The sequence below is a fragment of the Pantoea sp. F_5 genome (assembly GCF_008631595.1).
GTDB classification, from domain to species: domain Bacteria; phylum Pseudomonadota; class Gammaproteobacteria; order Enterobacterales; family Enterobacteriaceae; genus Pantoea; species Pantoea gossypiicola.
Map to the genome: position 1 here is coordinate 1 of NZ_VWUO01000023.1, position 57,671 is coordinate 57,671.

The 57,671-nt window shown below is 57.5% G+C and carries 47 protein-coding genes; 24 read left to right on the forward strand and 23 right to left on the reverse strand.

The features are described 5' to 3' along the window. Window positions 1-177 precede the first annotated feature (177 nt). Window positions 178-924, reverse strand: a complete 747-nt coding sequence (locus F3I44_RS21170) for an SDR family NAD(P)-dependent oxidoreductase (RefSeq protein WP_150015631.1) — start codon at window positions 922-924, stop codon at window positions 178-180. A 174-nt stretch (window positions 925-1,098) separates the two neighbouring features. Here F3I44_RS21170 and F3I44_RS21175 point away from each other — a divergent pair, with 174 nt between their 5' ends. Further along, on the forward strand, window positions 1,099-2,019 hold the full coding sequence (locus F3I44_RS21175) for an AraC family transcriptional regulator (protein WP_150015632.1): 921 nt from the start codon (window positions 1,099-1,101) through the stop codon (window positions 2,017-2,019). On the opposite strand, the gene F3I44_RS21180 is transcribed toward F3I44_RS21175, so the two are convergent. The 3 genes from F3I44_RS21180 to F3I44_RS21190 form a co-directional block, all read right to left on the reverse strand. Further along, window positions 2,020-3,030 carry a luciferase-like monooxygenase gene (locus F3I44_RS21180; protein WP_150015633.1) on the reverse strand — a complete coding sequence of 337 codons (1,011 nt, stop codon included), beginning with the start codon at window positions 3,028-3,030 and terminating at the stop codon, window positions 2,020-2,022. It lies immediately after the preceding gene. A gap of 115 nt (window positions 3,031-3,145) precedes the next feature. Then, window positions 3,146-4,024: a U32 family peptidase gene (locus F3I44_RS21185; protein WP_150015657.1), complete on the reverse strand. Its 879-nt coding sequence runs from the start codon at window positions 4,022-4,024 to the stop codon at window positions 3,146-3,148. Window positions 4,025-4,033: 9 nt separating this feature from the next. After that, entirely contained in the window at window positions 4,034-5,029 is a 996-nt protein-coding gene (locus tag F3I44_RS21190) for a peptidase U32 family protein (protein ID WP_150015634.1), read from the reverse strand. A gap of 202 nt (window positions 5,030-5,231) precedes the next feature. Between F3I44_RS21190 and F3I44_RS21195 the strand changes: the two genes are divergently transcribed. Next, on the forward strand, window positions 5,232-5,756 hold the full coding sequence (locus tag F3I44_RS21195) for an SCP2 domain-containing protein (protein WP_150015635.1): 525 nt from the start codon (window positions 5,232-5,234) through the stop codon (window positions 5,754-5,756). Next, window positions 5,750-6,256 (forward strand): GNAT family N-acetyltransferase, encoded by a 507-nt coding sequence (locus F3I44_RS21200; RefSeq protein ID WP_150015636.1) that lies wholly within the window; start codon window positions 5,750-5,752, stop codon window positions 6,254-6,256. The genes F3I44_RS21195 and F3I44_RS21200 overlap by 7 nt, the downstream gene beginning before the upstream one ends. On the opposite strand, the gene F3I44_RS21205 is transcribed toward F3I44_RS21200, so the two are convergent. Then, a complete protein-coding gene (locus F3I44_RS21205; protein WP_190285988.1) occupies window positions 6,240-6,533 on the reverse strand; it encodes a GIY-YIG nuclease family protein in 294 nt (97 codons plus the stop codon). The two genes, F3I44_RS21200 and F3I44_RS21205, sit on opposite strands and share 17 nt — an antisense overlap. Window positions 6,534-6,608: 75 nt before the next feature. On the opposite strand from F3I44_RS21205, the gene F3I44_RS21210 reads away from it, so the two are divergent. Then, window positions 6,609-7,037, forward strand: coding sequence for a YhbP family protein (locus tag F3I44_RS21210; RefSeq protein WP_150015638.1), 429 nt, complete (start codon window positions 6,609-6,611; stop codon window positions 7,035-7,037). Between the two features lie 34 nt (window positions 7,038-7,071). Here F3I44_RS21210 and F3I44_RS21215 read toward each other — a convergent pair whose 3' ends face one another. Then, window positions 7,072-7,593, reverse strand: a complete 522-nt coding sequence (locus tag F3I44_RS21215) for a type 1 glutamine amidotransferase domain-containing protein (RefSeq protein WP_033731332.1) — start codon at window positions 7,591-7,593, stop codon at window positions 7,072-7,074. A gap of 146 nt (window positions 7,594-7,739) precedes the next feature. Between F3I44_RS21215 and F3I44_RS21220 the strand changes: the two genes are divergently transcribed. Then, complete coding sequence (locus F3I44_RS21220) at window positions 7,740-8,375, forward strand: NAD-dependent epimerase/dehydratase family protein (RefSeq protein WP_150015639.1); 636 nt, start codon at window positions 7,740-7,742, stop codon at window positions 8,373-8,375. Here F3I44_RS21220 and nrdG read toward each other — a convergent pair. From nrdG to galR, 3 genes are all read right to left on the reverse strand, one after another. After that, window positions 8,367-8,834 carry an anaerobic ribonucleoside-triphosphate reductase-activating protein gene (gene nrdG, locus F3I44_RS21225; RefSeq protein WP_150015640.1) on the reverse strand — a complete coding sequence of 156 codons (468 nt, stop codon included), beginning with the start codon at window positions 8,832-8,834 and terminating at the stop codon, window positions 8,367-8,369. The two genes, F3I44_RS21220 and nrdG, sit on opposite strands and share 9 nt — an antisense overlap. Continuing rightward, the gene (gene nrdD / locus F3I44_RS21230) at window positions 8,831-10,969 is read right to left on the reverse strand and encodes an anaerobic ribonucleoside-triphosphate reductase (RefSeq protein ID WP_150015641.1); all 2,139 of its coding nucleotides are present in this window, start codon (window positions 10,967-10,969) and stop codon (window positions 8,831-8,833) included. The genes nrdG and nrdD overlap by 4 nt, the downstream gene beginning before the upstream one ends. A gap of 211 nt (window positions 10,970-11,180) precedes the next feature. Continuing rightward, window positions 11,181-12,182, reverse strand: a complete 1,002-nt coding sequence (galR, locus tag F3I44_RS21235) for an HTH-type transcriptional regulator GalR (protein ID WP_150015642.1) — start codon at window positions 12,180-12,182, stop codon at window positions 11,181-11,183. A gap of 191 nt (window positions 12,183-12,373) precedes the next feature. Here galR and F3I44_RS21240 point away from each other — a divergent pair, with 191 nt between their 5' ends. The 8 genes from F3I44_RS21240 (at window position 12,374) to lplT (ending at window position 29,423) form a co-directional block, all read left to right on the forward strand. Then, window positions 12,374-14,647, forward strand: a complete 2,274-nt coding sequence (locus F3I44_RS21240) for a molybdopterin-dependent oxidoreductase (protein ID WP_150015643.1) — start codon at window positions 12,374-12,376, stop codon at window positions 14,645-14,647. A 278-nt stretch (window positions 14,648-14,925) separates the two neighbouring features. Next, window positions 14,926-16,665 carry a penicillin-binding transpeptidase domain-containing protein gene (locus F3I44_RS21245; RefSeq protein WP_150015644.1) on the forward strand — a complete coding sequence of 580 codons (1,740 nt, stop codon included), beginning with the start codon at window positions 14,926-14,928 and terminating at the stop codon, window positions 16,663-16,665. Between the two features lie 426 nt (window positions 16,666-17,091). Beyond that, complete coding sequence (locus tag F3I44_RS21250) at window positions 17,092-18,300, forward strand: efflux RND transporter periplasmic adaptor subunit (protein WP_150015645.1); 1,209 nt, start codon at window positions 17,092-17,094, stop codon at window positions 18,298-18,300. After that, window positions 18,297-21,509, forward strand: a complete 3,213-nt coding sequence (locus F3I44_RS21255; RefSeq protein WP_150015646.1) for an efflux RND transporter permease subunit — start codon at window positions 18,297-18,299, stop codon at window positions 21,507-21,509. The genes F3I44_RS21250 and F3I44_RS21255 overlap by 4 nt, the downstream gene beginning before the upstream one ends. Beyond that, the gene (locus tag F3I44_RS21260) at window positions 21,506-24,607 is read left to right on the forward strand and encodes an efflux RND transporter permease subunit (RefSeq protein ID WP_150015647.1); all 3,102 of its coding nucleotides are present in this window, start codon (window positions 21,506-21,508) and stop codon (window positions 24,605-24,607) included. The genes F3I44_RS21255 and F3I44_RS21260 overlap by 4 nt, the downstream gene beginning before the upstream one ends. A gap of 3 nt (window positions 24,608-24,610) precedes the next feature. Continuing rightward, complete coding sequence (locus F3I44_RS21265; protein ID WP_150015648.1) at window positions 24,611-25,996, forward strand: efflux transporter outer membrane subunit; 1,386 nt, start codon at window positions 24,611-24,613, stop codon at window positions 25,994-25,996. A gap of 89 nt (window positions 25,997-26,085) precedes the next feature. Continuing rightward, the gene (gene aas, locus F3I44_RS21270; RefSeq protein ID WP_150015649.1) at window positions 26,086-28,236 is read left to right on the forward strand and encodes a bifunctional acyl-ACP--phospholipid O-acyltransferase/long-chain-fatty-acid--ACP ligase; all 2,151 of its coding nucleotides are present in this window, start codon (window positions 26,086-26,088) and stop codon (window positions 28,234-28,236) included. Then, window positions 28,233-29,423 carry a lysophospholipid transporter LplT gene (gene lplT, locus F3I44_RS21275; protein ID WP_150015650.1) on the forward strand — a complete coding sequence of 397 codons (1,191 nt, stop codon included), beginning with the start codon at window positions 28,233-28,235 and terminating at the stop codon, window positions 29,421-29,423. The genes aas and lplT overlap by 4 nt, the downstream gene beginning before the upstream one ends. 48 nt (window positions 29,424-29,471) lie before the next feature. Here lplT and ridA read toward each other — a convergent pair whose 3' ends face one another. The 4 genes from ridA to argF form a co-directional block, all read right to left on the reverse strand. After that, the gene (gene ridA / locus F3I44_RS21280) at window positions 29,472-29,858 is read right to left on the reverse strand and encodes a 2-iminobutanoate/2-iminopropanoate deaminase (RefSeq protein WP_033731344.1); all 387 of its coding nucleotides are present in this window, start codon (window positions 29,856-29,858) and stop codon (window positions 29,472-29,474) included. Between the two features lie 72 nt (window positions 29,859-29,930). Beyond that, a complete protein-coding gene (gene pyrI / locus F3I44_RS21285; protein WP_150015651.1) occupies window positions 29,931-30,395 on the reverse strand; it encodes an aspartate carbamoyltransferase regulatory subunit in 465 nt (154 codons plus the stop codon). A 12-nt stretch (window positions 30,396-30,407) separates the two neighbouring features. After that, complete coding sequence (gene pyrB / locus F3I44_RS21290; RefSeq protein WP_150015652.1) at window positions 30,408-31,343, reverse strand: aspartate carbamoyltransferase; 936 nt, start codon at window positions 31,341-31,343, stop codon at window positions 30,408-30,410. A 284-nt stretch (window positions 31,344-31,627) separates the two neighbouring features. After that, window positions 31,628-32,635, reverse strand: a complete 1,008-nt coding sequence (argF, locus tag F3I44_RS21295; RefSeq protein ID WP_150015653.1) for an ornithine carbamoyltransferase — start codon at window positions 32,633-32,635, stop codon at window positions 31,628-31,630. A 160-nt stretch (window positions 32,636-32,795) separates the two neighbouring features. Between argF and rraB the strand changes: the two genes are divergently transcribed. Then, the gene (rraB, locus tag F3I44_RS21300) at window positions 32,796-33,218 is read left to right on the forward strand and encodes a ribonuclease E inhibitor RraB (protein WP_013359940.1); all 423 of its coding nucleotides are present in this window, start codon (window positions 32,796-32,798) and stop codon (window positions 33,216-33,218) included. Window positions 33,219-33,274: 56 nt separating this feature from the next. After that, window positions 33,275-34,036, forward strand: a complete 762-nt coding sequence (locus tag F3I44_RS21305) for a tRNA-(ms[2]io[6]A)-hydroxylase (protein WP_150015654.1) — start codon at window positions 33,275-33,277, stop codon at window positions 34,034-34,036. A gap of 35 nt (window positions 34,037-34,071) precedes the next feature. Here the strand turns inward: F3I44_RS21305 and F3I44_RS21310 are convergent, their stop codons facing one another. Beyond that, window positions 34,072-34,572, reverse strand: a complete 501-nt coding sequence (locus F3I44_RS21310) for a GNAT family N-acetyltransferase (RefSeq protein WP_150015655.1) — start codon at window positions 34,570-34,572, stop codon at window positions 34,072-34,074. 98 nt (window positions 34,573-34,670) lie between these two features. Here F3I44_RS21310 and F3I44_RS21315 point away from each other — a divergent pair, with 98 nt between their 5' ends. Continuing rightward, window positions 34,671-35,867: a hypothetical protein gene (locus tag F3I44_RS21315; protein WP_150015656.1), complete on the forward strand. Its 1,197-nt coding sequence runs from the start codon at window positions 34,671-34,673 to the stop codon at window positions 35,865-35,867. 77 nt (window positions 35,868-35,944) lie between these two features. Here F3I44_RS21315 and F3I44_RS21320 read toward each other — a convergent pair whose 3' ends face one another. From F3I44_RS21320 to pepA, 3 genes are all read right to left on the reverse strand, one after another. Next, window positions 35,945-38,800, reverse strand: coding sequence for a valine--tRNA ligase (locus F3I44_RS21320; RefSeq protein WP_150015883.1), 2,856 nt, complete (start codon window positions 38,798-38,800; stop codon window positions 35,945-35,947). A gap of 5 nt (window positions 38,801-38,805) precedes the next feature. Then, window positions 38,806-39,264 (reverse strand): DNA polymerase III subunit chi, encoded by a 459-nt coding sequence (locus tag F3I44_RS21325; protein ID WP_090963995.1) that lies wholly within the window; start codon window positions 39,262-39,264, stop codon window positions 38,806-38,808. 65 nt (window positions 39,265-39,329) lie between these two features. Beyond that, window positions 39,330-40,841 (reverse strand): leucyl aminopeptidase, encoded by a 1,512-nt coding sequence (gene pepA / locus F3I44_RS21330; protein WP_009092357.1) that lies wholly within the window; start codon window positions 40,839-40,841, stop codon window positions 39,330-39,332. A gap of 268 nt (window positions 40,842-41,109) precedes the next feature. Here pepA and lptF point away from each other — a divergent pair, with 268 nt between their 5' ends. Continuing rightward, window positions 41,110-42,210, forward strand: coding sequence for an LPS export ABC transporter permease LptF (gene lptF, locus F3I44_RS21335; RefSeq protein WP_150015882.1), 1,101 nt, complete (start codon window positions 41,110-41,112; stop codon window positions 42,208-42,210). Further along, window positions 42,210-43,286: an LPS export ABC transporter permease LptG gene (lptG, locus tag F3I44_RS21340; RefSeq protein WP_033731354.1), complete on the forward strand. Its 1,077-nt coding sequence runs from the start codon at window positions 42,210-42,212 to the stop codon at window positions 43,284-43,286. Before lptF ends, lptG begins: the two co-directional genes overlap by 1 nt. Before the next feature lie 185 nt (window positions 43,287-43,471). Here the strand turns inward: lptG and F3I44_RS21345 are convergent, their stop codons facing one another. The 3 genes from F3I44_RS21345 to F3I44_RS21355 form a co-directional block, all read right to left on the reverse strand. Next, complete coding sequence (locus F3I44_RS21345; protein WP_150015881.1) at window positions 43,472-44,770, reverse strand: DUF445 domain-containing protein; 1,299 nt, start codon at window positions 44,768-44,770, stop codon at window positions 43,472-43,474. Window positions 44,771-44,796: 26 nt separating this feature from the next. Beyond that, the gene (locus F3I44_RS21350; RefSeq protein WP_150015880.1) at window positions 44,797-46,299 is read right to left on the reverse strand and encodes a helicase HerA-like C-terminal domain-containing protein; all 1,503 of its coding nucleotides are present in this window, start codon (window positions 46,297-46,299) and stop codon (window positions 44,797-44,799) included. Between the two features lie 121 nt (window positions 46,300-46,420). After that, window positions 46,421-47,998, reverse strand: a complete 1,578-nt coding sequence (locus tag F3I44_RS21355; protein WP_150015879.1) for an ABC transporter substrate-binding protein — start codon at window positions 47,996-47,998, stop codon at window positions 46,421-46,423. 688 nt (window positions 47,999-48,686) lie between these two features. Here F3I44_RS21355 and F3I44_RS21360 point away from each other — a divergent pair. From F3I44_RS21360 to F3I44_RS21370, 3 genes are read left to right on the forward strand one after another with little or no spacing between them, the layout of a single operon-like run. Continuing rightward, the gene (locus F3I44_RS21360; RefSeq protein ID WP_150015878.1) at window positions 48,687-49,415 is read left to right on the forward strand and encodes a gluconate 2-dehydrogenase subunit 3 family protein; all 729 of its coding nucleotides are present in this window, start codon (window positions 48,687-48,689) and stop codon (window positions 49,413-49,415) included. Window positions 49,416-49,445: 30 nt separating this feature from the next. Then, window positions 49,446-51,215: a GMC family oxidoreductase gene (locus F3I44_RS21365; RefSeq protein WP_150015877.1), complete on the forward strand. Its 1,770-nt coding sequence runs from the start codon at window positions 49,446-49,448 to the stop codon at window positions 51,213-51,215. A gap of 4 nt (window positions 51,216-51,219) precedes the next feature. Next, window positions 51,220-52,482 (forward strand): cytochrome c, encoded by a 1,263-nt coding sequence (locus F3I44_RS21370; protein ID WP_150015876.1) that lies wholly within the window; start codon window positions 51,220-51,222, stop codon window positions 52,480-52,482. Window positions 52,483-52,525: 43 nt separating this feature from the next. Here the strand turns inward: F3I44_RS21370 and F3I44_RS21375 are convergent, their stop codons facing one another. The 3 genes from F3I44_RS21375 to F3I44_RS21385 form a co-directional block, all read right to left on the reverse strand. Beyond that, complete coding sequence (locus F3I44_RS21375; protein WP_150015875.1) at window positions 52,526-53,194, reverse strand: MarC family NAAT transporter; 669 nt, start codon at window positions 53,192-53,194, stop codon at window positions 52,526-52,528. A 15-nt stretch (window positions 53,195-53,209) separates the two neighbouring features. After that, window positions 53,210-53,845, reverse strand: a complete 636-nt coding sequence (locus tag F3I44_RS21380; RefSeq protein WP_150015874.1) for a hypothetical protein — start codon at window positions 53,843-53,845, stop codon at window positions 53,210-53,212. A gap of 130 nt (window positions 53,846-53,975) precedes the next feature. Next, window positions 53,976-54,485 (reverse strand): DUF2501 domain-containing protein, encoded by a 510-nt coding sequence (locus F3I44_RS21385; RefSeq protein ID WP_150015873.1) that lies wholly within the window; start codon window positions 54,483-54,485, stop codon window positions 53,976-53,978. Between the two features lie 532 nt (window positions 54,486-55,017). On the opposite strand from F3I44_RS21385, the gene F3I44_RS21390 reads away from it, so the two are divergent. The 3 genes from F3I44_RS21390 to F3I44_RS21400 all read left to right on the forward strand — a co-directional run bounded on the left by F3I44_RS21390 (window position 55,018) and on the right by F3I44_RS21400 (window position 57,668). Beyond that, on the forward strand, window positions 55,018-55,419 hold the full coding sequence (locus F3I44_RS21390; protein WP_033731998.1) for a DUF2382 domain-containing protein: 402 nt from the start codon (window positions 55,018-55,020) through the stop codon (window positions 55,417-55,419). A 16-nt stretch (window positions 55,420-55,435) separates the two neighbouring features. Beyond that, window positions 55,436-56,419, forward strand: a complete 984-nt coding sequence (locus F3I44_RS21395; RefSeq protein WP_150015872.1) for a YsnF/AvaK domain-containing protein — start codon at window positions 55,436-55,438, stop codon at window positions 56,417-56,419. Between the two features lie 217 nt (window positions 56,420-56,636). Continuing rightward, window positions 56,637-57,668, forward strand: coding sequence for a DUF1176 domain-containing protein (locus tag F3I44_RS21400; RefSeq protein ID WP_150015884.1), 1,032 nt, complete (start codon window positions 56,637-56,639; stop codon window positions 57,666-57,668). Window positions 57,669-57,671 lie beyond the last annotated feature (3 nt).

Consider the following 57,671-nt stretch of genomic DNA (forward strand, 5'->3'; position numbering starts at 1 on the left):
CAACCTGCTCAACGACAGCCAGTTTAAAAGACAGAGAGTAATCGCGTTGTGTACGTTTAACATACTGTTTCATCACATTCTCCTGAAAACACCGGGTAAATGTGTCAACGCTATTCAGGACGGGTCAGTCAGTCGTAACAAAAAGGGAAGCCACTGGCTTCCCTTTTTTTATGCCTGTCAGGCACCGCCGCTGATTATGACGCGCTCGCCGCTGACCCAGGCGGACTCTTCAGATGCCAGAAACAGTGCAACCTGCGCCACATCCTCCGGCAGACCAAAACGCCCCAGCGGGGTAGCAGCCAGCAGTTGTGCCTTGAGCTGCGGACTCATTCTCTTCGCAGCCAGTAATCCTTCGGTCAGAATCATTCCGGGTGCCAGCGCATTAACCCGGATATTTTTTGCGCCCAGCTCGCGCGCCAGCCCCTGAGTCAGCGTATCCACCGCACCTTTGGTGGCCGCCCAGAGTACGGAACCCGGCGTGCTGTTTTTACTGTTCAGGGCACTGAGATTAATAATGCTGCCGCCATGGGCAGGAAAGTGACGAATCGCCTGCTGACAGACCATCAGCGTGCCGAGCAGGTTAACGTTAATCTGCTGCTGCATCTCCTCCTGCGTCAGCGCCGCAAACTCGCCGTGATGAAAGCTGCCCGCATTATTCACCACAATGTCCGGTGCGCCGAAACAGGCGACGGTGGTTGCAAACAGCCGTTCAACGTCCCGCAGATGAGAGATATCTGCCTGTACCGCCACGGCCTCACTCCCCAGCGTGACGATATCGCTGACCACGTCTGCCGCTCCCGCTTCATCCTGACGATAGTTGACCACGACCCGAGCGCCCGCTGTGGCAAACGCGATGGCAATCGCTGCACCAATGCCTTTTGAGGCTCCTGTCACCAGTGCGATTTTATTCTGCAGTGCTTTCATTATGTCATTCTCCGCCGTAATGATTGCGTCGAAAGACTATGCGCGCGGGTAACGAAAAGCGGGTAGCGCAATCCTGCAAGCTTCTTGCACGATCCTGCAAAAGTGCGGCAGCAGGACAGGCATTTCGCCAGACGTCAGGTAATATCGGCACAGAGAGCGGAAGGGGAGAACGCAGTGACAGAGAGTGACAAGTGGCAGGCGCTGGCACAGTTAATTGCGCGTCATGCGCCGGAGGATGGCCGGCATTCCAGCGCCATCGATTGCCTGTTTTTTGGCCGTGTTTCAGCTCCCACTGAGCCGATGCATTTTGCTCAATGGGCCAGTTTTGCGCTGGTGGCGCAGGGTAGCAAAGCGCTGCATATGGGGGAGGAGGTGCTGCACTATGGACCGGGGGATCTGCTGCTGGTGACGCTGGATATGCCGGTACGTGCCTGCGTGACCGTTGCTACGCCAGAAAAGCCGAATCTCGGGATAGGTATCGCCATCAATGAATCCCGGCTGATGCGCTACCTTGAACAGTTTCCGCCAACGCTACCGCTGGCGACAGCAGACAATGAACGTGGTGTTACCGTGCATAAGGTTTCACCCTTGCTGGTGGATGCGGTCATCCGGCTGGTGCGTCTGCTTGACCATCCGGAAGATATTGAGGCGCTGGCTCCGCTGATTGAGCAGGAGATCTTCTACCGGCTGCTGACCGGGCCGGAGGGCTCGCGCATCCTGAATATGGCGCTGGCTGAGCGGCCGGGTAACCGGGTGGCGCAGGCTGCCCGCTGGCTGCGGGAGAATTTTCATCAGCCGCTCAAGATCGATCAGCTCGCCAGCAGTGTCGGCATGAGTATCTCTTCGCTGCATCATCACTTCAAAGCCGTAACGGCCATGACGCCGATGCAATACCAGAAACAACTGCGGCTCAATGAGGCGCGGCGTCTGATGATGGTGGAAAAGCTGGATGCCGGTACGGCAGGCTATCGGGTGGGCTATCAGAGCGCATCACAGTTCAGCCGGGAGTATCGCCGCCTGTATGGGCAATCTCCTGCCAGGGATAGTCGTCAGCTGGCGGTGAGCCCGGATAGCCTGCGCCCACCGCAAAACTGATTACAGACTGTTTGCCGCTTCCATCGCAATCGCAAAGGAGCGCAGACGTGCCTCGCAGTCAAAAATCTGGCCATTAACCATAATTTCATCCGCCTGCGTTTCACGCATCAGCGAGGCCAGGCCATGACGCACCTTGTCGGTATCGCCCACCAGCGACATGCTGAGTGCCTGCTGAACGCCATACTGCTCTGACGGCGACCAGAGGTTATCCATGTTCTCAACCGGGGCTGGTAACGGGCCGGGTTTGCCGCGGCGCAGGTTAATAAACTGCTGCTGCTGAGAGGTAAACAGGAAGCGCGCATCACGCTCATTATCAGCGGCCACCACGTTAATGCAGACGGTGGCATACGGCTTGTCGAGACGCGCCGAGGGCTGGAAGTTCTCACGATACACGTGCAGCGCCTGGAACAGCTGGTCAGGTGCGAAATGGGAGGCAAAGGCAAACGGCAGGCCCATTTTCGCGGACAGCTGCGCGCTGTAGAGGCTTGAGCCGAGCAGCCAGACCGGGATCTTCAGGCCCAGACCTGGCACTGGCTGAACCGGCAATTGCGCATCCGGGTCAGTATCAAACCAGTTAATCAGCTCAGCCACATCTTCGGGGAAAGTGTCCGCGTGCATGCTGGCCTGATGACGGCGCAGGGCCATCATGGTGCGCTGGTCAGAACCAGGCGCGCGACCTAAACCGAGATCGATACGGCCAGGATAGAGAGAGGCCAGGGTGCCAAACTGCTCGGCGATGACCAGCGGCGCATGGTTAGGCAACATAATGCCACCGGAACCCAGCTTTAATTTCTCGGTGTTTGCCGCCAGATAGCCGATCAGCACCGACGTCGCAGCGCTGGCAATTCCTGTCATGTTGTGATGTTCAGCCAGCCAGTAGCGTTCGAAGCCCAGTTTTTCAGCCTGACGCGCCAGCGCCAGGGAATTATGGAACGCATCCCGTGCGGTTGCACCCTGTGGAATCGGCGCAAGATCCAGCACGGACAGGCGAAGAGGTTTTTTATCAGACATGACTACTCCCGTTGTATGGCGCAGGCGTAAAAACCTGCACCATTTAGTATTACGCATCATTCCTTATATTAAAACTGCTAACCTCAGCAGGAATATAGCCGGTATGTGCTTTTACTCAGGAAGCCAGCGTCATACCCGCCAGTTTGCGCCAGTAACCGTTACAATCGCAGCCTTTCGCGACCATAAGCGGAGCCTGACCATTTTCATTGGCGCGGAAACGGTCGATCTCCGCCAGCGTCGACGTATCCTGCGGCGAGAGTCTCACGCAATCGACCTTGCCACGCATCCCCACCAGATCGTTACCCAGGTTATAACAGTAGCCGCTCATGGTCTGGATGCCATTGAGGACGAATACCTGTTGTCCCTCCTGAGAGTTGACGCGGCGACCTGTCGGATAGTTGATGCAGCAGGTTTCGCAGTCATCTTTCGCGCGGTTTTCCGAGCGGGCAGTGAAACAGCGCGCCGAGAGCGCCAGTGGCAGATGACCGTAGCCCATCACCTCCACCTCAAACTGGTTCCGGATACCCCGCGTCTCGCACTGCGCCAGCAGCTGTAGCAGCCAGTCACGCGACATCTCGACCGGCATACACCAGCGCGTCATGCCCTCTTTGACCAGCAGCTGCAGCGTGTCGGCATTGTAGACATTCAGCGTGGGACCGGCGACAAAGGGCAAATGGCGCTCAGCGGCCATATTGACCGTGCCGATATCATTCGCTTCAATCAGGAACTCGCCGTTTTCTACGTAGCGCTGCAGCTCTTTCAGCTCAGAGGGTGATTGCAGCAGCGCCAGCGTGCTGAGTACAACCTGTTTGCCGCTGGACGCCACGTCACGCGCCAGCGCCATCCAGCGGGCATAGGGCGTGGCGCGGCGTTTACTGCACACCGCTTCGCCGAGATAAATAATATCCGCACTGCTGCGGACAGCCTGCTGGTAGAAATCTTCCAGCGTATCGGTCGGCCAGTACCAGAGCACCGGCCCCAGGGCATATTGCATCATGACTCCTTATTGCCATTCACGGTGATAAGCACCCAGCGTGGTTTGTGTGCCTTCGGAGAGATCGCCCAGCGTCTGCATCCACTGTGGCGCGACGTCAAACTGTTCCGGCTGCGCCTTGCAGCGATCGATCGCCTGACGCCAGACGCGCGCCACATCAGCGACGTAGGCGGGACTTCGCTGCCGGCCTTCGATTTTCACCGAGGCGATGCCTGCCCGCAGCAGCACCGGCAGCAGCTCCAGTGTGTTGAGGCTGGTGGGCTCCTCCAGCACGTGATAACGCTGATTGTTAACCTCATAGCGTCCTTTGCAGAGCGTCGGGTAACCGGCGCTCTCATCGGGCGCGTAGCGATCGATTAACACCTCATTCAGGCGTGACTCCATGCCCTGCGGCGTCTGCTGCCAGCGGACAAACTTCGCCGGGGAGCAGGCACCTGCGCTGTTAGGTGATTCGCCGGTCATCCAGGAGGAGAGGTAGCAGCGGCCTTCCGCCATAATGCACAGACTGCCAAAGGCGAACACCTCCAGCGGCACCGGCGTGCTGCGTGCCAGTTGTTTAACCTGATGAATCGACAAGACGCGCGGGAGTACCACCCGCTGCAGATTGAAGTGGCGATGATAAAAGCGAATCGCCTCAAGATTGGTTGCCGAAGCCTGCACAGAGAGATGACGTTCAACCTGTGGGTAGTGCTTCGCGGCGTACTCCAGCGTAGCGATATCAGCCAGAATCAGGGCATCTGCCCCGTTTTGCGCCGCCACATCAATCGCCCGCTGCCAGCGCCCCATGCCATCGGGATGGGCAAAAGTATTGATTGCCACATGCAGTTTGCGCTGATGCTGATGGAGATAGCGCGCCGCTTCAGCAAGCTTTTTATCGGTGAAGTTCAGACCCGCAAAGTGACGGGCATTGGTGTCATCTTTCAGTCCCACATAGACCGCATCCGCGCCATTTTCTACGGCGGTGCGCACTGCGGGTAAGTTTCCTGCCGGGCAGAGCAGTTCCATAGGTGTTCCTCTCAACATGCGATGGGCGTCGAGTCTAGGCATCTGGTCTGGTCTGCGTGTTGATTTGGGGCAGTGAAATTTCAGTTCATCTTTCCCGGCAGCGTTTTTTCCCGCTATAGCCGCGTTTTTTATTGATCCCGGATGAGGCGCGCAGAAAAGGATATGGCAATATACGTAAAATTTTCTGAAGGGAGTGACGAAAGTGTTAGAGCGGATACATGCCCATTGTGTGAAGAACGGTCCAAAAATCTTAGGGTTACCTGTAGCGCTCACCCCATTCCCGGTCAAAAAGTTGCTGCTGCAACAACTCTTAAACTGGCAATTTCGCCATGCTTTGGCTGAAGGTGAGTTAGACTTTCTGAACGGTCGCCTGCTGGGTATCGGGATTGCCGATCTCAATCTGCAATGGATAACCACGCTGCAGGATGGCCGACTGGCGGTATTGCAACAGTCCGAAGCGGATGTCTGGTTTCGGAGCAATGCCAATGATCTGTTGCTGGTGGCAGCACGTAAAGCAGATCCCGACATGCTGTTCTTTCAACGCCGTCTGGTGATTGAAGGTGACACAGAACTGGGACTTGAGGTGAAGAACGTAATGGATGCTATTGAACCCGAGGCTATGCCCACCGCGTTACGCACGGCTATTGAGCAGATGGCGGCATTTGTCGACGCCGGTATGAAACAGGACGCGAAGGCCACACAGGCACGCGCGGGTGCCGCATGTTGATCCGTAGCGAAATTGGTGTTGATGCCGCAGGCATCGACGTACTGCTCAGACGCTGCTTCAGTACCTCCGCTGAGGCGGAACTGACTCAGGCGCTGCGTGAAGATGGCCTGCTGACCTTAGGCGTGGTCGCCACGGATGACGAGGGACAGGTGCTGGGCTATGCCGCATTCAGTCCGGTCAGCGTTCAGGGCGACGATCGCGGCTGGGTGGCGCTGGCACCGCTGGCCGTTGATGAGACGCTGCGCGGTCAGGGCATTGCCAGCAAGCTGATTTATGAGGGGCTGGATACGCTTAATGAATTTGGCTACAGCGCGGTTGTCGTGCTGGGCGATCCGGCGCTGTTCAGCCGATTTGGTTTTGAACCCGCTGCACGCCATGGCCTGCGCAGTCGCTGGCCGGGAACAGAGACAACGTTCCAGGTCTACCGTCTGGCGGACAATGCCTTTGACGGCGCGGAAGGGCAGATCGACTACGCCGAGCCCTTTAATCGCCAGCCGTAATACTTAGCCAGCTCTCCAGGCTGATCGGCTGACCCGCCACCAGCAGTAACTTCTGCTGACGGGTCAGTTGCTTAACCTGATACTCCAGTCTGGAGGCGCTGGCGCGATCGCCCGCCTCACAGTGAAACACCAGGTCCAGCGGACCTTTGCCGCGCAGCGCGCGGGCACCGCGTCCGCTCTGGTGCTGAGCAACCCGGCGCACCACATCCGTGGTGATGCCGGTGTACAGGCTCCCTTTCGCCGTCCGGACGATGTAGAGTTGCCACTGCTGACTCATCGCAATCATTTCCCAAAAAAAGGTGCCGGGCAGTGTAGCGCGCTTCACGCTCTGGTGCACCGCCAGGAGTTTATCTTGTCCGATCACGCCCATCTGGTTCGTTACCTCAGAAAGCAGCATGTGCTTTCACTCTGCTGTGCCGCCGACGATCAACTCTGGTGCGCTAACTGCTACTACGTCTTTGATGAGACACGCATGGCCTTCTGGATTATGACTGAACCCGATACCCGCCACGGTGAATTAATGGTGAAGAATCAGCAGGTTGCAGGTACCGTCAATGGCCAGCCCAGAACCGTGCTGCTGATTAAAGGGGTGCAGTATCGTGGCCGGGTCAGACGGCTGGAGGAAGCAACAGAGCAGATCGCGAGAGCGGCTTATCAGAAACGTTTTCCGGTCTCACGCAAAGTGTCGGCCCCGCTGTGGGAGATTGAGCTGGATGAGGTGAAGATGACGGATAATGCGCTGGGATTTGGCAAGAAAATTGCCTGGCAGCGGGAAAAATAGAACGCCCCTTTCCGCTGAAAAGGGCGCAGCGGATTTACAGCGCTTCGAGAATCCGCAGAGATTCACGGTTAAAGGCCGGTAAATCGTCCGGCGTACGGCTGGTGACGAGCTTATCGCCGTCCACAACCACTTCCTTGTCATGGAAGTCAGCACCGGCATTGATCAGGTCAATGGCAACGGCTTTAACGGTGGTCATCTTGCGACCGCGCACGCCGTTCGCGCTAATCAGCAGCTGTGGACCGTGGCAGATGGCAAAGATCGGTTTGCCGCTGGCGACAAACTCTTTGGTAAAGGCAACAAAACGATCGTCACCGCGCAGAGCGTCAGGCGAGTGACCGCCTGGCAGCAGCAGGGCATCAAATTCCGCCGGGCTGACATCATCAATGCTGCGATCGATGGTTACTTCCGCTTCGCCTTTTTTGCCTTTAACGACATTACCGGCCTGCTTCTCAATGGTCACCACCTCAAAACCCGCGCCTTTGTAAGCTTCCGCAGGTGAGGTAAATTCTGAGTCTTCAAATTCGTCGGTAATCAAAACCGCAACTTTCTTGCTCATCTTTTTTCCTCCTTAACGTTGTGGAGCGCGAGGGGCGCTTTTCGGATAACGCTGTAAGCCTGGTCGCTGAGCGTGAGAACGCAAGCCAGCCCGTTAAGATCAGCTATCTTTTAAGCTGTCAGCAGTGAAATAAGGACGAATCTGAGATGAATCGCGTATTACTGACCGGTGCTACCGGCTTAGTCGGGTCGCATCTGCTGCGTTTACTGATTGAGGATCCCCGCATTGACGAAATCATTGCGCCAACCCGCCGGCCACTGCCCGCGATGCACAAAGTGGTGAATCCGGTAGAAGCCGATCTCACCGATGTTCTGGGACCGCTGCAATGTTCGCTGGACACCGTATTCTGCTGCCTGGGTACGACGCGCAGGCAGGCGGGCAGCAAACAGGCCTTTATCCATGTCGATTACACTCTGGTGGTGGACAGCGGATTAAGCGGATTACGTCTGGGGGCAAAGCAGATGCTGGTTGTCAGTGCGCACGGTGCCAACCGTCACTCCCCCTTTTTGTACAATCGCGTCAAAGGCGAAATGGAGAATGCGTTGCGTCATCAGGGTTGGCCGCGCCTGACGCTGGTGCGACCTTCACTGCTGCTGGGGGATCGCAGGCAGAAACGTCAGGGCGAAAGCCTGGCGGGGCCACTGTTTTCACTGCTGCCGGGCAACTGGCGGGCGGTTCACGCACGCGACGTGGCACGCTGTCTGCATCAGCAGGCATTCACGCCGGGCGGTGAGAGCGTCAACATCATTGAGTCGGGCGACATCCCGCGTCATTCAGCGTAACTGCCAGACGATCTGATTACGGCTGCCGCGCCATTGCAGCGTGGCATCCTTCTCCTCTTCGACAAAGCGGCCATCGATCAGCACGTCGAGATAGTCCAGCACGGCACGCTGTGCCGCATTCAGCTCCTGCATCCGATAGCCGGTCCAGAGCCAGATATCTTTACCAGGGCATGTCTGTCGCACCCGTTTCACCAGACGGCGAATGTGTGGCACGTTATGCGGATGAAGTGGATCGCCACCGCTCAGCGACAAGCCCTGGCGCGGAATGCGTGTGTCCTGCAAATCCGCCAGCAGTTGCTCCTCCATCGCCAGCGTAAAGGGCACGCCGGAATCAATACGCCAGGTGCTCTGGTTGTAGCAGCCGCGACACTGATGTTCGCAACCGGCAACAAACAGCGTGCAGCGGGTGCCGGGACCATTAACGATATCCACATCGTAGTAACGATGAATATGCATCATCCCAGCGGTCCTTCGGCCAGATGCTTAACGCGACGCTGCACTTCCTGCTGCTTACCGGCGTTGAAGGGTCGTGCATCCGGGCTGCCAAGATAGCCACAGACCCGCCGTGTAACAGAGACGCGCGCCGGATCGTGATTGCCACAGTTCGGACAGGTAAAGCCACGGCTGGTACAGGTGAACTCGCCGTTGAAGCCGCACTCGTAGCACTCATCAATCGGCGTATTGGTACCGTAATAGGGCACGCGGTCATAGCTGTAATCCCAGACATCCTCCAGCGCTTTGAGGTTATGCTGCACGTTCGGGTATTCGCCGTAACAGATGAATCCGCCATTCGCCAGCGGCGGATAGGGCGCTTCAAAGTCGATTTTGTCGTAAGGATTCACCTTCTTCTCAACGTCGAGATGGAAGCTGTTGGTGTAGTAGCCTTTGTCTGTGACGCCCGTCACCAGACCAAACTGCGCGGCATCAAGACGGCAGAAGCGGTCACACAGATTCTCACTCGGCGTGCTGTAAAGGCTGAAGCCGTAGCCTGTTTCCGCTTTCCAGCGGTCGGTGGCGGCGCGCAGGTACGCAATGATCTCCACGCCTTTGGCGCGCAGCGCCGCGTCATCGTAAGGATGCTGATGACCGCCACTAAGCGCATTCAGGGTTTCATGCAGGCCGATATAGCCCAGCGACAGCGACGCACGGCCATTGCGGAAAATAGGTCCTACCTCATCATCGGCATTCAGCCTGACGCCGCAGGCCCCTTCCATATAGAGGATGGGCGCAACGCGCGCTTTGGTCTTCTCCAGCCGCGCCACACGCGTCATCAGCGCCCGCTTAGCCAGCAGCAGGCGCGCATCGAGCAGCGTCCAGAAGCGGGCTTCATCCCCTGCCGCCTCCAGCGCGATGCGCGGCAGGTTCAGGCTGATCACACCAATGTTGTTGCGCCCCTCATGGATTTGCTCACCCTTCTCTTCATAAACGCCCAGGAAGCTGCGGCAGCCCATTGGCGTTTTGAACGAACCGGTGACTTTTACCACCTGATCGTAGTTGAGAATGTCGGGATACATCCGCTTGCTGGCACACTCCAGCGCCAGCTGTTTGATGTCGTAGTTAACATCGCCCGCCCGGCGGTTGACGCCTTCACGAATGCTGAACACCAGTTTAGGGAACACCGCGGTTTTGCGATTTTTTCCCAGACCGGCCAGACGGTTGCGCAGAATCGACTGCTGGATCAGCCGTGCCGCCCAGTCAGTCCCCAGGCCAAAACCAAAGGTGACAAACGGCGTCTGGCCGTTGGCGGTGTGCAGGGTGTTTACCTCGTACTCCAGCGACTGAAAGGCGTCGTAGCACTCTTTCTCCGTACGCTGGCGTGCATACTGTTCAGCCTGAGGAATCTGCCACTGTTCGGCGATCGCCAGATGCCGGGCATAGCTCTGCTCAACAAACGGGGCCAGCACTTCATCGATACGGTTAATGGTGGTGCCGCCGTAAATATGGCTGGCGACCTGGGCGATGATTTGCGCCGTCACGGCAGTGGCAGTGGCGATCGATTTAGGCGGCTCAATCTCAGCATTGCCCATCTTAAAACCGTTGGTCAGCATGCCTTTCAGATCGATCAGCATGCAGTTGAACATTGGGAAGAAGGGCGAATAGTCGAGATCGTGATAGTGGATTTCGCCGCGCTCGTGCGCCAGAACGATATCGCGCGGCAGGATCTGCTGCTGCGCATAGTGCTTCGCCACGATCCCGGCCAGCAGATCGCGCTGCGTCGGGATCACTTTGCTGTCTTTGTTGGCATTTTCGTTCAGCAGCGCCGCGTTGGTCTGATCGACCAGACCGCGAATGGCGTGATGTAACTGGCTCTGACGATCGCGGGCGACATCACGATCGTGGCGATATTCAATATAGGCGCGTGCCAGCTGCGGATAAGGACCCGCCATCAGCGTCTCTTCTACCGCACACTGAATCTCACGGATATCCACCTCCGGACGATCGGCCAGCCGCAGGGCAACGCGCTCAGCGACCTGCGCACACCAGGCCACATCATCGACCTCTGCTGCCCGCGCCGCCGCCGCGACGGCCTGCTCGATACGCTGCGCATCAAAACCTGTCCGGCATCCATCACGCTTGATTACCACCGTTGCCATTACTCTCTCCATCAACTACATATAGGGGTTACATGAATTCTATTCCCTACATGTAGTGATTTCCGGAAATTAATGCGCACGGCTTTGACCTGAAACAAAGAAGGCTCAACATGGTGGATCGTGCTGAAGGGTATAAAAAGGGAGAGCAGGTTACCGTCTGGTGCGGGGGAGCGACGGGGAGCGCGGATGCGCCGGACCCGCCGCCGTGACGTCAGGCCGGGCCGCTGACCGAATGACGGCGCACCAGCGTCGGGCTGAACATGTGAGTCACTTCCGGCAGCGGCAGATTGTTGGCCAGCGCCAGGGCCAGCTGGGCCGCCTGCTGTGCCATCGTAACAATCGGATAGCGGACGGTGGTAAGACGTGGTCGCACATAGCGCGACACCAGCACATCATCGAAGCCGATCAGCGACATCTCTTCCGGCACGCGGACGCCATTATCGCTCAGTACCGCCAGCGCGCCTGCGGCCATGGAGTCGTTGTAACAGGCGATGGCGGTGAAATTCCTGCCGCGTCCCAGCAGTTCCGTCATCGCCTGCTCACCGCCCACTTCGTCCGGTTCGCCCCAGGTCACCAGCCGATCGCTGCACGGCAGACCGTGCTCTTTCAGCGCGTCGTAATAACCCTGCAGGCGATCTTCGGCATCGGAGATGGTGTGGGTTGAGCAGATAAACGCGATATTCTGGTGGCCGAGCTGGATCAGATGACGGGTCGCCAGCCAGGCACCGTAGCGATCGTCGAGTGCAATACAGCGCTTTTCGAAGCCTTTGATCAGGCGGTTCAGCAGCACCATACCCGGCACCTGCTTCATCAGCACTTCCAGTTCGCCGTCGGGAATTTTCTTGGCGTGCACCACCAGCGCCGCGCAGCGGTGGCGCATCAGCTGTTCAATCGCCTGCCGCTCTTTTTGCTCATTATGGTAACCGTTACCAATCAGCAAAAAGTTACCGGTGTCGCCTGCCACTTCATCCACGGCTTTAACCATTGCGCCAAAAAAGGGATCGGAGACGTCGCCGACAATCAGGCCGAGCGTTTCGGTCGATTGCTGCGCCAGCGCGCGTGCGTTGGCATTCGGGTGATACTGAAGCTGCTCCATCGCCTGACCTACGGCCTGACGGGAGCTGTCGCTGGCTTTGGGAGAATTATTGATTACACGGGAGACTGTGGCGACAGAAACGCCAGCCAGTCGCGCAACATCCTTTATGGTAGCCATGCGTTGACCTGCTTTGGGGAAAACGTTTACACATCGCATCAGTGTTACGGAAAAGGGCGGACACATCAACCCGACAGAATGCCAGCGTTGTCGCAAAAAGGGGCAAAAACGGCCGCTGTTGCACATCTTCTGCTGAGACGTCGCACCATGTTATGCTCAGTTCCCCACCGGGCTACCGTGAAAAAACAACGATGAAAACCAAAGTGCCACATCTGGCGCACTGGGGCGCGTTTACCGCCGTCACTGAAAATGGTCGACTGACCGGCTGCGAACCTTTCTTCGCCGATGCCGATCCGTCGCCGATGATCCACACCATTCCTGAGCTGGTCTATTCAGACAAACGTATTCGCCAGCCGATGGTGCGCCGCTCGTGGCTGAAGTCACGCGAAAAGAGCGACCGCACGCTGCGGGGCCGGGAAGATTTTGTCGCCGTCGACTGGGAAACCGCGCTGGATCTGGTGGCGGAAGAGAATCGCCGCGTCCGCGAGCGTTACGGTGCATCGGGCATTTTTAACGGCTCCTACGGCTGGTCATCGGCCGGACGCGTTAACCACGCCCGCACCCTGGTGCGTCGTTTCTACTTTCAGGGCGGCGGCGGCGTCGATCAGCAGGGCAACTACAGCTGGGGTGCCGCGCAGTTCTTTCTGCCCTATGTGATCGGCACCTATATGCCGCTGACCGGGCGCGTCACCGAGTGGCCGCAGGTGGTGGAACATGCCGAAATATTTGTCGCCTTTGGCGGGCTGGCGCTGAAAAACGCCCAGGTCGCCTCGGGTGGTGCAGGGCAGCACAGCCTGAAACCGGCGCTGATGCAGCTGGCGGCCAAAGGCACGCCGGTCATCAACATCAGCCCGATGCGCGATGACTGCCCGGAATTTGTGAACGCCGAATGGATCCCGATTCGCCCCAACACCGACGTGGCGCTGATGCTGGCGCTGGGGTATGAGATCACCCAGCGCGGCGCGGCTGACGAGGCGTTTCTCGCCAGCCACTGCACCGGCTGGCCGCAGCTGCGCGCCTATCTGCTGGGCGAAACTGACGGCGTAGCGAAAACCGCCGGCTGGGCCAGCCGTATCACCGGCATCCCGGCTGACCGCATCGTGCAGCTGGCGCAGCAGCTGACCGGCAAGCGCAGCTTTATTACCTGCTCCTACTCCGTGCAGCGCGCCCATCGCGGCGAGCAGCCTTACTGGATGATGATTGCGCTCTCCTCAATGCTCGGGCAACCTGGCCTGCCGGGCGCGGGGTTCTCTTTCGGTCATGGGTCGATGAACAGCGTCGGCAATCCCCGTCAGGAGGGGCCTGCCCCGATGATGAGCACTGGCCCCAATCCGTCAGGGCTGTCGATTCCGGTGGCGCGCATCAGCGATATGCTGCTCAATCCCGGCCAGCCTTACCGTTTCCAGGGCGAAACGTTGCACTACCCCGATATCCATATGGTGCACTGGGCGGGCGGCAATCCTTTCCACCATCATCAGCAACTGAACCGGCTGGTGGCGGGCTGGCAACGGCCTGATACGGTGGTGGTGCAGGATATCGTCTGGACGCCAGCGGCGCAGATGGCGGACATCGTGCTGCCTGCGACGACCACACTGGAGCGCAACGACATCGGCGGCTCGTCACGTGACCGCTTTGTGCTGGCGATGCATCAGGCGATTAAGCCGCAGCATCAGGCGCGCAACGACTTCGATATTTTTGCCGACTTAGCAGAGCGACTCGGCTATCGCGACACCTTTACCGAAGGGCGCAATGAGATGCAGTGGATTGCGCATCTTTATCAGCAGTGTGCGACGGCGCATCAGCGCAAAGGTATCGATTTCCCGGAGTTTGATGAATTCTGGCAGCGCGGCTTTGTGGAAATTCCGGAAGGCGGCAAGCCTTATCAGTTTATGGAGGATTTCCGTGCCGATCCGCAGGCCAATCCAATCAAAACCGCCAGCGGCAAAATCGAGCTGTTCAGTCAGACCATTGCGGACTACCAGCTGGATGACTTCGCCGGTCATCCGGAGTGGCGTGAACCGCAGGAGTGGCTTGGTTCGCCAGTCAGCCGCGACTATCCGCTGCACATGATCTCCATTCAGCCTTCCGACCGGTTACACAGCCAGCTGGATGCCACCGACACGGTGCAGAGCAATAAAACGGCCGGACATGAAACGCTCTGCATGCATCCAGTGGATGCGGCTGCGCGCGGGCTGGTGGAAGGCGATGAGATTGAGGTGAGCAACGCACGTGGTGTGATGCTGGCGGGTGTGCAGATCACCGAGGGTGTGACGCAGGGCGTGGTGATTATCGCTACCGGTGCGTGGTTTGATCCTGGCTTCGGCAAGGCGTGGCAGCCTTTTGATCGCGCCGGTAACCCCAACGTACTGACGCTCGATATTGGTACGTCGTCGCTAACGCAGGGGCCAAACGCCATGAGTTGCCTGGTGGAAATCAAAAAACATCAGGATTGCACAATAGCGTAAGGATCTCATGGCTGGTTACATTTTGCGGGTAACTGTTGCGTTTGAACGATGGCAGCCGATCAATCCCCTTTGCTACATTCAGGGTCCCAGAGGTATTGATGGGTGAACATCAATAGATTTTCTTGATTACACCAACCTGCGCAGATGCGCAGGTTTTTTTTGCCAAAAATCCGTTGCCAATAACGAACTGATACACAGTTTTCCTGTTATACGGCCAGCGCTTTCTTTATAACTGCTGGCACCAGCCCCTTTCTCTTTATTTTGCGCAGCGGAATGCCATGCCCCGGATTAAAAAACTACTGGGAAAAGACCAGATAAAAGCGCCGTTCAACCCTTTTCGTTTTCGACTGATCTGCCTGGGTGTCACAACCTGTCTGGTGGTGCTGCTGGCGCGCGTTGCGGACCTGCAGTTCCTGAATCAGCCGATGCTGGAGCACGAAGCGGATCAGCGATCGCTGCGAACCGTCACGCTGCCCACCAGCCGCGGCACGCTGCTGGATCGTAACGGTGAAGCGCTGGCGCTCAGCGTGCCATCGCGCGATGTGATTGCCGATCCACTCCGCGTGCTGGAGAGCAACCCCGATTTTACCAGTGCCAAATGGGCCTATCTTGCGGCCGCGCTCAACACCCGTCCCGAAGAGCTGGCGGCGCAGATCACCGCCAATCCAAAACGTCGCTTCCTCTATCTGGGGCGTAAAGTCGAACTGGGCATCGCCAAAGACATTAAAGAGTTGAAGCTGAAAGGCATCAGTGAAGTTTATGACGACAGCCGTTTCTATCCGATGAGCGAAGCCTCTGCGCCGCTGATCGGCATCGTTGGGGCGGATAACGTCGGCCTGAACGGGCTGGAAAAAGGCTTTGATAAGGTGTTGCAGGGCGAGCCGGGCAAAGAGGTCTATCGTCAGGACGCGGCGGGCAATATCATCGCGATGATCAACTACCAGCCGCCGACGCAGCCGCCCACGGTGCAGCTCAGCATCGACAAATATGACCAGTACACGCTCTACAGCAAACTGCGCGACGGCGTGCTGATCAACAAGGCGGACTCGGGTGCCGCCGTGCTGGTGAAGATTGACACCGGTGAGATTCTGGCGATGGCTTCTTATCCGTCGTTTAACCCCAACAACTATGAAGGGGCCACCCCGGCGCAGATGCGTAACTCGGCCATCAATGACAGCTACGAACCGGGATCGACCGTCAAGCCGTTAGTAGTGATGGAAGCGCTGGAGCGCCATCTGGTTCGCCCGGACTCGGTGATCGACACCACGCCTTACAGCGTTAACGGCCACCTGATCCGCGACGTCGGCCACTGGCCGCGTCTGACCATGACCGGCATTCTGCAAAAATCGAGCGACATCGGGGTCTCTCATCTCGCGCTGGCGATGCCCGCGGAAGCGCTGGTGAATACCTATCATGCGTTTGGCCTGGGCAAACCGACCGGATTAGGGCTGACCGGCGAAAGCGTCGGTTACTTCCCGCTGCACCGTGCCCGCTGGGCCGATATTGAGCGGGCCACCTTCTCCTTTGGTTATGGCCTGCGCGTCACGCCGCTGCAGATTGCCCGCGAATACGCCACGCTCGGCTCTTATGGCGTTTACCGTCCGCTGTCGATCACCCGCGTCACGCCACCGGTCATGGGACGGCAGGTCGCCAACCCGGAAACGGTGAAAGAGGTGGTGCATATGCTGGAGAGCGACGTGCTGCCGGGCGGAACCGGACTGAAAGCCGCGGTGCCGGGCTACCGTCTGGCAACCAAAACCGGTACGGCGGAAAAGATGGGCACCAGCGGCAAGTATGATGGCGGCTACGTCAACTACACCGCCGGTATCGCGCCCGCGAGCCATCCTGAAGTGGCGCTGGTGGTGATGATCAACCATCCGACGGCGGGCGATCACTTCGGTGGTTCGGTTGCTGCGCCGGTATTCGGCAACATCATGGGGCCGGTACTGAAACACATGAACGTTGCGCCGGATGCCATCTATACCAAACCCGCGGGCAGTCCTTCGGGTAAATCTTAGTTAAATCAGAGTGTAAGCGAGGCGTGAAGGATATTCACACCTCGTTGCACTTCCCCGAATTCGGTTGCGTTTTCCCGCTGTCTCCGCGTGGTCAATCAGTGCGAGTATAGCCGTCCCAGAGGTATTGATGGGTGTGAAAACAACACCGCTTCGGCAGTGAGACCCTGTTATTACACCGACCCACGCAGAGGCGTGGGTTTTTTTTGCCTGCGTGTCGGCTCCTGCCTTTTCCGCCGTATAACCCGCCGTTAAATCATCATCGTTCTTAACGAAACCCTGACAGTTTGCCGATAGAAACGCGCGTCGCCTTTCACCGATAATGGCCGCCGTGACGCCTGGCGTTTTTTTGCTCGCCACAGCCGGTTTTCACTGCCGCATTCCGCACGTTCCGGGATTTCTTTTTCTGCTTATCTGAAGAGTTCGACGATGACTCACCTTTCTCGCCCCGCGCGTTCCTTTGGGCTTAAATGGCTGCTCCTGTTGCTGGTTGTTGCGATTGTCGCAGGCGTTATCTGGCGTCTGCTCTCTTCGGGGCACGGGCCGGGTGAGGGAATGCCGCCGGGCAGACCGGGTGCGCCTGGCATGATGGGCGACAGTGCAACGCTGGTTCACAGCGGCGTCGCCAGCACGGCGGATGTGCCGGTGTGGCTGAATGCGCTCGGCACGGTGATCCCCAACGCCAGCGTGACGGTGACCAGTCGCGTTGACGGCCAGCTGGAGCAGGTTTTCTTTACCGAAGGGCAGAAGGTCAGTGCCGGTCAACTGCTGGCGCAAATCGATCCGCGCAGCTATCAGGCGACGCTGAACCAGTATCAGGCTGAACTCAGCGAAAACCAGGCGCTGCTGAAAAGTGCCGAGCTGACGCTGGCGCGCTATCGCAAACTGGCGGCGCAGGATGCGCTGGCGCGCCAGGATCTGGACAGTCAGATTGCCACCGTCGGGCAGTATCGCGGCGCGGTCGCCGCCGATCAGGCACAGATCGCCAGTGCAAAGCTGAGCATTGAATATGCCCGGATTACCGCCCCGATCAGCGGGCGCGTCGGTCTGCGACAGGTCGATCCCGGCAACATGGTGCAGAGCTCCAGCAGCACCGGTCTGGTGACCATCACTCAGATGCAACCCGCCGCCGTCACCTTTAGCGTGCCACAAAGCAACATCCCGGCGCTGGTCAGCGTGCTGCATCAGGGGCAGAGCCTGCCCGCCACGCTGTTCGATCAGGACAACCAGCATCAGCTCGCCAGCGGCGAAGTGAAGTTCATCAGCAACCAGATCGACACCGCTACCGGCACCGTGGCGCTGAAAGCGGTGTTTGCCAATCAGGATGAAGCGCTGTTTGCTAACCAGTTTGTAAATATCAGGCTGCAGACCCGGGTGCTGAAAGGCGCGACGGTGATCCCGGCGCAGGCGCTGCAGTTGAGCAGCGACGGCAGCTTTGTCTTTGTGATCAATCAGGATCACACCGTTACGCGCAAAGCGGTCACCACCGGCCCCGCCTTCGGCGACGATCAGCAGGCGATCCTCAGCGGCGTCGCACCGGGGGATCGGCTGGTAACGGAAGGGATCGATCGTCTGACCAGCGGCAGCAAAGTCACGCTGGCCGATGAGACGCCTGCTGCCGGTACTGAGCCAAAATGAACCCGTCTCGCCTGTTTATTCTGCGTCCGGTCGCCACCATTCTGCTGATGGCTGGCGTGCTGATCGCGGGCATCTTTGCCTATAAATTCCTGTCGACCTCGGCGCTGCCACAGGTCGACTATCCGACTATTCAGGTCACCACGCTCTATCCGGGTGCCAGCCCGGATGTGATGGCGTCATCGGTCACCTCACCGCTGGAGCGCCAGTTAGGGCAGATGGCGGGGCTGAGCCAGATGAGCTCCACCAGCGCCAGCGGCTCGTCGATCATTACCCTGAAGTTCAGCCTGGATCTGTCGCTGGATGTCGCCGAGCAGGAGGTACAGGCGGCCATTAATGCGGCAAATAACCTGCTGCCCGACGATTTGCCTGACCCGCCGACCTACAAAAAGGTCAATCCGGCGGACAGCGCGGTGGTGACGCTGGCAGCCAGCTCCGGCACGCTGCCGCTGACCGAGGTGCAGGATTTGGTCAATACCCGGGTGGCGCTGAAGCTGTCGCAGATTTCCGGCGTCGGCATGGTGACGCTGGCGGGCGGTCATCAGCCCGCGATACGGGTGCAGATGAACCCGCAGGCGCTGGCGGCGCATCATCTGACGCTGGAGGCGGTGAATACGCTGATTGGCAACAGCAACGTTAATGGCTCCAAAGGCGGCTTTGACGGGAAATATCATTCGGTCACCATCGACGCCAACGACCAGCTGCGTACCGCCGAAGAGTACGGCAACCTCATTCTCACTTACGAGAACGGCGCGGCGCTGCGCCTGAAAGATATCGCCCATATCGAACAGGGTCCGGAGAACAGCTTCCAGTCAGCATGGGCCAACAACCAGCCCGCGATTGTCATCAGCGTGCAGCGCCAGCCGGGCGCAAACGTGATTCAGGTGGTGGACAATATCAAGGCGCAGCTTCCTGCACTGCAGGCGGCGCTGCCAGACGGGGTGAAGATGACCATTCTCTCCGACCGCACCCAGACCATTCGCGCTTCAATCAGCGACGTGCAGTTTGAGCTGATGCTGTCGATTGCGCTGGTGGTGATGGTGACCTTCCTGTTCCTGCGCAACGTTGCCGCCACACTGATCCCCAGCGTGGCGGTGCCGCTGTCGCTGATTGGCACCTTTGGCGTGATGTATCTGGCGGGCTTCAGCCTGAATAATCTGTCGCTGATGGCGCTGACCATCGCCACTGGCTTTGTCATCGATGACGCTATCGTGGTGGTGGAGAACATTTCCCGACGGCTGGAGCAGGGCGAGTCGCCGATGGAGGCGGCGCTGAAAGGCTCACAGCAGATTGGCTTCACCATCATCTCGCTGACCTTTTCACTGATTGCGGTGCTGATCCCGCTGCTGTTTATGGGCGATGTGGTCGGGCGGCTGTTCCGGGAGTTCGCGATTACGCTGGCGGTGGCGATCCTGGTGTCGATGGGGGTGTCGCTGACGCTGACCCCGATGCTGTGTGCCTATCTGCTGCGGCACATTCCGCCAGAGCAGCAGTCAACCTTTGCCCGCAAGGGCGGCGCGCTGTTTGACCGGCTGGTGCGCGGCTATGACCGGCTGCTGACCATGGTGCTGAACCATCAGAAACTGACGCTGCTGGTGGCGCTGGCGACCTTCGGGCTGACGGCGCTGCTCTATCTGATGGTGCCGAAAGGCTTCTTCCCGACCCAGGATACCGGGCTGATTCAGGGCGTCACCATCGCCTCACAGGATGTTTCTTTTAACGCGATGGCTACGCGGCAGCAGGCGCTCTCTAAACTTATCCTGACAAACCCGGCGGTGGAGAGTGTCTCATCGACCATCGGTATCGACGGCACCAACACCAGCCTCAACAGCGGCCGGTTGCAGATCAACCTTAAGCCGTCTGGCTCCCGCGATCTCAGTGCCAGCGAGGTGATCAGCCAGCTGAACCAGGCAACCGCCAGCGTGCCGGGTATCCGGCTCTATCTGCAACCGGCGCAGGATCTCACCGTCAACGACCAGGTCTCGCCGAGTCAGTATCAGTTCACCCTTGACGATGCCGACAGTGAAAATCTGGTTAGTGAGACGCCGAAACTGGTGGCGGCACTGCAGCAGCGGCCCGAGTTTAATGGCGTGGTAAGTAACCTGCAGGATCAGGGGCGCGTCTCTTACGTGGAGCTGAACCGGGACAAAGCGGCGCGCTTCGGCATTACCGCATCGGACGTGGACACCGCGCTCTATAACGCCTTTGGTCAGCGGCTGGTCTCGACCATTTTTACCCAGTCGAATCAGTATCGGGTGGTGCTGGAAGTGGCCCCGGCCTTCCAGCAGGGACCGGCGTCGTTTGATGATATTTATCTGCAGCCCTCTTCCAGCAGCAGCTCGTCGTCATCCAGCAGCACGACGTCATCTGCCTCTTCATCAACGTCTTCATCAACGTCGACGTCCACCTCCGCTTCTGACACGACGTCCACCCGCAGCGGGATGGTGAAACTTACCGCTATCGCGACGATTCATCAGCGCACCGGCTCGCTGATGCACATGCGGCTGAATCAGTTCCCGGCGGTGATGATCTCCTTCAACCTGAATCCAGGCTACTCGCTGGAGGATGGCCAGCGGGCAATTGCGGAGGTGCGCCAGCAGCTGCAGCTGCCGGAGAGCACCACTTTGCGTTACCAGGGGGAAACGTCGGCGTTCCAGAGCGCCACCGGCAATACGCTGTGGCTGATTCTGGCGGCGCTGATCACCATGTATGTGGTGCTCGGTATCCTCTACGAAAGCTTTATCCATCCGGTCACGATTCTCTCTACGCTGCCGTCGGCGGCGGTGGGCGCGCTGCTGACGCTGCTGCTGGCGGGCACGGAGTTCAGCCTTATTGCGCTGATTGGCGTCATCCTGCTGATCGGCATCGTGAAAAAGAACGCCATTATGATGATCGACTTTGCGCTGGAGGCGGAACATCAGCAGCACCTCAGCGCGCGTGAGGCAATTCATCAGGCCTGCCTGCTGCGCTTCCGCCCGATTCTGATGACGACGATGGCGGCACTGCTCGGCGCGCTGCCGCTGATGCTCGCCTCCGGCTCGGGTGCCGAACTGCGTCAGCCGCTGGGGCTGGTGATTGTCGGCGGGCTGATTGTCAGTCAGGTGCTGACGCTTTTCTCCACGCCGATCATCTACCTCTGGTTTGACGGGCTGGCGCAGCGCGGCAATGCCTGGGTGAAACGCCGTCAGCAGCAGGCGCGGAGCGGGCAATGAATCTGACCCGGCTGTTTATCTTTCGTCCGGTGGCGACGCTGCTGCTGACGCTGGCGATCCTGCTGCTCGGCGCGCTGGGCTACCGGCTGCTGCCGGTGGCACCGCTGCCGCAGGTCGATTTCCCGACCATCATGGTCAGCGCCAGCCTGGCGGGGGCCAGCCCCGAAACCATGGCAGCGACGGTCGCGACCCCGCTGGAGCGTTCACTCGGGCAGATTGCCGGTATCAGCGAGATGACCTCCAGCAGTTCGCAGGGATCCAGCAGCATCATCCTGCAGTTTGAGCTGGACCGCGATATCAACGGCGCGGCGCGCGACGTGCAGGCGGCGATCAACGCGGCGCGCAGCCTGCTGCCGAGCGCAATGGCCTCGCTGCCGACTTATCGCAAAGCCAACCCGTCAGATGCGCCGATTGTGATGCTGGCGCTGACCTCTGCTACCCGCACGCCCGGCGAGCTTTACGATCTGGCGGAGAGCAAAATCGAACAGGCGATGGGGCAGGTACAGGGCGTCGGCGAAGTGTCGCTGATGGGCAGCGCCTTACCCGCGGTGCGGATTGATCTGCAGCCGCTGAAGCTGACCCACTACGGCATCTCGCTGGAGACGGTGCGCGCCGCCGTCGCCGACAGCACCACCAATCTGCCCAAAGGGATCTTACAGGGCAGTGATCAGTCGTGGCTGGTGGACAGCAACGGCCAGCTGGAGAAGGCCGCCAGCTACCGTGATCTGATTATCACCTGGCAGCAGGGTAAGGCGGTGCGGCTGCGCGACGTCGCCACGGTCTATGACTCGGTGGAAGATCGCTATCAGGCGGGATTCCTCAATGCCACGCCTGCGGTGATGATCGGCATTAAACGTCAGGCGGGCGCTAACATGCTGGAAACCATCGACGCAATAAAAGCGCAGTTGCCGCTGCTGGAAAAGAGCCTGCCCGCTGACAGCCAGCTGAAGGTGGTGGTTGACCGCTCACCGGGCGTGCGCGCCTCGCTGTATGACACCGAAGAGACGCTGCTGATCGCGGTGCTGCTGGTCATCGCGGTGGTGTTTATTTTCCTGCGCAATCTGCAGGCGGTGATCATCCCGGCACTGGCGCTGCCGGTGTCGCTGATCGGGACCTGTGCGGTGATGTACCTGCTGGGTTACAGCCTGGATAACCTGTCGCTGATGGCGCTGATTATCTCCACCGGCTTCGTGGTGGATGATGCGATTGTGGTACTGGAGAACATCACCCGTCACATTGAGCGCGGGCTGAGTCCGCTGCGGGCGGCGCTGCGTGGGGCGCAGGAGGTGAGTTTCACTGTGCTGTCGATGACCGTATCGCTGATCGCGGTGTTCATCCCGATTCTGCTGATGGGCAGCATTGTCGGGCGGCTGTTCCGCGAATTTGCTGTCACACTCACCGTGTCGCTGCTGATCTCGCTGTTTGTCTCGCTCAGCCTGACGCCGATGCTTTGCGCACGCCTGCTGAAACCGAAGCCGTCCGTGAGCAAGCGGCCGCATCCGCTTTATCAGTTTATTGAAAACCAGCTAAATCGCCTGCTGGCTGCCTACGGACGCGGGCTGGCCTGGGTGATGCGCCATCAGAAATTGACCATGCTCAGCCTGCTGCTGACCGTGCTGCTCAATGTTTTTCTGTTCACCGTGGTGCAGAAGGGCTTTTTCCCGAATCAGGACACCGGGCTGCTGATGGGCGCGCTGCGTGCCGATCAGAACATTTCGTTTCAGGCGATGAAGCCAAAAATGTTGATGTTCACGAAGATCATTCAGGAAGACCCGGCGGTCGAGAGCGTAATGTCGTCGATGGGCAGCGGGATGTTTGGCTCCCGTAACAGCGCCAACTTTTTTGTCCGGCTAAAGGACTTTGACCAGCGTGATGCCACGGCCACCGAAGTGGCCAACCGGCTGACGCGCAAAACCAGTCACATCGCCGGGGCTCAGATGTTCCTGATGGCGGCGCAGGATCTGCACATTGGCGGACGCAGCGCTAACGCGACTTATCAGTACAGCCTGCAGGCGGACGATCTTGATCTGTTGCGGGTCTGGACGCCGAAAGTACAGGCGGCGCTGGCGGCGATCCCCCAGCTCAACAGTGTGGACTCGGACTCGCAGACGGGCGGTCAGGAGGTGGAGCTGACCATTGATCGTGACCGCGCCACACGGCTGGGTGTCAATGTGAAAATGCTCGATACGCTGCTGAACAATGCGTTCAGTCAGCGACAGATCGCCACGCTCTACCACACCCTGAATCAGTATCACGTGGTGATGTCGCTGCAGGACAGCGACACCGCCAATCCGGAGACGCTGCAGCAGCTCTATGTAATTAACGACAGTGGTGACCGTGTGCCGCTCTCCGCCTTTACCCGCTTCAGCGGCGGCAATGCGCCGCTGTCGGTGGCGCATCAGGGCCAGTCCGCCACCAGTACCGTAGCATTCAACCTCAATGAGGGCGTCTCGCTGGAGCAGGCGCAGTTACTCATTAAACAGGCGATGGCGAAGCTGGGCCTGCCGTCGACCATTCATGCCGGTTTTGCCGGTACCGCTGCTGCCTTTTCCCAGCTGACCGCCACCATGCCGTGGCTGATTCTGGCGGCGCTGGCGGCGGTCTATATCGTGCTCGGCGTGCTCTACGAGAGCTACATCCATCCGCTGACCATACTCTCTACCCTGCCGTCAGCGGGCGTCGGCGCGCTGTTACTGCTGCTGCTGACCAACACGCAGCTCACGGTGATCGCGCTGATTGGCATCATCCTGCTGATCGGCATCGTGAAAAAGAACGCCATCATGATGATCGATTTTGCCATCGACGCGGAGCGGCGGCAGGGCATGTCGCCGCAGCAGGCGATCATCCAGGCGTGCCTGATGCGCTTCCGGCCGATCATGATGACTACGCTGGCCGCCTTTTTCGGCGCGCTGCCGCTGGCGCTGGGCAGCGGCGGTGATGCCGATCTGCGCAGCCCATTAGGTATCGCCATCGCGGGCGGACTGGCGCTGAGCCAGCTGCTGACGCTGTTTACCACACCGGTTGTTTATCTGTGGCTCGATCGTCTGGGTCGCGCCACTCAACGTCAATGGCGTCGTCTGCGCCATGCGGAATCCTGATCCATGAAACCATTTATCCCGTTTATTGTGCTGCTGCTGGCTGGCTGTAGCGTGGGTCCCGACTATCAGCGCCCGGCGGTGGCGATGCCGGTTCACTATAAAGAGGCCCGGGGCTGGCAGCAGGCGACGCCGCTGGATGCGCAAAGCAAAGGCGAATGGTGGTCGGTCTACCATGACGCCACGCTAGGCGGGCTGCTGAGCCAGGTGAGCGTATCGAATCAGAACGTGGCGACCTATGCCGCGCAGTACCGGCAGGCGCAGGCGCTGGCGGCGGAGTCTCGCGCGTCGCTGTTTCCTTCGCTGGGCTATGACAGCAGCGTGACGCGCAGCGGCAGCCATGTCACTGGCAGCAGTGTTCGCACCACCAGCAGCAGCCATCAGGCGGAGCTGAGTGCCAGCTGGGAGCTGGATCTGTGGGGCAAACTACGGCGCACGCTGGAGGAGAACCGCGCCAGCGCCTCGGCCAGCGCGGCAGAACTGGCCAACATCACCCTGAGCGCCCAGTCTGAGCTGGCGCAGGACTATTTCCAGCTGCGCATCATGGATCAGAAAATCGCGTGCTATCAGCAGAGCGTTGACGCGTATCAGCGCTACCTGAACGTCATCAACAGCCAGTATCAGGCGGGCACCGCATCGCGTGCGACGCTGGCACAGGCACAGCTGCAACTGGAGAGCGCCAGCGCCTCGGCGCAGGATTATCAGTGGCAGCGTGCGCAGATGGAGCACGCGATTGCGCTGCTGGTCGGCAAAGCCCCCGCTGACTTCAGCCTGCCCGCCGCACCGCTGACCGCCACGCTGCCCGCGATTCCGGCGAGTCTGCCGGGCGAGCTGTTGCAGCGCCGTCCCGACATTGCGTACGCCGAACGCAACATGGCCGCTGCCAATGCCGCCGTGGGTGTAGCGGTGGCCGGTTACTATCCCGACCTGACCCTGAGCGCCAGCGGGGGCGTCAGCGCTTCGGTGCTGCATTCGCTGTTCTCGCTACCGAACCGCGTCTGGTCACTGGGGCCTGAGCTGAGCGGCACGCTGTTTGACGCGGGCGCGACCTCTGCCAAAGTCGATCAGGCGCGGGCAGGCTGGGATGCCAGCGTCGCGACCTATCGTCAGACGGTGCTGTCTGCGATGCAGGAAGTGGAAGATAAGCTGGTGGAACTGAACACGCTGCAGGGCGAAATCGCCGCACAGCAGCGCGCCACCGATGCAGCACAGACCTCAGCGCGGGTGACGCGTCTGCAGTATGAGGCGGGCATGATTAACTACCTGGATGTGGCGACCACGGAGAACAGCAGCCTGAGTGCACAGCAGAGTTTGCTGACGCTGCAGAGCACACAGTGGGTCAGCAGCGTGGCGCTGATTGCCGCGCTCGGCGGTGGCTGGCAGGCCCCCTGAAGCTGCGTCAGATTGCCCATAATTTGGTTGTCGAACCGCGTCAAATCCTGCATCGTGAGGGCTATTTTTTACGATGCTAAGGAGCTGGCATGGCTTTCAAACTATTACGCCTGATATTTCGCCTGTTATGGCGGGTCGAACTGCGTGGCGACGTCGCCGGACTGCATAAGCAGAAGGTATTAATCACGCCGAACCATATGTCGTTTCTCGACGGCATGCTGCTGGCGCTGTTTTTACCGATTAAACCGGTGTTTGCCGTCTACTCGACCATCAGCGAAAGCTGGTTTATGCGTCTGATTAAACCCTTTATCGACTTTGTGCCGCTGGATCCGACCCGGCCTATGGCGCTGAAGCAGCTGGTACGGCTGATTGATACGGGCCGTCCGGTGGTCATCTTCCCGGAAGGAAGGATAACCGTGACCGGATCGCTGATGAAAATCTACAGCGGGGCCGGCTTTGTCGCCGCGCGCTCAGGCGCTAACGTGGTGCCGATGCGCATCGAAGGCGCAGAGTTCACGCCGTTCGGTCGTCTGGCTGGCGTGTTTAAACGTCGCCTGTTCCCGCGCATCACCCTGACCGTGCTGCCCGCGACCCGCATTCCGATGCCGGAGGCGAAACGGGCGCGCGACCGTCGCGTGCTGGCCGGTGAGCATCTGCATCACGTGATGATGGAAGCGCGCATGGCGGTGCGTCCGCGTGAAACCCTGTTTGAGGCGTTTCTGGCGGCGCGTACCCGTTATGGCGCGTTTAAGCGCTGCATCGAAGATGTCAATTTCAAGCCTGACAGCTACAACGGACTGCTGAAGAAGTCGCTGGGCGTGGGCCGTATTCTGGAGCGCTACAGCCAGCCGCGCGAAGTGGTGGGGCTGCTGCTGCCGAATACCACCGTGACAGCGGCGGCGATTTTCGGCGCTACGCTGCGCGGGCGCGTCCCGGCGATGCTCAACTACAGCGCGGGCGTTAACGGCATGCGGGCGGCGCTGACCGCCGCGCAGATCAAAACCGTCTTCACCTCACGGCAGTTCCTGGACAAAGGCAACCTGTGGCATCTGCCACAGGGGCTGGACGATGTGCAGTGGATTTACCTGGAAGATCTCAAAGATACCGTCACCGGCAAGGACAAGCTGTGGATCCTCGCCCATCTGCTGATGCCGCATCGTGCCCAGTTGCCTCAGCAGCCGGAAGATGCCGCCATGGTGCTGTTTACCTCCGGATCTGAAGGTAATCCTAAAGGCGTGGTGCATTCGCATAAAAGCCTGCTGGCGAATGTCGAACAGATCCGCACCATCGCCGACTTCACGCCGCGTGACCGCTTTATGTCGGCGCTGCCACTGTTCCATGCCTTTGGTCTCACCGTCGGGCTGTTCACGCCGCTGATGACCGGTGCCCAGGTCTTCCTCTATCCCAGTCCGCTGCACTATCGCATTGTGCCGGAGCTGGTTTATGACCGTAACTGCACCGTGCTGTTTGGCACCTCAACCTTCCTGGGCAACTACGCGCGCTTTGCCGCGCCCTATGATTTTGCGCGCCTGCGCTATGTGGTGGCGGGTGCGGAGAAGCTGCAGGAGAACACCCGTCAGCTCTACATGGAGAAGTATGGCATCCGTATTCTTGAGGGCTACGGCGTAACCGAGTGCGCGCCAGTTGTGGCAATCAATGTGCCGATGGCGGCGAAGGCGCACACCGTGGGACGCATTCTGCCGGGCATGGATTCACGGCTGATGTCGGTGCCGGGCATCGAGCAGGGCGGTCGGCTGCAGCTGCGCGGGCCGAACGTGATGAAAGGCTATCTACGGGTCGAAAATCCTGGTGTGCTGGAAGCACCGGTCGCTGACGATGGCGAAGGCAATATGGAAGCGGGCTGGTACGACACCGGTGATATCGTCAGCTTCGATGAAGGCGGCTTCTGCCAGATTCAGGGCCGTGCCAAACGCTTTGCAAAGATTGCCGGTGAGATGGTGTCGCTGGAGATCGTCGAGCAGATCGCCCTCAAAGCGTCGCCGGACAAACAGCACGCCGCCTCGCTGCGCCCGGATGGTCAGCGCGGTGAGGCACTGGTGCTGTTCACTACCGACGCTGAGCTGGCACGCGACAGACTGCAGAAGGCGGCCCGCGAGCTGGGTGCGCCAGAGCTGGCACTGCCGCGTGATATCCGTGTCATGAAGCAGCTGCCGCAGCTGGGCAGCGGTAAACCCGACTACGTCACGCTGAAAAAAATGGCGGAAGAGGAGCAGGCATGAGCCTTGATCGTAATGCGCCGCTGATGTCGCGCGGCATGATCGCCGTGATTATCGCTCAGTTCTTTTCGGCCTTTGGCGATAACGCGCTGCTGTTTGCCACGCTGGCGGTGCTGAAAAGTCAGTTCTATCCCGAGTGGAGCCAGCCGGTATTACAGATGCTGTTTGTCGCAGCCTACATTCTGCTGGCACCGTTTGTCGGTCAGGTGGCGGACAGCATGGCGAAAGGGCGGGTGATGATGCTCGCCAACAGTCTGAAGCTGCTGGGCGCGCTGGTGATCTGCTTCGGCTTCAATCCCTTCCTCGGCTACACCCTGGTGGGCGCGGGCGCAGCGGCCTACTCGCCAGCCAAATATGGCATCCTCGGTGAGATCACGCATGGCGAGAAGCTGGTAAAAGCCAACGGGCTGATGGAGGCCTCGACCATCGCCGCCATTCTGCTTGGCTCGGTGGCGGGCGGGATGCTGGCTGACTGGCATATTCTGGCAGCGCTGGGGATCTGTGCGCTGACCTACGGCATCGCCGTGGTCGCGAACCTGTTTATCCCGAAACTGCAGGCGGCACGTCCGGGGCAGAGCTGGCAGTTTGGCGAGATGACACGCAGCTTCTTCAGTGCCGCTGCGCTGCTGTGGCGTGATGCCGAAACGCGCTTCTCGCTGCTCGGCACCAGTCTGTTCTGGGGGGCAGGCGTGACGCTGCGTTTCCTGCTGGTGCTCTGGGTACCAGTGGCGCTGGGCATCAATGACAACACCACGCCAACCACGCTGAATGCGATGGTCGCGATCGGTATCGTGATTGGCGCGGCGGCGGCGGCAAAGCTGGTGACGCTGGAGACGGTACGCCGCTGCATGCCCGCGGGCGTCCTGATTGGCGTGATGGTCGTCGTCTTCTCGCTGCAGCATTCGCTGGTCAGCGCCTATCTCCTGCTGATGCTGATTGGTGCGCTGGGCGGTTTCTTTGTGGTGCCGCTGAATGCGCTGCTTCAGGCGCGGGGCAAAGAGAGCGTCGGTTCCGGCAACGCGATTGCGGTGCAGAATCTGGGTGAGAACAGCGCGATGCTGGTGATGCTGGGGCTCTATACGCTGGCGATCAAGGCGGGCGCACCGGCGGTGGCGACGGGCGTCGGTTTTGGCGTGCTGTTTGCGCTGGCGATTGCGGTTCTGTGGCTGTGGCGACCGGCTAAGCGTTAACGAATTCGCCGCCTCTCTCCGGCTTACGCGGGCAGAGGCGGCCTGAGCTTAACGACGGACGGCAATCGCTTCGATTTCGATCTTCACATCTTTTGGCAGACGCGCTACTTCAACACAGGAACGCGCCGGGAAGTCAGCCTCATGCTCGGTGAAAAACGCTTCATAGGTCGCGTTGACCGTGGCGAAATCATTCAGGTCCTTCACAAACACCGTGGTCTTCACGATGTCACCCACCTTCAGACCCGCGGCTTCAACAATCGCCTTCACATTTTCCAGCGACTGACGCGCCTGTGCGGCAATGTCATCTGCCACCTGGCCGGTCGCCGGATCGACCGGGATCTGACCTGAGGTAATGATCATGCTGCCCAGATCGACACCCTGAACATAGGGACCGATCGCGGCAGGGGCTTTCTCAGTACTGATTTCACGAGACATCATGGCTCCTTTGATTATGTCGTCAGGCGGCGATGCCGCCGGGGTTGCCCATTATAAGGTCGGGCAGGGCGATTACCAGTGACCCAGCACCACGTGGCGGGCGAACTCTTTCTCGCAATATTTGCACTTCAGATGCACATCGTCGGCACGCTGCTTCACGGCAAAGCTGGAGAAGACCGGCTCGCTGCGGCTGATGCAGTTGCTGTTCGGGCAGGTCAGCACCCGTTCGATGCGATCCGGCAGCGTCGGGGCGATCTTGGCCACCACCTCATAGTCGTCGATGCGGTTAACCGTGGCATCGGGCGCATAGACCGCCAGCTGATTCACCTGATCGTCGGTGAGAAAGGTGTTTTCAATCTTGATCAGATCTTTGCGGCCCATCTCGCCCGACGGCAGATTCAGGCCGATGGTGATGCGCTGGTCGGTTTCGGTCAGCCGGAACAGAGAGAGCAGCTTAAAGCCGATCTGTGCCGGAATGTGGTCGATGACCGTGCCGCGTTTGATCGCTTCGACCTGCAATTTGTTGTCCTGCGTCATGATGAGATCTCCTTACAGGGCGAGTTCGCTGTTTAAAACTAGTGCCAGCAGAGCCTGGCGTGCGTAGATGCCGTTACCCGCCTGCTGGAAATACCAGGCGTAAGGGGTGCTGTCGACATCGGTGGTGATTTCGTCGATGCGCGGCAGCGGGTGCAGCACTTTCATGTTGTCACGCGCCGTGGCGAGATCGGCGGCGCGGAGGATGAACTGCGCTTTGACGTTGGCATATTCAGACGGATCGAGCCGCTCTTTCTGCACCCGCGTCATGTAGAGGATATCGAGCTGCGGCATGACCTCTTCAAAGCTGTCGTGACGGGACCAGGGGATACTCTTCTCGTCCAGCATATCGGTGATATAAGCCGGCATCGCCAGCGCATCGGGCGCGATAAAGAAGAAGCGGTTGCCATCAAACTTCGCCAGCGCCTGGGTCAGGGAGTGCACGGTGCGGCCATACTTCAGGTCGCCCACCATCGCCACGTTCAGGTTATTCAGACGGCTCTGGGTCTCCTGGATGGTGAAGAGATCGAGCAGCGTCTGGGTCGGATGCTGGTTTGCGCCGTCACCTGCGTTGAGAATCGGAATGCCGCCGGAAAACTCGGTCGCCAGTCGCGCCGCGCCCTCCTGCGGATGGCGCATCACGATCGCATCGACGTAGGTGCCGATGACAGAAATGGTGTCGGCCAGCGTTTCGCCTTTTTTGCCCAGTGATGTGTTGCTGCCGTCCGCAAAGCCCACCGCTGACGCACCAAGACGATGAATCGCGGTTTCAAACGACAGGCGGGTACGGGTCGAGGCCTCAAAGAAGCAGCTGGCAATCACCTTGTGCTTCAGCAGTTCCGGCTGCGGATGGGCTTTCAGCGTAGCGGCGGTGTGCAGCGCCAGCTCCAGCTCTTCCCGACTGAGGTCGTTAATTGAAATGATGTGCTTGCGATATAGCGGGTTAGGCATAGCTCTCTCCTCTGCGCGGCCGGATTGCGGACAAAAAAAAGCCCCTGCTTAAGGGGCTTTTTTATGATCGGGTCGATGACCGAAAGAAACAGCAGCGCCGCCTGCGGTCAGGCGTGATTGAGCGTTAAATTGTCCGCTGTGCTGTCGCATATTTCCTCCGGCAAATTGGGCCGCATTATACCCGTTCGCGGTGGGGCGGCAAGAGGAAAACGTTTGCGCTGCGAGAGGGCCGTGGCGGCAGGTGGGCGACAACCTATGGCGTCAGCCCGCCTGCCGCCGGACGATCAGCGCTGACCCAGCGTGGCGACCATCACCGCTTTGATGGTGTGCATCCGGTTCTCGGCCTGGTCGAACACAATGCTGTGCGGCGACTCAAACACCTCGTTGCTCACTTCCATGCCGTTGGGCAGATCGTACTGCTCTGCCATCTGCTGGCCCAATGTAGTCTGGTCGTCGTGGAAAGCGGGCAGGCAGTGCAGGAATTTCACCTGTGGGTTGCCGGTCAGATCGAGCATCGCGCGGTTAACCTGATAGTCACGCAGCAGGGCGATACGCTCGGCCCAGACTTCTTTGGCTTCGCCCATCGACACCCAGACGTCGGTGTAGATAAAGTCAGCGTCTTTTACGCCATCAGCAATATCTTCGGTGAGAGTAATTTTACCGCCGGTCTGCTGCGCGGCGTCGCGGCACTGCGTCACCAGTTCGTCCTCTGGCCAGCAGCTCTTCGGTGCCACCAGACGCAGATCCAGACCGACCTGAGCGGCGGCTTCCAGCATGGTGTTACCCATGTTGTTGCGCGCATCGCCCACATAAACCAGCGTCATCTCGCTGAGCTTTTTGCCCGGCAGATGCTCCTGCATGGTCAGCAGGTCAGCCAGCAACTGGGTTGGGTGAAACTCGGTGGTCAGACCGTTCCACACCGGCACACCGGCATGTTCCGCCAGCGTCTCCACCAGCTCCTGACCGTAACCGCGATACTGAATGCCATCGTACATGCGGCCCAGCACCCGCGCGGTGTCGCGCATTGACTCTTTATGGCCGATCTGACTGCCACTCGGGCCGAGATAAGTGACGTTTGCACCCTGATCGTAAGCGGCAACTTCGAAAGAGCATCGGGTACGGGTCGAGTCTTTTTCGAAGATGAGCGCGATGTTTTTGCCTTTCAGATACTGCACTTCGCTGGCGCTTTTTTTCGCCTGTTTTAATTCAGCGGAAAGGGAAAGCAGGTGATCGATTTCGGCGGGGGTAAAATCCAGAAGCCTGAGGAAATGGCGCTGATACAGCTGACTCATACAACACTCCGGTAACCATCAAAATGAATTAAAATTCAATTTAACCGTATGAATATGCATTTTCAAGTCTGGAGCCAATAAACTTTTCGTTTTGTGTAGTGGCGCGACAGGCAGTGTGGGAAAATAATTGATTATTGCCGAACTCAGAGAGGACATTGTCATGGCATATGAAGCATTACTGGAAGAGCAGCAGGAAGAGACGCGGCAGATTATCGAAGAGCTGCTGGAGGATGGCAGCGATCCTGATGCGCTCTATACCATCGAGCATCATCTCTCATGCAATAATTTTGATTCACTGGAAAAAGCCGCGGTTGATGCGTTCAAGCTGGGTTATGAGGTGACTGAGCCGGAAGAGCTGGAGCTGGAAGATGGCACAACCGTGATGTGTGTCGACATCATCAGCGAATCTGCGCTGAAGCCTGAACTGATCGATGTGCAGGTTGAGCAGCTGGTGAACCTGATTGGTAAGTACAACGTCGACTACGACGGCTGGGGCACCTATTTCGAAGATCCTGATGCCGAAGATGAAGACGAAGATGACGACGCCATCGAAGATGAAGATGATGATGGTATTCGCCACTAAGTAGCCGGGGCGGAGAGTTCTCCGCCTGTCACTTCTGCCACCCCTGTTCTGACATCATGAATTACGCACCCTTACTCGAACCGATTTATCAGTTTCTGCACTGCCGTACGCCACAGGCCTGGATTGATGAGGCGCGGAAGCCGGAAAACCTGACCCTGCTGTTAACCGACCATCTGGTGTGCGAGTTGAAAGCCGCCCAGACAGCGGTGTGGCTGATCCGCAAATATGTCGCTGACAAACCCAGCGGCGATGCCATTCTGGCGTGGCTCAAGCCCTATGAAGATTTTATCTTCCGCGAAGATGGCGACAGCGACTTTATCAACGCCCATAAAAATCTGACGAAACGCATCATCGTGCGCAATGCGCTGCCGTGGGCGGATGAACTGGTGGAGAAGATGGTGCTGCTGATTAAAGAGGAGCTGCATCACTTCTATCAGGTGTGGGAAATTATGCAGTCGCGCGGGCTGGTCTATCAGAAGATCACCTCCAGCCGCTATGCCAAATCGCTGCTGCGTAAAGTGACCACCCATGAGCCGGAAACGCTGGTGGATAAGCTGATTTGTGGTGCCTACATTGAGGCGCGATCCTGCGAGCGTTTCGCCAGTCTGGCACCGTATCTTGATGATGAACTGGCGAAGTTCTATATTTCGCTGCTGCGCTCCGAGGCGCGGCATTATCAGGACTATCTGACCCTGGCGGCGCAGATTGCCGGTAAAGATATCACGCCGCGGGTGCAGGCGATTGGCGTGACAGAAGGGCGGTTAATCAGCGAACCGGACAACGAATTACGCTTTCACAGCGGCGTTCCGGCGTTCTGATTCGATCATATCAGCGGGGCTGTCTGCCCCGATTGTCACAGAAGTTTCAGCATGCGCACTTCGCAGTCGACATGGCCGGTGCAGCCCATCGCGCCGTCGATATGCTCAAAGCCCAGCGACTCATAGAGTTTAATGGCCCGCGTCAGGCTGGCGGTCGTTTCAAGGTAGCAGCGACGGAAGCCGTGGCTGCGTGCATGCTCCATCGCCCGCAGCGCCAGTTCGCGCGCCAGACCCTGACCTCGCACCGCAGGCAGAAAGTACATCTTTTGCAGTTCGCAGATATCGGGCGCGCTGCAGGCGAGAGGCGCCACGCCTCCGCCACCCACGACCTTGCCCTGATACTCCACAATCCAGTAGGCGCTCTGATCGGCACTGTAGAGCTCAAACAGCTGGTCGAGCTGGGGATCGGAGACGGTATAGCCCTTGTCAGCCGTCAGGCCGAACTCCGCAGAAACATCACGGATCACCTGGGCAATATGCGGATTATCGGCGGCCGTAATTGGCCGCACCTGGAGGTGTTGAGAGTCAGAAATCATGTTGGGATTGAGTTATGCGAATCGGTTAAACATTTACCACAAGTAACATTATCGTCATCTAAAAGCAATATTCACCACAGGGCAAGGAGCCACACGTTATGTTTTTTAAATTCAATCTAAAAATCATCAAAGATCTTTCCTTACTTTTTATTATAATGGGGTTTATGAATGTATGGGGTTATTTTAAATGGATTGGTAGGGTTGATGTATTTCCTCTTATTATAAATAATGTAACTGGTGTGATTGCCATTCTGATAACTTCTCTTTTCTTTTTTGGCGTATTTTCAATTGTCTTGCTAGTTCCGTCAGTGCTTTGTTCACTTTCCGGCATGCAAAATAGTAAAGGGAATCGATTCAATAGGAAATATAACGAAGGCTGCTGTGCCATAACTGCTTTAACTGCGGTTGTTACTGCCTTTACATTATTGTTATTCGAGGTTATGTCTTATTCATGGTGGCTTTTAATAACGACTACTGCTGCAGCGTCACTGATACATGTTATATTTAATTATTTTCTTAATGGTAAAAGACAAGAAAACCGACGTAAAGCTCTATCTCGGTTAGAGGTAATAAAAATTAAATTCATTGAAGAATCTATTATAAAAAAAATGAAATTTACGATGCTATATATTAGGCTTAGCGCTGTTTTTGTTAATGCATGCTACATCTTATATTCTCTCCTGGTTGCTATAATATCAATACTCCCACTTGCATATTTATTACAGGGCGGTGTTTATTTTTCAGAAAGCGGTTCGTTGACTGAGTATTTTATATTTTTAGTGTTGTATTTATTGCTTTTTATGCCTGTTTTACTTTCACTTGTGATGTATAAAAAGAAAGTACACCACGGCATAAAACCCGTTATGGCTCTTTCTCCAGCAATAGTAATTGCAATCTTCGCCATGTTTTCTGTTCAGCTTATACAGATTAATCAACGATCAATTGAAATAGTTGGAATGGCTTCATGGCACGAAAGGGCCTTTGCTTTCAAATCTGAAATTTTCCCTGCGCATTATTTTCCACAGGATATTTGGGGTGCGAGTAAGGTCTCTGGCTCAGACCGTATTATTGAGGGCGTAGAACTTTTCTCAAATGGAGAAACTCATCTCATCTGCCCAAAAAATATTAAGATGCTAAGAGAGTTAGCGTTGAAAAAAAATGCCTTTGCCTGGCAGGTGGATGAAAAAGCCAAGAAGAAGTTAACTGACATGAGCCAGTATTGTTTATTAGCGAAAAGCGAGCAGGTTAGAACAGGTGCTGTATTTTCCTCATTATTTGAAACTCAAAAGCACTAAATATTTCCCCTTAAGAGTCGTTTATAAATAAAAAACCCCGCGCCAGAGCGCAGGGTTTTTTCAGAGCAGCGAATCAATCAGAGCGCCGCAATGACCGCCTGCTGTTCAATCAGTTTTGCTTTTGATTGTTGCAGGTCTGCCACGCGCTCGCGCTCTTTCGCAACGACGGCTTCCGGCGCACGTGACACAAAGCCTTCATTCGCCAGCTTAGTCTCGATCCTTTCGATTTCCACATCCAGCTTAACCAGCTCTTTCGCCAGACGCTCCAGCTCAGCGGTTTTGTCGACCAGATCCGCCATCGGGATCAGCAGCTCTGCGCCTTCCACAATTTTGGTCACCGAAACCGGACCTTTCTCGCCTGCCGGCAGAATGGTCAGGCTTTCCAGACGCGCCAGGCGCGACAGGAAGTTACGGTTCTCTTCAACGCGGCGCTGGGCAGCCGGTGAGCAGTCACGCAGCAGCACATCCAGCGGCTTGCTCGGCGCAATGTTCATCTCCGCACGGATATTACGCACGGCAACGATCGCCTGCTTCATCCACTCGATATCGGCTTTCGCTTCCGCATCTTCTTTCGCCGCATCGTACTGCGGGAAAGGCTGCAGCATGATGGTGTCGTCGCTGATATTTTTCAGCCCCTTCACGCGCTGCCAGATGGTTTCAGTGATAAACGGAATAATCGGGTGCGCCAGACGCAGCAGCGCTTCCAGCACGTGAACCAGCGTATGACGGGTGCCGCGCAGCTCCGCTTCGCTGCCACTGTTCATCACCGGCTTGGTCAGCTCCAGATACCAGTCACAGAACTGGTTCCAGGTGAAGTCATACAGAATGTTCGCAGCGATATCGAAACGGTAGCTGTCCAGTGCTTCACGGTAGGCTTTCACCGTATGGTTGAACTCGGTCAAAATCCAGCGATCCGCCAGCGACAGCATCATGTCGCCGCCGTTCTGTCCGCAATCCTGGTCTTCGGTGTTCATCAGCACAAAGCGGCTGGCGTTCCACAGCTTGTTACAGAAGTTGCGATACCCTTCCAGGCGCTTCATGTCCCAGTTGATGTCGCGACCGGTTGAGGCCAGTGCCGCCAGCGTAAAGCGCAGCGCATCGGTGCCTGATGGCTCGATGCCGTTCGGGAACTGCTTCTCGGTACGTTTGCGGATCTTCTCGGCCAGCTGCGGCTGCATCATGTTACCGGTACGTTTTTCCAGCAGCGCTTCCAGCGAGATGCCGTCGACCATATCCAGCGGGTCAATCACATTGCCCTTGGATTTTGACATCTTCTGGCCTTCTTCATCGCGGATCAGACCGGTCATGTAGACGGTTTTGAACGGCACCTGCGGTTTGCCATTTTCATCTTTGATGAAGTGCATGGTCAGCATGATCATGCGGGCAATCCAGAAGAAGATGATGTCGAAGCCGCTGACCAGCACGCTGGTTGGATGGAAGGTGCGCAGCGCTTCGGTATTCTCCGGCCAGCCCAGGGTGGAGAAGGTCCACAGACCTGAGGAGAACCAGGTGTCCAGCACGTCATCATCCTGACGCAGCGCCACATCGGCGGCCAGGTTGTTTTCCGCGCGCACTTCCTCTTCGGTACGGCCAACGTAGACGTTACCGTTGTTGTCATACCACGCCGGAATGCGGTGACCCCACCAGAGCTGACGGGAAATACACCAGTCCTGAATATCGCGCATCCAGGAGAAGTACATGTTTTCGTACTGCTTCGGCACGAACTGGATGTCGCCATTCTCAACGGCTTCAACCGCCACTTTCGCCAGCGGCGCGGTACGCACATACCACTGGTCCGTCAGCATCGGCTCGATCACCACGCCGCCACGGTCACCGTAAGGTACGGTCAGGTCGTGCGGTTTGATCTCGTCAAGCAGGCCCAGCTCATCGACAGCGGCAACAATCGCTTTACGCGCGGCAAAGCGTTCCATGTTCTGGAAAGCCGCCGGGATCTCATCGGAACAGGCATCGCTGGCTTCGCCGTTGGTGTCATACACCTGGGCGCGGTCGCGGATATCACCGTCGAAGGTGAGGATGTTGATCATTGGCAGCTTGTGACGACGGCCGACTTCGTAGTCGTTGAAGTCATGCGCCGGAGTGATCTTGACGCAGCCGGTGCCTTTTTCCATGTCGGCGTGTTCGTCGCCCACAATAGGAATCAGACGACCAACCAGCGGCAGCATCACGAATTTGCCAATCAGATCTTTATAACGTGGATCTTCCGGGTTGACCGCCACGCCGGTATCGCCCAGCAGGGTTTCCGGACGGGTGGTCGCGACCACCAGGTAATCTTTACCGTCGGCGGTTTTTGCGCCATCAGCCAGTGGATAGCGGATATGCCACATGGAGCCTTTGCTCTCGCGGTTTTCCACTTCCAGATCGGAGATCGCGGTGCGCAGCTTAGGATCCCAGTTCACCAGACGTTTGCCACGGTAGATCAGGTTCTCTTTGTAGAGGCGAACAAACACCTCTTTTACGGCGTTGGAAAGGCCGTCGTCCATCGTGAAGCGCTCGCGCTCCCAGTCGACGGAGTTACCCAGGCGGCGCATCTGACGGGTAATAGTGCCGCCGGACTCCGCTTTCCACTGCCAGATTTTCTCGATGAACGCATCGCGGCCATAGTCCTGACGCGTTTTGCCCTCTTCAGCCGCAATTTTGCGCTCAACCACCATCTGCGTAGCGATGCCCGCGTGGTCAGTACCCGCCTGCCACAGGGTATTTTTCCCCTGCATGCGCTGGTAACGGATCATGGTGTCCATGATGGTTTGCTGGAAGGCGTGACCCATGTGCAAGCTACCGGTGACGTTCGGCGGCGGGATCATGATGCAAAAGCTTTCCTGGCTGGTATCGCCATTCGGTTTGAAGTAGCCCTGCTTTTCCCAATGCTCGTAAAGCGGCTGCTCGATATCTTGCGGGTTATATGTCTTTTCCATTTCTGCTATGTCGTTTGCGGCTGTGGTGGCGCTGCCGTATTCAATTGGAATCCAACGCTGCGATACGCTTTGTAGCGGTCGCGCGCCAGTTGTTTGAGAGCGTCCTCGTAAGGAACGAAGTCTATCACTTCATGGAAAGCAGTAGCAAAATCTGCGAAGTGGGGCAGCAGGCTAATCAGCAGGTCGCGCTGTGAACTGCCGCGACGCTGTGGCCAGGCCAGCTCAACCGGCGCACCGTAGCGCGGGCCTTCACCCGCCAGGTTGTGCGGCACGAAGGCGTTTGCCGGTCGTTGCCACAGCGCTTCGTCAAGACGAATGGCCTGTTGTTCATCTTCGCAGGCGATCAACACCCGCTTTCCGGCCCGCCAGCGTGTTTCCGCCAGATTACACACCAGCGCTTCAACGGCGCTCAGGCCATCGCTCGGGGCATCGGTTTCCAGCACGTAGAAGGTTGCGTTTTTCATCGGTTAGCTCATCAGAAGATCAAGGGCGGATTCACATCCGCCCCTGCTGTCAGAAAAGAGGGCGCTTAGTCGTCGCCGTTCAATCCTGCCCGATTCAACAGAAACTGCGACAGCATCGGCACCGGACGTCCGGTGGCACCTTTGGCCTTGCCGGAACGCCAGGCGGTACCGGCGATATCCAGGTGCGCCCAGTTATATTTGCGGGCAAAGCGTGCCAGGAAGCAGGCGGCGGTAATCGCGCCGCCAGGACGGCCACCGATGTTGCCCATATCGGCAAAGTTGGACTCCAGCTGCTCCTGGAACTCATCCGCCATCGGCAGACGCCAGGCGCGGTCGCCTGACTGCTCCGAGGCGCTGATCAGCTCATGCGCCAGCGGATTGTGGTTCGACAGCAAACCGCTGATGTGATGGCCCAGCGCAATCACGCAGGCTCCGGTCAGCGTTGCCACGTCAATGACCACTTCCGGGTCGAAGCGTTCCACGTAGGTCAGCGCATCGCACAGCACCAGACGGCCTTCGGCGTCAGTGTTCAGTACTTCAACTGTCTGGCCAGACATGGTGGTCAGCACGTCGCCCGGACGCATTGAGCGGCCATCCGGCATGTTTTCACAGCCCGCCAGCACGCCCACCACGTTCAGCGGCAGATTCAGCTCTGCCACCATACGCATCACGCCATAGACGGCAGCCGCGCCGCACATGTCATATTTCATTTCGTCCATGCTGTCGGCAGGTTTGATGGAGATGCCGCCGGAGTCAAAGGTCAGCCCTTTACCCACCAGCACAATCGGGCGCGCTTCAGCATCCGGATTGCCTTTGTATTCAATCACCGACATCAGCGATTCGTTCTGCGAACCGGCACCGACAGCGAGATAGGCGTTCATGCCCAGCTCTTTCATCTGCTGTTCGCCGATCACGCGAGTAGTGACATTTTTGCTGAAGGCATCAGCCAGCTGGCGCGCCTGTGACGCGAGATAGGCGGCATTACAGATGTTTGGCGGCATATTGCCGAGATCTTTAGCGGCTTTCATGCCGGCAGCGACCGCTAATCCATGCTGGATAGCGCGTTCGCCGCTGGTCAGCTCACGGCGGGTCGGCACGTTAAATACCAGCTTGCGCAGTGGACGACGCGGCTCGGCTTTATTACTTTTCAGCTGATCAAAGTTGTAGAGCGCCTCTTTTGAGGTCTCCACGGCCTGACGCACTTTCCAGTAGGTATTGCGGCCTTTGACATGCAGCTCGGTCAGGAAGCAGACCGCTTCCATAGAGCCGGTATCGTTCAGCGTATTAATGGTTTTCTGAATGACCTGCTTGTACTGGCGTTCATCCAGCTCACGCTCTTTACCGCAGCCAATCAGCAGAATACGCTCGGACAGGATATTTGGCACATGATGCAGCAGCAGTGTCTGGCCCACTTTTCCTTCCAGCTCGCCGCGGCGCAGCAGGGCACTGATGTAGCCGTCGCTGATTTTATCCAGCTGCTCGGCAATCGGTGACAGACGACGCGGTTCGAAAACGCCAACGACAATGCAGGCACTGCGCTGTTTTTCCGGGCTTCCGCTTTTTACACTGAACTCCATGCACTCTCCTGAATCTTAAAGACAACGGCCGCTGCTGCCGCTAGAATGTAGCGCGCTCATGACCCATTTATTCATCGTCGCAGCATGACATTCTGCCGCTGGAGGTCATAATGAATCAGGGTGACAAGATGTTGTTTTTTCACCACCCGGACGCGTTTTTCATACAAATTTAGCTACGGCGACGGCCATTGATGAAGAAAAATGGCTGATAAGCGTTGAAACTAGCGATTTTCCTGCAAAAAGACAAGTTTTCACAGGCGTACTAAGCGTGATCATCATTAGATATCTGGTTCGGGAAACGCTCAAAAGCCAGCTGGCTATCCTGTTTATCCTGCTACTCATCTTCTTTTGCCAGAAGTTAGTCAGGATCCTGGGAGCCGCGGTGGATGGCGAAGTGCCGACAAACCTCGTTCTGACCTTGTTGGGACTCGGTGTGCCTCAAATGGCACAACTTATACTGCCCTTAAGTCTGTTTCTGGCGATCCTGATGACGCTGGGGCGTCTCTACACGGAAAGTGAAATTACCGTGATGCACGCCTGCGGCCTGAGTAAGGCCGTCCTGGTAAAGGCGGCGATGGTACTGATGCTGTTTACCTCGATAGTGGCGGCGGTGAACGTCATCTGGCTGGGGCCGTGGTCATCCCGCTATCAGGATGAGGTGACGCAGAACGCCAAAGCGAACCCAGGTGCTGCAGCGATGGCTGCCGGACAGTTCCAGACCTCCAGCGACGGCAGTGCCGTGCTGTTTGTGGAGGATGTGAAGGGCAATAATTTCGGTAACGTGTTCCTGGCGCAGTTACGGCCAAAAGGCAATGCGCGTCCTTCGGTGGTGCTGGCAGACAGCGGTCACATGGAGCAGCATAAAGATGGCTCGCAGGTGGTGACGCTGGATAAAGGCACCCGCTTTGAGGGCACGGCGCTGCTGCGTGATTTCCGTATTACCGACTTCACCAACTATCAGGCCATCGTGGGATATAAAGCGGCAACGCTCGATCCTAACGATGCAGAGCAGGCCAGCATGACTGACCTGCTCGCGAATAAGACACCGGATTTCCAGGCCGAGCTGCACTGGCGTCTGACGCTGGTGTTTGCGGTGCTGGTAATGGCGCTGATGGTGGTGCCGCTCAGCGTAGTGAACCCGCGTCAGGGGCGCGTGCTGTCGATGCTGCCCGCCATGCTGCTCTATCTGATCTTCTTCCTGTTGCAGAGCTCGCTGAAGTCGAGCGGGGCGAAAGGGCGGCTCGATCCGGCACTCTGGATGTGGGTGGTGAATATCAGTTATCTGGTGCTGGCGGTGCTCCTTAACCTGTGGGATACGGTGCCGATGCGTCGGATTCGCGCCCGCTTTACCCGCGGAGGGTCGGTCTGATGTTTCGCGTACTTGACCGCTATATCGGTAAAACCATCTTCAATACCATCATGCTGACGCTGTTCATGCTGGTGTCGCTTTCTGGCATCATCAAGTTCGTCGATCAGCTGCGTAAAACCGGTCAGGGCAGCTATAGCGCCCTGAGTGCCGGTTATTACACCCTGCTGAGCGTGCCGAAAGATATTGAAATTTTCTTCCCGATGGCGGCCCTGCTGGGCGCGCTGCTGGGACTGGGCGCGCTGGCGCAGCGCAGTGAGCTGGTGGTGATGCAGGCGGCGGGCTTTACCCGCATGCAGGTGGCGCTGTCCGTGATGAAAACGGCGATCCCGCTGGTGCTGCTGACCATGGCGATTGGTGAGTTTGTTGCGCCATCGGGCGAGCAGATGGCGCGTAATTATCGGGCGCAGCAGCTCTATGGCGGCGCACTGGTCTCAACGCAGAATGGTCTGTGGGCAAAAGATGGCAATAACTTCATCTATATTGAGCGCATCAAAGGCGACAACGAAATTGATGGGGTGAGCATCTATAACTTTAACGATCAGCGTCGTCTGCAGAGCGTGCGTTACGCGGCGACGGCGACCTGGGATGCGGCTAAGAAGCGCTGGATGCTGTCACAGGTCGATGAGTCAAATCTGACCGATCCGAAGCAGATTACCGGTTCACAGAGTCTGAGTGGCGAATGGAAAACCAATCTGACGCCGGACAAGCTGGGGGTGGTGGCGCTGGATCCGGACGCATTGTCGATTCGCGGTCTGCACAGCTACAGCAAGTATCTGAAGCAGAGCGGCCAGGAAGCGGGACGTTATCAGCTGAATATGTGGAGCAAGATTTTCCAGCCGCTGTCGGTGGCGGTGATGATGCTGATGGCGCTGTCGTTTATCTTCGGTCCGCTGCGTAGCGTGTCGATGGGAGTGCGTGTCGTAACCGGTATCAGCTTCGGCTTCCTGTTCTACGTGCTGGACCAGATTTTCGGTCCGCTGAGCCTGGTTTACGGCTTGCCGCCGATTCTGGGGGCGATTCTGCCGAGCTTTGCGTTCTTCGCGATCAGTCTGTTTATGCTGATTAAGCGGCGCTAAGCGCAATGAATGCAGTAAAAGAAAAGGCCGCGCAAGCGGCCTTTTTTGCGACCCGTGTAAGGCTCAGGGAGCCTGCGCTTTCCACAACGACGCTACCCATGCCCGGCAATGCTTTACGACAGGCGTATGCGCCCATCGTTTTATGTCTGCCAGCCGGAGGAGTACTGCAGTGGCCTGAAACGGCGTTACGCCACGCTATTTATCCAGCCTGACAGTGCGGGCAGGGCAGCGGGCAGCTGCGACAGCAGATAGAGAATCAGCCCGATGGTGCCGCCGACCAGCGTACCGTTGATACGGATAAACTGCAGGTCCTTGCCGATGTTAAGTTCAATCTGCTGCGACATATCGCGCGCATCCCAGCTCTTCACGGTGTCGCTGATATGACGCGTCAGGAAGCTGGCAAACTCCGGCGCAACGCTGCGCGCCGCCTGTTCCAGATGCTGGTTCATGGAGTCACGCAGCGCCGGGTCGGCGGCCAGGGTTTCGCCGAGCCACAGGGCTGCACCGCGCACTTTCTCCTGCACGCGCGAATCATCGCTGCTGAGATCGGCCTTGAGCCAGTTGCGCATATCATTCCACAGTTCGCCGATGTAGCGATTGAATGAAGCATCTTCTTTCAGCCAGCCCTTAATCTCTTCGGCGCGCTCCGCCATTTCCGGGTCGGTCTGCAGTTTAACGATCAGTTTATCAACCGCCCGGTTGAAGCCGAGGCGCAGCTCATGGCCCTGATCCAGCGCCACATCATCCAGCAGGGAATCGACCGCGTTTGCCACCAGCTCGGCGCTGTGTTCGCCCAGCCATTCAGTCGGCAACATTTTGGCTTTGATCGGATGCTCGCGTTTCAGCCAGCGCACCAGCTGCATGGCGATAAACTCGCGGGTACTGGGCTTATGCAATAACTTCAGCAACTGGTCGATGGCCGCGTCCAGCAGTGCCTGATGACGGTTATTTTTGGTCAGGCTTTCCAGCACCATGGCGCTGGTCTGGCTGAGATCGACCTTGTCGATGGCGCGATGCACCGCCCGGCGCATAAAGGTCTGAATCCGTGCGTCATCGGTGAGATCCAGAAAGCCGCGCATCACCTGAAGCAGATGGCGGCCAACGCGGTCGGCGTTGCCCGGCGCATTCAGCCATTGTGCCAGCAGGTTTGAGGGATCGTGACGGCGAATCAGATTCAGCAAAGAGTCGGTATCAAGAAACTTCTCCTGCACAAAGCGCCCGAGGTTTTCACCGATACGATCTTTGTTACGCGGAATGATGGCGGTATGGCGCGAGATAAAGGGCACCGGCACGCGCCGGAACAGCGCCACCACGGCAAACCAGTCCGCCAGTGCGCCGACCATCGCAGCCTCCGCAATCGCTTTGACGCCGCTGACCCAGAAGCCAGGCGGCAGAAAAAGGGTGACGATAAAAGTGGCGACGGCGAGCAGCAGCAACAGCAGCGCCAGGCGTTTCATCCGTTTCAGTTCGTAGTGTTTATCCATAACCTGATCTTAGCAGAGAGCGGGGTTCATCGGCGACGGCCACCCAGCAGGCTGCCGAGTACCCCACGGATGATCTGATTGGTGATCTGGCGGGTGGCGCTTTTCGCCATGGTCTGCACCACGCCATCGTGTTTGCCGCCGCGCGGGCCGGTGTGGCCGAACAGGATCTCTTTCAGACCACCGAGAATGCCATTGTCGACTGCGACAGCGTCGCCTTTGGCCGGTGGCGCACTCGCCTCATCGCTGGCGGCCTGGAAGCCTTTTTGCAGCTTTTCAAACGCCGATTCGCGATCGATTTCGGTGTCATATTTGCCATAGAGCGGCGAATGGTTGATCAGGCCATTACGCTCATCGCCGGTGACCGGACCCATGCGCGAGCCTGGGGCAATGACCATGGCGCGTTCCACCACCGACGGGCTGCCTTTGGCATCCAGAAAGGAGATCAGCGCTTCGCCGGTGCCCAGCGCCTGAATCGCTTCCACGCTGTCAAACGCCGGGTTGGCGCGCAGCGTATCGGCGGCCGTTTTCACCGCTTTCTGATCTTTCGGCGTGAAGGCACGCAGGGCATGCTGGACGCGGTTGCCGAGCTGTCCCAGCACCCGGTCGGGAATATCTGCCGGGTTCTGGGTGACGAACCAGACGCCGACGCCTTTGGAACGGATCAGCCGCATCACCTGCTCGATTTTTTCCAGCAGGACGGCTGGCGCGTCAGTAAACAGCAGGTGCGCCTCATCAAAGAAAAACACCAGCTTTGGCTGATCGAGATCGCCCGCTTCCGGCAGATGCTCGTAAAGCTCCGACAGCAGCCACAGCAGGCTGGTGGCGTAGAGTTTTGGCATCTGGTAGAGCTTCTCGGCGGAGAGGATGTTGATGACGCCTTTACCGTTGCTGTCGACGCGCATCCAGTCGGCGATATCCAGCATCGGTTCGCCAAAGAAGTGTTCCGCACCCTGTTGCTCCAGCGTCAGTAATCCGCGCTGGATCGCGCCCACCGAGGCGCTGTTGATATTGCCGTAGTGGGTCTGGAAGTTTTTGGCGTTGTCACCAATGTATTGCGTCATGGCGCGCAGATCTTTGAAGTCCAGCAGCAGCAGACCCTGATCATCGGCGATGCGGAAAATAATCTGCAGCACGCCGCTCTGTACTTCATTCAGATTCAGCAGGCGCGCCAGCAGCAGTGGACCGAGATCGGAAACGGTGGCGCGCACCGGATGGCCTTTCTCGCCGAAGATATCCCACAGCACCACCGGATTGCTCTGCGGCTGCCAGTCGGTGACGCCGATTTTCGCCAGCCTCTCCTGCAGCTTTTCGCTGGACTGGCCCGCCATCGCCACGCCGGTTAAATCGCCTTTAACATCAGCCATAAAGACCGGCACGCCAATGCTGGAGAACGATTCGGCCAGCTTCTGCAGCGTCACGGTTTTCCCGGTGCCGGTCGCACCGGTAATTAAACCGTGACGGTTGGCCATTTGCGGTAACAGATGAAGTTCGACGTCTGGCGTACGGGCAATCAGTAGCGGGGAAGTCATGGTTTTCCACTCTCAGTCAAAGGATTATGCCTGAAGGATAGCAAGCGGAGCATAGACAGGAGGAGAACAATTCGTCAAAAACGCGGCCGCTGCCCGCAGAGCAGCGGCCTGAAACGCAGGATTACTTCTGGACCTCTTCGAAATTGAGCAGGCTGACGCCGATGCCCTGCTGCAGATGACTGAGGTTGCTGCGCACCGCCACCTGGGTCGCGCCCTGTAAGAGTACGATAAACGGCGAATCCTGCTGGATGCGGGTTTGCAGCCCGGTATAGAGGCTACGGCGTTTAGCCGCATCGCTCTCTCCGGCGGCGGCGCGGGTCTGTGCACTCAGCGCCGGAATGGTCCAGCCGACGCGCCACGCCAGGGTTTTGCCGCCGCCTGGCACGTTAGAAGCAAAGGTGCTGGCATTGGTGTTAGGGTCGATGTAATCCGCGCCCCAGTAAGTGAAGATAGCCTGGAAGTCGCGGCTGCGCATTTTGCTCCACAGCTCCGATTCCGCCACCGGCTGGATATCGAGCTGCACATCCGCTTTGGCAAAACTCGCCTGCAGCGCCTGCGCCACATCGATATACGGCGGCTGGTTCACCACCGTCAGCGCGATATGGGTGCCAGGTTTGATGCCGCCTTTCTGCAGGATTTCCTGCGCCTTTTTCAGATCGTAATGGAACGGCGTGGTGTTCAGTGCACCATCGAAGCCGTCCGGCAGGAAGCTCTGATGGATGCGGTACTGACCTTTCAGCAACTGATTTGCCAGGCTGTCATAGTCGACCAGCCAGCGTGCAGCCTGCCACAGGGCCGGATTGCCCAGCGCCGGTTGCTGTGCGCTCTGAGTGTTTAAGCCGATGTAATAAACCAGGCTGGACGGGAAGGCATCGACCCGCACATTTGCCTGTGTTTTCAGCGCGGCTATCTGGTCCGGACCAAGCTGATAGGCGACATCCACATCACCCTGCTGGAGCAGCAATCGGCGGCTGCCGGCATCGGCTACGCCCTTGAGCAATACGCGTTTAAGGTGCGGCTTCTGCGTGCTGTAAGGGTTAGCTTCCAGCACCAGCGCCTGCAGCGGGACAAATTGTTTGATGGCATACGCCGCGCTGCCAGCCGAGCGCGTTTTCAGCCAGGCGTTGCCGTAATCGTTATTGCTGACGTGTTCCTGGGCCAGTTTACTGTCAACGATGGAGGCGACCGGCGCGGTCAGCAGGCGCAGCGCCAGATCGCTGCCAATTTCAGCGGGCCAGCGCAGCTCAAGCTGGTGGTCACTGATCACCGTGAACTGCTGATCGATATTTTCCGGCGTCCAGCCAAACTCCCCCAGGATAAAAGAGGGCGCTTTATTCAGCTTCACCGCGCGGGTTAAGGAGAAGACCACATCCTGCGCGGTCAGCGGATGACCGCTGGCGAAACGGGCCTGCGGGTTGAGGTCAAATACCAGGCTGTGCAGCGTTTTTCCGGCCTGCCAGCGTGTGGCGGCGAGTGGCGAGAGCTGCTGCGGGTTCTGATGATTCGGCTCCAGCAGCGTCTGGTAGATATTGCGCAGGCTGCTGTTACTGACGGTTTCAAAACTTTCCGCCGGATCGAAACTGATGATGCCATCGAGTGGCACGGCGACCACCAGCGTGTCGGCAGGCGTTGCGGCCTGTGCCGGGTGAATCAGTGCCAGTGCAGTCAATAAAGAGAGTGAGAGTAGCGTTTTGCGCATCGAGAGTTATCCTGAGTCGTTGATCGCTCTACTTTATCGGGTGCCGGATAATCTCAAAATGCCGCTTTGTTATGAGCTTTGCACAATTACTTGCTTAGTTATTCAGGCAAAAACACAAATTAAGATAATGTCCGTCTGTCATTATTTCAGCGTCATTTTACAACAGGCTGAATAATGCCGGATTTACTCAGGCGATCACAATTTGCGCACTGTCTGATTGTATGACCATCAAAGTCACTATAGTGTTAACGATGAGAATGATTCTCTTGTATGGAAGTATGATATTTTTTTATCGGTTATTCGGCGTGATGATGACGGGAGGAAAATAATATCCGTGGCTTCTGCGTCAAAAAGGCTAAATACCCGATGTTTATGCGGTTTCAGGCGCAATTTCCTTGCTGTAAATCTTTTACCTATCCGCAACCCTTCCGCAACACCATGATAAACTTTCACTGCGACACATTTTAAATTGAATTTTTACATTCAGACATGGTTATATCCCTAATATTGCCAGGCTATTAACCGATATGTTCCGTTAGTCACCGAACCATAATTCTACCTGCCTTCTCTGTTCTGCCATTGTCTGTGCTGTGTGCGTTTATCTCTGCGGAGAGTTTCCTGCCTGCACCCGGCCTTTCAGCGTCATAACACAGTAAGCGGGTATTTAGCAGATGAGAGTCGTGCGGATATGCTTTTAGAAAAACCCACCACCAGGCGTAAATTTTTGCTCGGTTCACTGCTGGCGTTGCCATTAAGTGAGCTGGTCCTGAAAGGCATGACTGCGGCACAGGCTGCAGAGATGGCCGCACCCGAGTTAGCCGATTACAAACCGATCTTTTTTAGTGCCGATGAATGGCAGTTCATTCTGGCCGCCACCGACCGCCTGATTCCGGCGGGCGGCAAAGGTAAAGCGCCGGGCGCGCTGGAAACCAACGTGCCGATCTTTATCGATCAGCAGCTGCACAGCGAAGCGTTTGGCAGCGAAATCTATATGCAGGGGCCTTTCAACACGAAAGCACCCGCCACGATGGGTTATCAGATCCCGTTCCGTCCCCAGCAGATGTATCAGACCGGTATCCGGCTGATCAATCAGTGGTCGCAGAACACGCACCAGAAAGCGTTTCATGCGCTGACGCTGGAAGAGAAAGATGCGGTGCTGACCCAGGTCAACAAAAACGAGATCGACTTTGCCGCGCTGGGTGAAACCGATCTTAAACCTTCCCATTTCTTCAGCCAGCTGCTTTCCGATACCAAGCATGGCTACCTGGCCGACCCGATGTATGGCGGTAATAAAGGCATGAAAGCCTGGATCGCCATCGGATTCCCGGGCGCGCGTGCCAGCTTCACCGAATGGGTGAAACAGCACAACGTTCCTTATCCGCTCGGCCCCGTCAGCATCAAAGGTGAACGCGCATAAGCGCTTCCACATCAGGTAAACAGGATTATCATGGCACAGGTTACTAAAAAAGAAGTCGACGTCGTGGTCTGCGGCCTCGGCTGGGCAGGCTCGCTGATGAGCATTGAGCTGGCACTGGCAGGTCTGGACGTGCGCGCCCTGGAGCGCGGCGGCGATCGCGATTATGACGAGTTCGCCTACCCGAAACCGGCGGATGAATACGCCTATGCGGTGCGCAACAAAGTGTTTGCCACACCCGCCGAAGTGGCGGTCACCGTGCGCTACAACAGCAGCCAGACGGCATTGCCAACCCGTAAATGGGGCGCATTTGCACCGGGCACCGGCGTGGGCGGTTCCGGCCTGCACTGGACGGCAGTACTGATTCGTCCGACGCCGACCGATATCAAACTTAAAACCTACGTTGACGAGGCTTACAAGCCGGGCATTCTGCAGGAAGATATGCGGGTGATGGACTTTCCGTTTAGCTGGGAAGAGATCGAGCCCTATTACTACAAATTCGAACTGATTTGCGGCCAGTCGGGCAACACCGGCAACCTGCGCGGCAAAATCCTGGAAGGCGGCGATCCATTTGAAGGCCCGCGTTCTGAGCCTTACCCACTGCCTGCGCTGGATGACACGCTGAACAACGTGATGTTCAAAGAGGTGGCGACGAAACTCGGTTACCATCCGTTCCCGAACCCGTCAGCCTGTGTGTCGCGTGCGTGGAAAAACCCATACGGCAACCAGATCGCACCGTGTAATTACTGCGGCTACTGCAGTAAATATCCGTGTCTGAACTACTCCAAAGCGTCGCCGCAGACGGCGGTGATGGATTCGCTGAAGCGGATGCCGAACTTCTCGTATGAAGTGAATGCGGAAGTGATTAAGGTCGTGCTGAACGATGATAAGAAAACCGCTAAAGGCGTAATCTACATCGATGCGCAGGGCAATGAGTGCTTCCAGCCCGCGAAAATCGTGGTGCTGAGCAGCTTCCAGCTCTACAACGTGCGCCTGATGCTGCTTTCCGGCATCGGCAAACCTTACAACCCGATTACCGAAGAGGGCGTGGTAGGCCGTAACTACGCGTTCCTGTCGAACGGTGGCGCAACGCTGTTCTTCAAAGATAAAAACTTCAATCCGTATGCGACTGCGGGCGCGACCGGCCAGATGTTTAACGATATCTCGCCAGGCAACTTCGACGGCCCTTCACTCGGCTTCCTGGGCGGCGCGAAGATCCACAGCTCACAGGCGACCGGCACGCCAATCAGCACCGCGCTGCCAAAAGGCACCCCGACCTGGGGCATGGGCTACAAGGAAGGGCTGGAAGAGTGGTACGGCCATTCGATGAAGATCAGCATCACCACCACCTGCCAGTCTTATCGCGACATCTATCTGGATCTCGATCCGAACTACAACGATCACCGTGGCCTGCCACTGCTGCGTATGACGTTTAACTGGAAAGAGAACGAGCTGAAGCTGCAGCAGCATCTGAAAGGCATCGTCGGTAACATCGCCAAAGAGCTGAACCCGGACAGCATGAGCATGAGCTTCCTGCCGATGGGCGCGGACTTCGATATCACCAAATATGTCTCTACGCACAACGTGGGCGGCGCGGTAATGGGCGATAACCCGAAAACCTCGGCGCTGAACAAGTATCTGCAGAGCTGGGATGTGCATAACGTCTTTGTGCCCGGCGGCAACGCCTTCCCGCAGAACTTCCAGGCGAACCCGACCGATACCATCGGTGCGATTACTCTGATGGCGGCGCAGGCGATCAAAGATCACTACCTGAAAAATCCCGGCCCACTGGTACAGGCATAAGCGCATGAATAAGCTGAAACTGAAGTCTTTTATCTTTGCTAACGCGGTGCTGCTGGCCAGCGGATTTGCGCTGCCGGTTCACGCCGAAGATGAAGCGCAACTGATTAAGCAGGGCGAGTATCTCTCGCGGCTGGGCGACTGTATGGCGTGCCACTCGCTGCCCGGCAAACCGGCCTATTCAGGTGGACTGGCGATTGAGTCGAACCTCGGCACTATTTTCTCCACCAACATCACGCCGGACAAGCAGCATGGTATCGGCAACTACAGCGAGCAGCAGTTCTCTGATGCGGTGCGCAAGGGTGTATTACCGGACGGATCGCATCTCTATCCGGCGATGCCGTATCCTGACTACGCCAAAATCAGCGATGCCGATATCCACGCGCTCTACGTCTACTTCATGAAAGGCGTGCAGCCGAGCGCAGAACAGCCACCGGAAACCGATCTGAGCTTCCCGTTCAGCCAGCGCTGGGGCATGCGGTTCTGGAACTGGGCGTTCGCGTCCGATAAGCCGTTCCAGCCGATTGGCGGTGCATCAGCCGAAGTTAACCGCGGTGCCTATATCGTGGAGAGTCTGGGTCACTGCGGCAGCTGTCATACGCCGCGCGGTCTGGGCATGAACGAGAAAGCGCTGGATAGCGGTGACGATAAATTCCTGGCGGGCGGCAGCCTGAATAACTGGGATGTGCCGTCACTGCGTGGTCTGCCACACTGGAGCGAGCAGGAAGTCATCGATTACCTGCAGACCGGTCGTAACGATAAAGCGGCAGTAGGCGGCGAGATGACCTCGGTGGTGGAGCACAGCAGCTCACACATGACCGATGCCGATCTCAAAGCTATCGCGGCCTACCTGAAGTTCCTGGGCGGCAATCCGCCATTACAGGCCTTTAACGTGCAGGCGCAGCAGGCAACGGAAGCGAAACTCACTGCCGCGAAGAACCTCAGCGAAGGCGAGCGTCTCTATCTGGATAACTGTGGTGCCTGTCACTTCGTGACCGGCAAAGGCGCACCGGGGATCTTCCCGGAGCTGGATCAGGCGACGATCGTCAATGCCAAAGATCCAACCGGCTTGATTCACACCATCCTGGCGGGCGCACAGCAGCCTTCCACCGCGAAAGCCCCGTCGAAACTGGCGATGCCGGGCTTTGCCCAGCGTCTGAGTGATGATGAAGTTGCGCAGCTGGCGACCTTTATTCGCCAGGGCTGGAGCAATACCGCGCCTGCGGTAAGCAAAGATCAGGTTGCTGAAGTGCGTAAAACGCTGAAGTAATCGCGCTTTCCCCTCTGCCTGTCCGGAGAGGGGAAAACCTGAATTAGTGAAAGGTGCGCACCACTTCCAGCACGCCGTTAATGATAAACTGCACGCCCATACAGACCAGCAAAAATCCCATCAGGCGTGAAATCGCTTCAATACCGCTTTTACCCACCAGCTTCATGATGGCCCCCGAACTGCGCAGCGAGATCCACAGGATCAGGCTCACCAGCAGGAAGGTCAGCACCGGCGCAACACTGATCACCCAGGCGGGAAAATCGACGCCACTTCTCACCGTTGAGGCAGAAGAGATGATCATCGCAATGGTTCCCGGTCCCGCCGTGCTTGGCATCGCCAGCGGCACAAAGGCGATATTCACCGGCTCTTTGGCCCCATCCAGCTCATCCAGTTTATGTTTCGCTTCAACCGAATGACCTGCGGGCTTCGCCGGAAACAGCATCCGGAAGCCGATAAAGGCGACGATCAGACCGCCCGCCATACGCAGACCCGGTATAGAGATACCGAAGGTGTTCAGCACCGCGCTGCCCGCGTACCACGCCACCATCATGATGGCGAAAACGTAGATGGAAGCCTGGCGCGCCTGACGGTTGCGCTCCTGGAAGTTCATGTCACCCGCCAGCCCTAAAAACAGCGCCACGGTGGTGAGCGGATTCGCGAGCGGCAGAATGACGACCAGCCCCAGGCCGACCGCTTTAATCAGCTCCAGCATGTCCGATCTCCCTGGTTAGTGTTTCGGGCGCTCCAGCGCCTCAAGCAGCTCCGGGAAGAAGTCCTGCAGGATTTCGGGCGTCATCAGTTCGGGATACTGCATAAGATGTTCGCGGATACGCTCATTGACGTCCGGCATCAGACGCTGGGCCGCGGCGCTGGCGGTGATTTTGTGCTTCTTCATGGCGCGCAGCAGATCGCCTGGCAGCGCGTCTTCGTCATCGCCGTCGTCGACCATCTCCAGCGCATCCAGCTCGTCGAACATCTCCATCAGCGCTTCGGTCTGCGGCGTGCGCGACTCATATTCACGCGGATGTTCATCTTCCAGGAAGCGCAGCATGGCGCGCATTGGCGTGCCGTCTGGCGTGGAAGGCGGTTCAGCGGCGAACCAGCTCAGCAGCTGGTGCATGGTGACCTGATGGACGCGATAGCCGCTGTCGACCAGCTCATCGGCCAGCAACTCGGCGGTTTCGTTTTCAATCAGGCAGATGTGGGTGCGTTTGGGTTCGTACTGCTCCAGCCACTGGTAGATCTCTTCAATCACGCCATCGTCATACTCGAATTTTTTGCTGAGATAGCTGCCATCCTGTTCATGAACGCAGGCCTGAATCTGATCGGGGTCGAAGTAAAGTGCGATGTTGATGCCTTTCATGCGTGCTGTCCTGTAGAAACCAAAACAACACTATAGCGCTCAACCCCAGGTTAAGGGAATGTCAGGCATCACAGCAAAGCGGGGTTTAACGCCCCTCTCAGAGAAGAGAGGGGAGAGAAGAGAAGAGGGATCAGGAGATAAAGTTTTTGCCCTGCTTCAGGACCACGTCGCAGGCTTTGGTTTTCAACTTCTCACCCATCGGTGAGTTGCTCAGGCTTTGCAGATTGAGCTGCTGGCCGTTCCCGGTGTTCAGTAGTCCTGCCACGCCCTGGGTGTAGTCGGTTTTCTGTTCCTGCGCGGTAGCCGTGTTCAGACCGAGCTTGCTCAGTACCTGATCTTTCACCGACTGCACGTTGTTTTTCACCACGTTATGTTCGACGCAGTACTGCATCACACCGGCGGCATTGGTCATGCTGTTGGCGCTGACCGCTTTGTCGCCGCCGCCCAGCATGCTGGTAATAGTAGAGAGCGACATGCCGCCATTTTGCTGGGTGGTGCTGGTGGTGCTGCCGTTATTCTGCTGGCTGAGCTGCGATGCTGCACTGCTCAGCTGATCCTGCCAGCTTGCCGCTGATGCACTGCCTGCCACCAGAAGTGCCGCCATGCCCAACATCCATGCACTGCGTTGTGCCTGTTTCATCTTAACCTCAGTATCTGCGTATTCAGTTTTGCTAAGAGAGCCTGACGTCCAGAAAGTTCCTGAACTTCCTTCATAAATAACGCTTTGGGAATCTTCTGTAATAAAGACGATAAAATATTCATATGAGCACGGGGGTTATTATTTCGTGAGGCGATTCTCCCTGATGCGTTAATTATCTCTCCGGCTGAAACATTCTTTAATATTCTCTCCGCTTTTATCAGGAATTGTCCTGGTCTGAATTAAAAAATTCGTTTTTCTATAAGCGGATTTATAAGCCTTTGTGTCTGCGGTGTTAATATTTACCCATGCAATTACTTTTTAACAACTTGCAGTTTTATAAGGAATTTTTATTTTTAGCGTAGCGGTAGGGAAAGAGAGTTTACGGGTTTCAGACGGGGTTTTTCGTACCGAAATTAAATTGTGCCTGCAAAATTTTTTATTATTACGCCTTGCGAAAATCGCAAGGGTGTTCATGCTTAATCACTGTGTCAGGCAGTTGTGGCCGATATTTAAAATTAACGGGAGAGTTATTATGGCTGGGCAGCCAGAGCACAATAATAATGCAGAGGTCACGCTTAAACTCGCTGAAGAGCAAATAGCCCTGACGAAGCAAAAGATTGTGGATGGACATGTCCGCGTTACCCGTTCCACAACTGAACATGACGAGGTCATCAGTACACTGCTTACCCAGGAGAAGGTTGAGGTTAAGCATGTAGCGAAAGCACAGCCCGTTGAAACGATGCCCGAAATCAGGGAAGAGAACGGTGTACTGATTGTCCCGGTAGTCGAGGAGGAAATCCAAATCGTCAGAAAGCTGGTGCTTAAAGAGGAAATCCACATCCGAAAAGTGCAGGAGAATGTTCCTTTTCAGGAAGTGGTGACCCGACGTGAGCAGCAGGTGAACGTTGAGAGAGATGACGATCAAATCAGCTAACAGAGAGGAACCTATCATGGCACAGGAAAAAATCGTAACACTGTTCGATTCTGCAATTCAGGCAGAGGCCGCGAAAAGAAATCTCGTGAAAGCAGGCTTTTCTGATCGGGACATCAGTCTTATCAGTGGAGAACGTTTGCAGCAGGAAGGGCAGTCTATCCGCCATCCGAGCCTGTGGCAGCGTCTGTTTGGGCACGACGTCGATAAAGATGAGGCAGATGTCTATACCCGAGCAATGGACAAGGGCGGCGTCGTGCTGACCATCCGCACCGAGGAAGAGAAGCTGGCCCGCGCCATGACGATTCTCCATTCTCATGACTCGGTAGATGTGCCGTCACGTATGCAAAGCTCCGTTGAGAACGGCACCACCGTGCCGGGTATCAACCCGACGGCAGGTAAGCAGTTTGCTGGTGAGACCAACGACCGCCCGGCTGAGCCGCTACGCACCTCACTGACCGGTGATGAGAGCGAAGCTGATATTCTGCGTCTGGCCGAAGAGCAGATAGAAGTGGGTAAACGTCTGGTAAGCGAAGGCTCCACCCGCGTACGCCGCTATACCGTGACCGATAACGTATCTGAAGATATCTCGCTGCATGAGCAGCACGCTGACATCTTCCGCCGCTCGGTGAATGAACCCGCGCTGGCCGGAGAAGTGGACTGGTCTGAGAAAACCGTCGAAGTCGCTGAGACTCACGAACAGCCGGTGATTAACAAAACGACCCACGTGAAAGAAGAAGTGGTGGTGCGTACCGACGGCAGCGATCGTACCGAGACCATTAACGACACGGTGCGTCGTCAGGAAGTGGACATCGACCATGCACGCGGTGGTCTGGAGAGCGAACTGCCGGGTACCACAGCAGGGGTAAAACCTGCCGCCGCTTCGCAGTCACCAGCGGCGCATAACCATGACCACAAAGAGAGCCTGACTGAGAAGGTGAAGGACAAAGCTGGCGAAGTGAAGGATAAGGTGGAGCATAAGCTGCATGATCATTCGCATTGAGGCGCTCATCCTGACAACGACAGGCGCTGATGGGTATCGCTGATACCCGATGCTGAAGATGCAAGGAAGAGCCAACCGTGAGGTTGGCTCTTTTGCGTGGTGGGGGAGGGAGAAAAAAAACGGATAACGACGTCAAATTCTCTTCGATATAATCAGGCGCTATCTGTGCAGGCCGGACAGAAATAAAACCTGAGGGATTAAAGTGAACTGTAAACCGATGCTTTTCATGCTGGCGGCGTTCTCCCTGTCGGCTCAGGCCGCTCAGAGCGGAAAAACGCTTGAGCACAAAGACTGGGAAGTTGTCTGTGATAACACCCTGACCTGCCGCATTGCGGGTTATGCCAAAGAAGAGGATCCCTCCGGCTCCATCCTGCTCACCCGTGCCGCTGGACCGGGAACGGAGACAGTGGGCGAAGTGACGCTGGGCGACACCGAAGATGACAGCGAACCGGCGGAAAAGCTGACGCTATGGATCAACGGGAAATCCACTGGCGATCTGGTGGCGGCCGATGACAACTGGCGAATGTCGGCCAGTCAGACTTCTGCGGTAATCAGCGCCGTTAAAGGCAGCGGTAAAGTCGAGTTTAAAGGCGGCACCAAGCCATTTCAGCTTTCCGGTGAGGGCGCGTATGCCGTGCTGCTGAAAGCGGACGACGTACAGGGCCGTATCGGCACGCCAGGCGCGCTCACCAAAAAGGGTAATAAGCCGGAAAGCAGCGTGGTTAAGGCTTTGCCCGGACCGGTTATTCAGGCGGCTAAAACCCTCGGCGGCGAACCCCGGTTGCTGACTGCCTCGGAGAGCGACGCACTGAAAACCCGGCTGCTTGCAACGGTCAATCATAATGACGATGACACGTGCGACCCCCTCTATTCACCTGCAGAAAACAGCGATCCGGAAACCGACGGACTCACGCTTACGCCACTGGACGACACACATGCTTTGCTTTCGGCGCTCTGCTGGCGTGCCGCTTATAACGAAGGATATGGCTACTGGGTCATTGATAATCAGCTGAAAGGCAAGCCCGAACTGGTGACCATTTCCGGGTCGGATTACGACAAGGGCGAGATTACCAGTGTGCAGAAAGGCCGGGGCATCGGGGACTGCATGAGCCAGGAAAGCTGGGTATGGGATGGAAAGGCTTTCCGCAAAAGCTATGAAGGCGGGACCGGTATGTGTCGTTATATCCACGCGGGCGGAACCTGGGATCTGCCGACGCTGGTGACGGATGTGAAGGCTGTTTCGGGTTAAGCA

Bases quoted from the DNA above. Each gene is read 5' to 3' on its own strand.
- F3I44_RS21170 (WP_150015631.1), bottom strand. From the start codon at position 924: ATGAAAGCACTGCAGAATAAAATCGCACTGGTGACAGGAGCCTCAAAA.
- F3I44_RS21180 (WP_150015633.1), bottom strand. From the start codon at position 3,030: ATGTCTGATAAAAAACCTCTTCGCCTGTCCGTGCTGGATCTTGCGCCG.
- F3I44_RS21185 (WP_150015657.1), bottom strand. From the start codon at position 4,024: ATGCAATATGCCCTGGGGCCGGTGCTCTGGTACTGGCCGACCGATACG.
- F3I44_RS21190 (WP_150015634.1), bottom strand. From the start codon at position 5,029: ATGGAACTGCTCTGCCCGGCAGGAAACTTACCCGCAGTGCGCACCGCC.
- F3I44_RS21200 (WP_150015636.1), top strand. From the start codon at position 5,750: ATGTTGATCCGTAGCGAAATTGGTGTTGATGCCGCAGGCATCGACGTA.
- F3I44_RS21205 (WP_190285988.1), bottom strand. From the start codon at position 6,533: ATGAGTCAGCAGTGGCAACTCTACATCGTCCGGACGGCGAAAGGGAGC.
- F3I44_RS21215 (WP_033731332.1), bottom strand. From the start codon at position 7,593: ATGAGCAAGAAAGTTGCGGTTTTGATTACCGACGAATTTGAAGACTCA.
- F3I44_RS21220 (WP_150015639.1), top strand. From the start codon at position 7,740: ATGAATCGCGTATTACTGACCGGTGCTACCGGCTTAGTCGGGTCGCAT.
- nrdG (WP_150015640.1), bottom strand. From the start codon at position 8,834: ATGATGCATATTCATCGTTACTACGATGTGGATATCGTTAATGGTCCC.
- nrdD (WP_150015641.1), bottom strand. From the start codon at position 10,969: ATGGCAACGGTGGTAATCAAGCGTGATGGATGCCGGACAGGTTTTGAT.
- galR (WP_150015642.1), bottom strand. From the start codon at position 12,182: ATGGCTACCATAAAGGATGTTGCGCGACTGGCTGGCGTTTCTGTCGCC.
- F3I44_RS21240 (WP_150015643.1), top strand. From the start codon at position 12,374: ATGAAAACCAAAGTGCCACATCTGGCGCACTGGGGCGCGTTTACCGCC.
- F3I44_RS21245 (WP_150015644.1), top strand. From the start codon at position 14,926: ATGCCCCGGATTAAAAAACTACTGGGAAAAGACCAGATAAAAGCGCCG.
- F3I44_RS21250 (WP_150015645.1), top strand. From the start codon at position 17,092: ATGACTCACCTTTCTCGCCCCGCGCGTTCCTTTGGGCTTAAATGGCTG.
- F3I44_RS21255 (WP_150015646.1), top strand. From the start codon at position 18,297: ATGAACCCGTCTCGCCTGTTTATTCTGCGTCCGGTCGCCACCATTCTG.
- F3I44_RS21260 (WP_150015647.1), top strand. From the start codon at position 21,506: ATGAATCTGACCCGGCTGTTTATCTTTCGTCCGGTGGCGACGCTGCTG.
- F3I44_RS21265 (WP_150015648.1), top strand. From the start codon at position 24,611: ATGAAACCATTTATCCCGTTTATTGTGCTGCTGCTGGCTGGCTGTAGC.
- aas (WP_150015649.1), top strand. From the start codon at position 26,086: ATGGCTTTCAAACTATTACGCCTGATATTTCGCCTGTTATGGCGGGTC.
- lplT (WP_150015650.1), top strand. From the start codon at position 28,233: ATGAGCCTTGATCGTAATGCGCCGCTGATGTCGCGCGGCATGATCGCC.
- ridA (WP_033731344.1), bottom strand. From the start codon at position 29,858: ATGTCTCGTGAAATCAGTACTGAGAAAGCCCCTGCCGCGATCGGTCCC.
- pyrI (WP_150015651.1), bottom strand. From the start codon at position 30,395: ATGACGCAGGACAACAAATTGCAGGTCGAAGCGATCAAACGCGGCACG.
- pyrB (WP_150015652.1), bottom strand. From the start codon at position 31,343: ATGCCTAACCCGCTATATCGCAAGCACATCATTTCAATTAACGACCTC.
- argF (WP_150015653.1), bottom strand. From the start codon at position 32,635: ATGAGTCAGCTGTATCAGCGCCATTTCCTCAGGCTTCTGGATTTTACC.
- rraB (WP_013359940.1), top strand. From the start codon at position 32,796: ATGGCATATGAAGCATTACTGGAAGAGCAGCAGGAAGAGACGCGGCAG.
- F3I44_RS21305 (WP_150015654.1), top strand. From the start codon at position 33,275: ATGAATTACGCACCCTTACTCGAACCGATTTATCAGTTTCTGCACTGC.
- F3I44_RS21310 (WP_150015655.1), bottom strand. From the start codon at position 34,572: ATGATTTCTGACTCTCAACACCTCCAGGTGCGGCCAATTACGGCCGCC.
- F3I44_RS21315 (WP_150015656.1), top strand. From the start codon at position 34,671: ATGTTTTTTAAATTCAATCTAAAAATCATCAAAGATCTTTCCTTACTT.
- F3I44_RS21320 (WP_150015883.1), bottom strand. From the start codon at position 38,800: ATGGAAAAGACATATAACCCGCAAGATATCGAGCAGCCGCTTTACGAG.
- F3I44_RS21325 (WP_090963995.1), bottom strand. From the start codon at position 39,264: ATGAAAAACGCAACCTTCTACGTGCTGGAAACCGATGCCCCGAGCGAT.
- pepA (WP_009092357.1), bottom strand. From the start codon at position 40,841: ATGGAGTTCAGTGTAAAAAGCGGAAGCCCGGAAAAACAGCGCAGTGCC.
- lptG (WP_033731354.1), top strand. From the start codon at position 42,210: ATGTTTCGCGTACTTGACCGCTATATCGGTAAAACCATCTTCAATACC.
- F3I44_RS21345 (WP_150015881.1), bottom strand. From the start codon at position 44,770: ATGGATAAACACTACGAACTGAAACGGATGAAACGCCTGGCGCTGCTG.
- F3I44_RS21350 (WP_150015880.1), bottom strand. From the start codon at position 46,299: ATGACTTCCCCGCTACTGATTGCCCGTACGCCAGACGTCGAACTTCAT.
- F3I44_RS21355 (WP_150015879.1), bottom strand. From the start codon at position 47,998: ATGCGCAAAACGCTACTCTCACTCTCTTTATTGACTGCACTGGCACTG.
- F3I44_RS21360 (WP_150015878.1), top strand. From the start codon at position 48,687: ATGCTTTTAGAAAAACCCACCACCAGGCGTAAATTTTTGCTCGGTTCA.
- F3I44_RS21365 (WP_150015877.1), top strand. From the start codon at position 49,446: ATGGCACAGGTTACTAAAAAAGAAGTCGACGTCGTGGTCTGCGGCCTC.
- F3I44_RS21370 (WP_150015876.1), top strand. From the start codon at position 51,220: ATGAATAAGCTGAAACTGAAGTCTTTTATCTTTGCTAACGCGGTGCTG.
- F3I44_RS21375 (WP_150015875.1), bottom strand. From the start codon at position 53,194: ATGCTGGAGCTGATTAAAGCGGTCGGCCTGGGGCTGGTCGTCATTCTG.
- F3I44_RS21380 (WP_150015874.1), bottom strand. From the start codon at position 53,845: ATGAAAGGCATCAACATCGCACTTTACTTCGACCCCGATCAGATTCAG.
- F3I44_RS21385 (WP_150015873.1), bottom strand. From the start codon at position 54,485: ATGAAACAGGCACAACGCAGTGCATGGATGTTGGGCATGGCGGCACTT.
- F3I44_RS21390 (WP_033731998.1), top strand. From the start codon at position 55,018: ATGGCTGGGCAGCCAGAGCACAATAATAATGCAGAGGTCACGCTTAAA.
- F3I44_RS21395 (WP_150015872.1), top strand. From the start codon at position 55,436: ATGGCACAGGAAAAAATCGTAACACTGTTCGATTCTGCAATTCAGGCA.
- F3I44_RS21400 (WP_150015884.1), top strand. From the start codon at position 56,637: ATGCTTTTCATGCTGGCGGCGTTCTCCCTGTCGGCTCAGGCCGCTCAG.